Origin of the sequence: Aquitalea sp. USM4, assembly GCF_004328945.1 — a bacterium.
Taxonomy (GTDB): Bacteria; Pseudomonadota; Gammaproteobacteria; order Burkholderiales; family Chromobacteriaceae; genus Aquitalea; species Aquitalea pelogenes.
Genome location: NZ_CP029540.1, coordinates 1 through 51751, shown reverse-complemented (window position 1 = coordinate 51751; position 51751 = coordinate 1). Strand labels below are relative to the sequence as shown.

The following is a 51751-nucleotide window of genomic DNA, read 5'->3' as shown; positions in this document are numbered from 1 at the left end:
CAGCCACGCACCTTGCGTAAGATCGTCTGCATATACATCGTCACCTTCTGAATCAATTATCCTATCCAGATTAAACAGATCGAATCGACGCTCAAATCCTTTTCTGACAGTGCAATTGCACGCGCAAGGTGTTTCTGAGTTATGCATTCCGCAATCGCTATCGTGGCCGCAGCTGCATCCCTCCCGCGCCTCAGCTGCGGCGATGGCTGATTTAAAATCCGCAAGGCGTGAAGGTCCTGCATGGGCGTCCATTACAGGTTCTGCCAATTTAAGCGCCCCCAGCAGCTGGGCGATCAGTTGTTGGTCAGTCATGGCGGGTTTCCTTTCAGTAATCCATCTGCATCATCAGACGACGGTAGCGGGCCTTCTTGCGCGGGGAATAGCTGCGGCGAAGATTCAACAGCTTGCGGGCAAACCGTTGGGCTGGCTTATTGCGCCAGTCGAGCAAGGCGCATCCTAGATCGCAGCAAGTAACGGCAACCGGAACCATGCCTACGCCAACATCCACGTACTCATATGGGTCGCGATGACAAAACGGGCATACGTCTCGCATCACTCCCCTCCCTTCGGCTGCGGGGCGGCGGCACCAAACAGTTCCATAAAGAACTTGTGCGCGAATGGCGCATTTTCTTGCAATCTCGCATCAGGCCAATTGCCGACCAGCAATTTGCAAATTTCGTTGTATGCCTGCCCAGCCATATAGCCAGAAACAACTGTCATTTTTCGGTCTTGCGCGCTAAAGCACTCGGGGTCAATCGTGGCGCACCACCCATCCGGCACCTGCGCGGGCTGTTGCGTAGGCTGCGGGGCGGCGGCGAGTGCAGAAACTCCACCAAGCAGTTGAATCAATTCATCCCGCGTCATGGTGAAATTTGATTTCATCGGCGCAAACAATAGCTCATGGCGCAGCTTTGCAATCCATTCAGCATCCTGCACCTGCGCGGGCGGGGCGGTGTACTTCCCGTCTGCAACTGCCGCTTTAACTATAGCGAGGCGCGTCATTTGCCTTGCCTGCGCTGAATTATCGCCAGACCATGTGCGCAGCTCCGGCTTCCCATTGGGTGAATGGATACAATCGTAAGCGCCAATTTCAATGGCAAGGCGGATTGCGGCATCATCGTTATCAAGCGGGTGCGCCACCGCCTCACCGGCCACTGGTGCAAGCTGCGCGGGCGGGGCGGTGCGCAGCAGACTGATGGCCTTCGCAATCACTGCCTTGTTGCCAATTGGCACGCCTGACCAGTCACAATCCTCCAGTGCAGCCGCACACGCCACCGCCTCACCGGCAGGCTGGGCGGGCTGCCTGAAACGCAGATCAATCTCGCGCTGCACGCGCTTGTGGTATTCGTATATCGCCATGCGCACGGCGTGCGTGTACTCGGCAAACACCTCCTCCTGCGCGTTCAATTCCATTGCGGCGGTCGCAGTTTTGCGATCATCGTACCGATTGCGGGCAATCTTGATACTGATGCAGGCATTGAGCAGCTGCCATGCACATTTTGCCAGGTGATCTGCGCGGGTACGGATGGTGTCGATTGCGTAGACCTTGGCACCAGCAGGTTCCGATGCGTCAGCAGGCTGCTCGGATACAATCGCATGCAGGCCATCAATGCTTGGCTTGCCGGGCAAATCCAAAGCCCAAGAATATCCGTCTTGGATATTGGCAGGCTGGGCGCGGGCGGCTTGCACAGCGTCAAGCGCAGCATCCCATCCGGCAGCGTATTCGACGGGAACGGCATGCCCTTTTACCGCGTGAATTCCTTTCACTTTCACCGAGTACATTTTGCAATCCTTCGAGTCATGCCCCACTGCTCCGCAGAGGCAGCATTGTTCGTTGCTCATCTCACTCTCCCAAAAAGTTGAGGCCCATCGTGTGGGCCTCGGTGTAGTCTGGTAGGGGGTCTATGTAGTAGAGGTGGGTCATGATGCAGACATCTTCTTCGCCAGCTTGTGACGGGCAACCATAATGTCCCACTCCTCATTTTCAATACGGCGGCATCCTTCAAACTCGGGGATAAACGACTTGGCAGGTTCTTTCACCTGGTATCCATCAGCTTCATGGCTGGATACTGCGCTTGGAATATCAGGTATCCACATTGCGTAAGGTCCGTTTTCGGAAAGGTAGAGAAAACCGCATTCCCGAAGCGGATTGCCTATTGATGACCAGCCACCAAATCCGCCGGCATTGGTGTAGCTGATTGATGTCGGCACCCCAAGTTCTTCGCCAATTACCGTCACCGGGTCTTTGCATGCAGGCGCTTCGGCAAATCGCTTTTCCCATTCGCTGCGCTTTTTCGGGTAGCTCATGCCTTTTCGGTCAGGTGCTTTGAAATCAGGGTGCCGCTGCCCCGAAAAGGCCACGGCCAAGAGACGGCCATCAATTACATCAGTCACGCCCTCTGAAATGCCAAGTTCATCAGCCATCGCTTTTCTGGCAGCAACGACAACCTTTTTTTGCGCAATGTGCGCCTTGATCAGTTCAAGCGCTTTGCCGCCTTCAATCAGAAAAATCAGGGATTTCACGCTGCCACCTCCACAAATGCGCCACTGCTTAGCCCGTCGTACATGGGCGTCCACTCCACCCACATCTCGCCGCGTTGGTTAGTCACCCACGGATACAGAGTGCCGTGGCGTACTACGTTGTCTGATAGCTGCATGGCTACCTGTTTGGTTTCGTAGTTCATGCAAGACTCCCGACAAGGCCGTACTCTTTCTTGATGCCGATGCAGGTCGCTACCTCGGCACGCAAGTCCTTGGTTGTCGTTCTGTAAATGGCCTTGTGTTTTTCGATCTCGGCGCGCATGCCGTTAATCAGGTCTGGCGTGAGCAATTGGGCATTGGCAAGGTGCGAGGCCACTTTGCTATGGAAGTAGGTATGCGGCGGCTGCATCTTACGGCGGCACATTTCACCCATGAATGCGATCCAGTCCAGCAAGGCCGGTACCAGCTTGCAGTCGCGCTGGGCGAATAGGTCGTAGTAGGTGACATGCTCAACACCGTCAATCACATCTACCGTCAGGCTGCCGGAGTCGATTTGGGTCATCAGGTTGTCAATCGTGGCAAACCGCGCAGCCTGGTATGCAAGCTGGCACTCTGGCATACCCCACTTTTTCCGTTTGCAGTGCTTCTTCATGGCTTCACCTTCTCATACGTGTGTCCATGTGCTTGGTCACGCTTTTTTATACGGCACAGGCCGTATTCCGATGCCGACCTGATGATGTAGTTGGCCGCAGACCTGCAGATGTGCGCGGTGCGCTGGATGTCGCTGGATGTGAACACGTCGGGCACCAGATCAAGGCGCGCAGTGACCAGTTCAAGTCGACTGAGCGGGAAGTCACCGCTCTTTGCCGCTTCTTTCACCGGGACGTACACGTCTTCCATCTTGATCATGCCCAGCAGTACATGCAGGGGCGTGGACTGCAGGCGTGGCATTTCGCTGGCTGATATCGTTCTACGTTGCATATCAACTCCAAATAGGTGAGACACGACCACCCGGTAGAGTGGGACGTTCGGCGGTGCCAGAGTAGGCGGGTGCTCGGGCGAGCGGAGGAGGCGGGATGGTCGTGTCTAGGGGGAAGGGTTACTTGCGCGACTTCCTGCGCTGGGTTTGTTTGGCTTTCCGTACTGCCTTGGCTTTGGCTCGTCGCTGTGCGACTCCAGACTGCGGGCGGGACTGTTGATTGCCTGCCCAGCTGATCCCGCTGTATCCATGTCCGTATGGCGCAAATGCAGGGAAGCAATTGTCGGCTTTCCCTGCAATGGCAAGTGCTGCCGCCAATGCAAGACTACTTTTCATCTTGCTTTCCTCGTAAAAAGGCCCGCTTAGTGCGGGCCTTGGCGTGGATGCTAAACCAGCTCCACTTACGTGCGTTGCGGGTGGGGGTGCGTCTACGCATCAGCTTCGTCGTCCTCGGGTTTGCTTTGCCAAGGCCGAACAGGGTGAAGCGGGCAGTGCGTTACTGAGCAGTCCCGGATTTCTTGGCGCGGGTTTGCATCGTGGCCAGCGCCTACGCACTCCCAGCACTTGGCGCGAATGGCGAGTGCTTTAGACTGCGGGTTGGTGCGGGCCTTTTCGATTGGGTCTAGCCTGACGATTTGCACGCCAGACTCACGCAACGCCCGCGCTTTCTCCCTTGCAAGGTCAAGCGGGGATGGGGTCATGCTCATCTCCTCACATCACCAGTACGCTGAAGCGCGATTGCAGGCCAAGCGGGGCTGCGGCTTTACGCCGAAGTTCGTTTGCCATTTTGTGTGTTTCCTTATGGTGCTTGTCGCATAGCCAGGTAACAGCTAGCGGGGCTGAGTAGTCGGGGTGGTGCGCTTCGCTATTAGCAGCTCCACATACCCAGCAGGGGAGTTTTTCTAGCTTTCCATCGCGCAGTGCGTTTCCGACGGCCGTTCTTGCCGTAAACATGTCAGGCAGCCTCTCGCGATATTTCCGTACCGCCTTTGCGTGAGACTGCTTGAACGCATCAGTCTTTGAATAGGCTTCCCTTGCGGCCACTCTATCCGGACGGCTTGCTCGCTGGCGGTCAAACTCTCGGTAATGCTCAATGTTTCTAGCCCGTGCTGCTCGAACCATCGCTTTCCTGCATTCCTTGCATGAGTTGTCGTTAGCATAAAAAAGGGCGAGGGGTTTGGCCTCGCCGCATTTCTTGCACGACTTAAGATCGTGCTGCATTTCCGCTCCTTCCTAGAAGGGGATATCTGAATCCATGTCATCCAGCTTCGGTGCCGGTTTGGCTTCCATGCGACGCGGCGCGGCCGGTGCGGCGGCCGGGCGGGACTGGGCAGCCGGTTCGCCGTAGGCGTAGTTGTCGTCCATGGACGAGCCGCCTTCACGCTTGCCGCCTTGTAGGCTCAGTTCGTTCACGCGCACATCCGGCGACAGTTGTTTCTGGCCTTCCTTGTTCTGCCATTCGCGCAGGGTAAGCTGGCCGTACACGGTGACTTGCTGGCCCTTCTTGAGGTGCGTCTGGAGCGACTCGCCGCGCTTGCCCCATAGCTGAACTTGGAACCAGTTGGTGGTCTTGCGCTCGCCAAAGCCGATGTCGCTGGCCACGCGGAAGCTCAGCACCGGTTCGCCGCTCGGGGTGTAGCGAAGCTCGGCGTCTGCGGCCAGTCGTCCGTCAAAAGTGATGCTGTTCATGGTGTCTCTCAGTAGTTGATGGTTATGTGGCGAACTAGGCCGCGGGCAATAGCGGCAATGATCCCTTTAGCCAGATCCTCGGGTATGCCCAGCTTCTGTATGTCGGCCAACGCTTCTCGGTTGATTGCGGCTCGGTGTTCTTTATCGGCTTCGCGGCGGCGCTGCTCGGCCTCTGCGGCAAGTCGCTCATTCTCTTGACGCTGACGTTCGGCTGCTGCTGCGCGCTCTGCGGCGAGTCTGGCATCTTCCTCGGCCTTGATTGCTGCCTGACGGGCGCGCTCCTCAGCTTCTTCCTTCTCGCGGATGGCGCGGGCTTCGGCGTCACGTGCGCGCTGTTCTGCGGCAAGGCGTTCCTGCTCGGCACGTTCTGCTGCAAGTCGGGCGTCAATCTCGCGCTGTGCGGCGGCCTTGCGTTCCGCTTCTGCGCGCTGTTCCGCTTCGATACGGGCCTGTTCGGCTGCTTGCCGGGCAATCTCCGCCTCGCGCTCCTGCTGGGCGCGGATGGCTGTTTGACGCTGTTCTTCGCGTTCACGCTCCCATTCGCGGTCCATCAGCAAGGCCAGTTCGTGGTCAGCTTCTATCTTTGCGGCCAGCGCAGCAGCTTCCTCAGCTGCCTTGCGCTCAGCTTCAAGCCGGGCTTGCTCTTCCTCCCATTCGGTCAGCGGCTGGCGAACTTCATCTTTGAGGGAATCAAGGAAATCGCGCATGTAGCGGCGGGACTCGTCGATTTGCTTCGGCAAATCTTTCAACTCGGCAACGCGCTCCTTCGCCAAGTCGTCCATGTAGGTCTTGGCTTTGGCGACGTTGTAGGCCACGCTGGCAATGTTCTTGCGACCGGTTGCAGTAGACAGGTCAGGAACAATGCTTAAAGCCTTGGCGCGGATTTGCTCAAGGATGCCGTCCAGTGTGGGGCGATGTAGAAAAACCTCCTGAACGGAGGCCTTTTCGATTACTACCAGGTCTTTAATGTCTTCGGCTGCCATCATGCCACCTTCCGTTGCTCAATGTTTTCCATGGCCCACGCGTTCCAGTCTTTATCGGCCTCGATTGCCGCCACCGTCGCGCCCTTCCAGCCTGCCTTTTCAGCCATGGTGATCAACCATTGCTCAGTCGCGCCGCAATCGTGCAGGGCCTTTTTCAGCGGTGATTGCTTGGTATCGCGGCGGCTGTCGTTGGCTGGCTTGCTGCCGCCAATGCTTGCCGCGTTGCCGTCGTCGTCATCCTGATACAGGCCGCAGATGGCCGCTAGAGAGTATCGGCGCGCATAGGTCATTGCGGAGCCATATCCTTGCGGGTCGGCTTTGGGCAGCGGAACAGTAGCGTTGTCCTCAATCCACTCACCAGACTCATGCAACAGGCGCGTGGTAAGGACGAGCAGCTTTTCATTGCTGGACTCGCCGGGGGTCTGGATGAACACAATCCCGGCATCGTTCAGCGCAGCCTTGACCGCGTCGATTACTGCCGGAAGGTCTGCATACTTGTTTTTCAAGTGCGGGTTCTGTGCGGTCTTGGCCGCAAAGGTGATGGCCTGCTGCGCCTTCAACAGGGCTGGCGCAATCTTGGTAATAGATTCGCTGGTTCTCATATCCTGCTCCTAAAACGGCAACGCCAGCTTGTCGGCTGGCGTCTTGGTTGGTGTCACCCTGTCGATCAGGGCGCGCTGTAGTCGTGTGGCTGGCATGTCGCCGCAGGTTATCGGCCCCCAGCGTTCGCACAGCTCGCGCCAAGCGCGGCGCAGGTCGTCTCGGTTCATGCTGCATCCTCCTTCTCTGCACCAAGGCGGCCAGTACCCCACCAGTTTCCGCCGCGACTATCTCCGCGACGCTTGGCGTAATTGGCTCGCTCCACCCTTACGCGGGCTTGCTCTTGCTGTATCCGGTTGGCCAGCATCGTGACAAGGCGCTGGCCCAGCTTGTCAGCCTCCTCGTCAGTAAAGTCCTTCAAGCTAATCCATGGCTCGGACTGGCTGCCCATGGCGTTATTCAGTTCGGCAAAAACGCGGCGCTCATTTGCAGTAGCGTGCATGCGCAGGGTGATGTACGGGCGCGGCTGGATGCCGTCGAATGCCGCGTTCACCCTGGCGATGAAATCGAACATCTGGGTGTCGGTTATCACGATGCATTCTCCTTGCTGGAACGTGCAGCTGCGCCCTGCTCCACCAGCTGACGCCAGACGCGCTTACCGGTTACAGCATCACCGGCCAACAGCAGGTCGAGGCAGTGAGCAAGCGTCCCGTTGACGAACGGGTCGTCGCTTACCTCGTTCAGCACCTCCAGCGTCGTGGCGGTCTCGATAAAGTGTTGGGCGTGGCTCATGGAATCATCTCCAGCAGCTGCACCAGGGCGATGCAGACAAAGAACAAGGTCACGATCAGCAGCCCGTATATCCAGTTGATCAGCCTACGCATATCACCTCCACACGGCGTTGCCGATAAGAATTGCTGTCACAAACAGTGACAGGATCAGGTTGCGACGGCGGATTACTGCCGGTTCGCGGAAGGCGCTGTAACAGCCGCCAGCGCGGGACAATTGCGGATAGGTCATAGCACCTCCATGGAATAAAAAAAGCCCACCGGGTGGCGGGCAAAGGGTCTGCTGAGGAGAGACACGCAGAAAGTTGGTGAAAAAGATGGCCGCCGAAGCGGCCCAAGGCTCGGTCCTCACCAATACGGCGGGTGGCTGGTCCCCGGCTATCCAGCGTTGTCACATTGGGAATCACCCTGCGTATTGGTGCTGGCCTTTAAAGACGCCAGCGCGGTCTGATCAGCAGTTAAGTCGCCGCTCGCCTTGGTGCTCAGCCGTTGCAGATCTCGTATGCTGCACTTTCTGGAGTGCAGCCATCTGCAAACATATCCCAAGCAATTCCGCGCAATTCGTCCATTTCAAGCGCACGGCCAAGCAAGGAATCAACCTGCTTTAGCCAGGTGTGAAATGCTTTTTCTTTTGCATCTGGATTGGACATACCCACCTCCTCGTTAAACACATCAACCAGCTGCGACTGGCTCATGTGATGGCCCTGTTGCCAAGGCCAAACAGCTCGCGTCACTCATAGCGAGCACCCCGTTAGTTGGCATACGGTTTTCTCGGCAATACATCTGCCAGATACCGCTCAGTATTCGCCGTGAGCTGCGTCCTCATTCACCAGAGAGGCAATCCGGGCTTGCTCTATTTGCCGAGCAAATGGCGGTAATCACGGTTACAGCGTCCGTGGCCGGTTGGGCTTACTGCTCCCGGCTGATTGCAATTCAATGTCGCGTCGTGTGAAAGGCTGCTGATGCGTTACCCGGTCGCCAACCGGTCAGTACCCCATGCGCCGCAGCGCCATCCTTGGCTGGGTCACTCGCCTCGCCAACTCCACCAGTTCAACTGCCTGGCCGTGGTCGCCAGTGCTGCAAAATCCTCCGCAACTAACTTGCGGCTGTACTTACTGTGTTATCCAGTCAGCTAACAACGTTCCGAGCAAAGGGAGAGCTTCATTCCTTTCAATGAGGGAGGTTTGTCACTCTGTAATTCCGGTTACGCCATCCAGTAGAAGTACCTGTCTGACTGGTGCTCTAGTTTTTCGAGTTGGTCGCTTTGCAGCTCCCTCGCGCACCGTAAGTCGTGCGTTTTGTAATCTGTTAATGAGCGGTGACGCTGTGTTGCTGTGTCGCGTCGTGTTGGAGTAAATATAGCCAAAGCTATTTTCATCGTCAACACTAAAGTTGTATTTGTCTGTAAAAAAGTTGTTTTCATGGTCTCTTGGTAAAACCTAAGTGATGCGCAAGGGCAACAAAAAAGCCGCATAAGCGGCTTGGTTGGTGCATTGCTACTGCCTATCCTTAGATGCAGATTGCAGAGCAAGGATGTCTTGCTTGAGCCTGGTGAACATCGAGCCGACTCTGTTTTCAAATAAAGCTACATTCCGCAGCAGTATTTCCAAGTCAGAGAGAGTGGATGGATCGGAGTGGATGGTGCCGGCCTTGCTGGCCCCGGAAATTTCTTCTGCCATTTCTATCCCTTAGTCATTTATGTTGTTCGGATAGATTAGGTCCGCAACGCATGCCGGGCATCAGTAATCGCACGTAATGGTGCGTGGCACAAAGTGTCACGTTAAAGCGTGTCAGGATTGATATGGTCAAACTCCTGGGCGATTTTGAGCAGGATGCAAAGCTGCTTATCAGTTAGTCGCTGGGAGATGACGCCAAGCTCACTGATGGCCTGGGTGCGAATGCGCGCTTGCCCTTCGTTTGAAAGGTGGCCAATCGGCACGACAAGGAAGGATGCAATTTCTTGCAAGTGCTTGTCGTTCGGCAAGATTGTGCCGTTGATCCACCTATGTGCAGTCTGGCGGCTAACGCCGCAGTAGTCGGCCAGGTCTTTGGCTGACTTACCCCTACTGGCAAGCAGGGTTTGCAGGTTGGTGGCAAATTCGTTCACAGCAGTTTCTCTAAGTAATTTCACTTAAAGAATGTATGGACGAACGTTAAAATTTTGGCAAGTTTACGTTACAAAAAGAATGCAATTTACCCGGTTCGATGTTGAAAATACGTATTGACATGACGATTGGGTTTTGTGCGGCGCAGAACGGATGAAAGACAAAAGCCCGCACGATGCGGGCTTCTGCTGGCCGTTGGTTTCTATCCGAAGGGAGGATGCGGCCGGGGTCTAGTGTGTTCTTGTTGCTTGAACAACGCAAGAAAAGCAAAACCCCGCCGGGGCGGGGTGTAGTCGCTACGCTGGATTGCAATCTCACTGGCGTAGAGGCCTATTACTAGGACTTTGATTCCGATGCTGTACAGCAGAGCGGGACAAGTCAAGTTTAGGCTACACCAACCACTCCGTCAATTCCGACATGCCCATGCCGTGAAGAATTGCGGCTTTAACTCCTCTCATCTGCCCTGCGTTTAACTGGCGAATGTCGTATATCCTTTTCCCGTTTGCATCTTTTCCAATGAATGGAAAATTTAGTCTGCTGGTGGCTACGGTATACAGCATGTCGCACTTTACCCAGTGCTCGCCTGAGTCGTAGGGGTGAGGCAATGGGTCATCCATACGCAATAAGTAATGATAAGGCATGATCCGGCGCGGTTCTGTTGTGCTGCATGGTACAATCAGGCAAAGGTTGTCTCTCTGTCGAAGCCTAGGGGACACCACGATTGCCGGTCTTCTTTTTACCATCTCGGGCGCTTTTAGAAAATCAAAGTCACAAATGACAATTGTCCCAGTGCCAGGATACTCATTCATTATTGTCTCGATTCGTTTGTATCAAAATCACCCTTGACCCCGGCAGCGCAGGCCGCTGTGCCGCATGAAGTCCGGATCGGTGAGCAATGACCCAGCAAACCCGCTCTTGGCTACGATGCGCGAGCCGTAGCGCTCAAACAGTGCCTGTGGCTCAGTGTCAAACCCTTCCTCCGCGGGCTTGAACTTCATGAAGTACTGCAGATACACATACGGGTGATTTGTATTGGAATCGGCCACCTGGGCAGCCGTGGCCGAATCGTGCCAACCAGTGCTGCAGTGAGTGATCAGGTCGTACAGTGTTGACCCATCAGCAAGGCGGATCGATTTAGAGAAGAACACTGCAGTCTTGAAGTCATCGACAAATCCCTTCCTCTCTTCCGCACTTGAATCTTCCATTCCAGGTATCGGCGGCATTCGTACGCGCTTTACATCAGGATCGCTTTTCACCATCCGATAGAACGCTGCGGCGGCATCACTATTGAAGTCCACTGGCGGGCTGACAAAGGTGCGCTCTTGTTTCGTCATTGGCACTTCGATTGCTGGCCTTGTATCTGCATTCGCTACACGGTCAGCGTCACTTAGCGGCTCGCTTGCTTGTGGCTCTACTGGGTCTGCACTGCTTGCGGTGGGCTGTTCAGTTGCCTTAGCGCCTGGATCTTCTTGCTTTCCGCCGCACCCGGCCAGCATCGCTGCCGATACCAAAAATGCAAATGCTTTCATGTTAATTAACTTCATCGTCATATCAATCACTTGAAACAACAAGACCCGCCGAAGCGGGCCACTAACTTATTAAACGGCTGCGCCGGCCAGCGCGACGACGCGGCCTATAATTTGCAGCTTGTCCATGTACTCTGGCGGCACGTGCTTGTCAGGGTGTCGACTCTTATCCGGGTTGTCACTGACTATGCGCACTGCTCCTGATAGCTCCTTGAACAAGCGCTTGATGAATACTTCACCGTCGATGCTAATGGCGTACACCTTGCCGTCAACAATAGTGTTCCGTTGACAGTAGTCAACAACCACGCTGTCGCCATCAAGATAGCGAGGTTCCATGCTGTCACCGTCGATCACCATAGTAGCGGCACAATTCGGATCTACTCCGACTCGTTCAGCCCACTTGCGTGTGAATGCCTGGCGCTGGCCCTTCTCGTCGATGTGCCAAATCTGATTGCCTGGGCCGGCAGAAAGCTTTATCTCAAGCGCAGGAATGAACACGTACTGATCTGCGTCTAGTTCATCCTCTCTATCCCACAGCGCAATAGGACGCAAACTGGCTTGGTAGCTGATGGCATCGCCATCGCCAAGTTTGAGGAATGCCGGGCTTACATCCAAGGCTTTGGCAAGCTCTACCACCTGGGCGGTATCGCCGCCTTTTTCAATTTTCACAATTGCGTTCTGTGAGATGCCGGAAAGTTCGGCCAACTGCAACTGAGTAAGGCCGCGGCTCAGGCGCAGGGCGCGCACCTTTTCTCCAAAACTCAAATCTTTCAAATCATCCATTTGGCAGTTCCTGTTGCTTTTTGGCAAAGGTATAGCCGTAGCTATGGCAAGTAAAATCAATTAAGTTGTTGAGATGAAAAACCATAGCTATAATCAGGCGATGGAACCAATAGACAAAGCTATTAGTCTTGCGGGCAATCCGACCAGACTTGCGAAGTTGGTAGGTCTTTCCCAACCGACAGTCAGGGCCTGGAAGCTTCGCGAGAAACGTATCGAGGCAGACAACGTGCTGAAGGTTAGTGCTGCTCTCGGTTATCAGGTAACGCCTCATGAGCTGAGGCCAGATATTTACCCTTTTGAGACTGATGCAATTCCACATGAATTTCGTGAGGTTTTAAAAGAAGGGAAGTAAGGATTTTGTTTAGAAAGTCCCCGGCGGGCGAGGCCGGGAGACTTGAGGGACATGAGCTAGGCGTTGCTCACAACTTAATGATATGGCCCTGATTTGTAAGGGTCAACGATATCGGCCCTTTGTCGGCCGACAGTCAGCCGAAAGGATTATGCAAATGGCAAAAAACATTGAGGTGAAGGTTTACCTGACGCCTGAACAGTACGTCGTAGTGAAAGAGGCGGCAGAGATGCAGGACCGGTCTGTGTCTGCATTCCTGCGCGTAGCTGGCTCTGACCTGGCTTCAGAAGTGCTCCAGCAGCACGCCGACAAGGAGTAGGGCGCAGCCTGCGGCCATAACTGGCAGGCAAGAAAAAAGCCCCGGTCAACGTCCTGGCAGGGACTCGCGGGGCTTATTCACAAGATTCGGAGATGATTATGGAACAGAAAGTCCGCTTGATCAACAAGATTATTGACCTGTGTTCGGTTGCAAATCTTCCGACTGCAGATCATCGCTACAACTCCGCAAAACGCATTCTGTGCGAGATGCAACGCGCTCATGCCTACCCGGCAGACGTAAATGCGTATGAGCAAGCTATCCGCGCATTTGATGAAGCCTTCTTCGGCAAGGAGGCTGCATGAGTCACCTGTGTGTAGTTCCAGCCCGTACCCTTGGCGACTCCCGCATGACCAGCATGACGCATTTGCGCGTACTGATGGCTGTTGGCAAGCACACCGACAAGAACGGCTGGACGTTTGCATCCCTTCGCCTGATCGGTACCCTGGCTGGCGCCAGCGACAAGCCTTTGTCCCGTTCCCGCACGTCCGAAGTAATCAGCGATCTGGTGGAGTGGGGATACCTGGAAAAGCGCACTCAGAACCGTCGCGACGGTAGTTCAACGACCAATCTTTACCGTGTCGTTTACGACTCCGGCGAACCTGAAGACCTGTTCGACGCTACCGAACCCCCGTTCGGCTCTGACGAACCCCCGTTCGATTCCCATGGCGCCGAACCCCCGTTCGACGCTATAGAGCCGAACCCATATAACGATCCATCTAACGTTCCATCTAAATTAGATTCTCAGGACGACTCTGCGAGTCCGTCCAGCTCGCGCAAATCGACAACCATGAAGACATGGCTTGCTGATGTGCGATCTGCAGGTGAGCAAGCGATCCCTGAAGACGATCCCATCTTTGACGATTGCGAAAAGACCGGCCTGCCGATTGAGTATGTCCACCTGTGCTGGGCTGAATTTAAAGACCGTCACGTAAATGGCGACCGCAAGTCGAAGCGGTACAAAGACTGGCGCGCTGCCTTCCGCAACGCTGTTCGTGATGGCTGGTACAAGCTGTGGGGTCTTAACTCCGGCACAGGTGAGTATTTCCTGACGACGGTAGGCCGCATGACTGCCATGCGCCACGGCGTGGAGGTGGCGCAATGATCAAGCTGCACTCTACCGACAGCGAGCAATCTGTCCTTGGCGGTCTGATGATTGACCCGGCCAAGTTTGACGATGTTTCCGAACTGCTAACTGCTGCAGACTTTTACGACCCGTCGCACCGTGTGATCTTTGGCGCCATTGAGTCCCTTGCCGCCGCGAAAGAGAAGATCGACTTTGTCACCGTTTACGACATGCTGGAGCGGCGCCGCGAACATGACCTGATCGGCGGACTGAGCTACTTGGCCGACATGGCGCAGAACACCCCCAGCGCCGCCAACATCATGCGCTACGCCAGGATTGTTGCAGACCGCGCAGTGCGGCGCCGACTGATCAGTGCAGGGGAGCAGCTGGTCAACGAAGCGACTGAGGCTGAAGACGTTGACGACCTGATTGACTCTACCTTGAAAGCCATCGAGCAGATCCAGCCGGAGTGTGGCGAGGACGATCTTTCGACTGGCGCCGATCTGTGCAAAGAGGCCTTGGCCTTTGTGACTGATCGGTTTGAAAACAAGGGCAGCATTGGTGGCATTCCTACCGGATTCACTGATGTGGACAAGCGCCTGCTTGGCCTGAAGCCTGGCGACTTGATTATTGTTGCCGGGCGCCCTGCCATGGGGAAGACCGTCTACGCCCTGAACGTGGCGGAGTACGTTGCAGAGCATCGCGGCCCTGTGCTGTTCATTTCCCTGGAGATGAGCAAGCTGCAGCTTGGCCTTCGCCAACAGGCCAACTACGGCAGCATCCCGCTGAATGTCCTGCAGTCCGGCGAGCTGACTGGCGAGGATTTCGACTATCGCTTGCCGCTGGCTGTGAAGAAGGCCACCGAGTCGCGCATTTTCTGCGACTTCCGTTCGGCACTATCCCCGGCGCAGGTAAAGGCAAAAGCCAAGGCAATCCAGCGCAAGCACGGCATCTCCATGATTGTCATCGACTACCTGCAAAAGATGACAGCCCGTGGCGCCGAGAATCGAACCAACGAAATCCGCCTGATAGCTTCTGGCCTAAAAAACATGGCCAAGGATCTGCAGGTTCCGGTTCTGGCCCTGTCTCAACTGTCCCGCAAGGTGGAGGAGCGTCCTAACAAGCGCCCGATGATGTCTGACCTGCGAGAGTCTGGCGACATTGAGCAAGAAGCCGACATCATCCAGTTTCTCTACCGCGAGGAGTATTACGACTCCAGCAGCCCATTCAAAGGCGTGGTTGAGGTCATTACCGGCAAGCAACGCATGGGCGAGCCAGGCACTGACTACCTGACATTTCAAGGCCAGTACAGCCGCATGCGTGATGCAGACATGGGTGAAATCCACCGCATGCACTCCATGGCTGAAGAAAGGCCGGCCAAACAGCGCAAAGGAGGTATCGCTGCATGATCGTCTGCTATCGCCAAGGGAGAAATCTGCGCGTAATTGACGTTGATACCAACAGCCATATCGAAGCCATTTCCGCTGTTAGTGAATACGCAAATGCCAAGCATCCCCGCTCAATAAAATCGCCGTTTCTTGCCGTGATTAAGGGGAAAAATCAAAAGCGCAAAAAACCTGCGCCTGATTGGGAAAGGGGCTGAGATGACCAACACCTACGCAATCCCTAATTCCGCCAGTCTCCGCACCGAAATGCTCAAAGTATGGGAAGCCGTCAAGGCCCTGGTCGATGGTGAGCAAGAAGCGGTGCAAGTGGTCATCAAAAAGATGAGCAAGCGCAGCGCCGAGGCCAATGCGCTGATGTGGGTACGCTTGCACGAGCTGTCCGAGCAGACCGACTGGCACGGCATCAAGCTGTCGCCGGATGAGTGGAAGGATCTGCTGTCTGCAGGCCTGGTGAAATCCAAGGTCGTACCGAACATCGAGGGCAACGGCTTTGTGATCCTGGGCCAGCGCACGAGCAAGTTCACCGTGAAGCAGATGAACGAGCTGATTGAGCTGATCCACGCCTTTGGTACTGAGCGTGGCGTCCGTTTCAGCGCAGACCAGCGCATGTTGGGAGGGAAGGCGGCATGAAAGACCTATTCGCCATTGTGATTGGCATCTTGCCCTGCCTCAGCTGCCTGGCGGCTTCCATCTACCTGGCTGTGAAGGAGAAGAAGGGCTGGGGCTGGTTCCTGTTCTTGGCTCTGTTGTTCGTGCCATCGATTCACATTGCGTAAGGGGGCGAAATGGAAAGCAAAACCACCCGCAGCCCCAAGACGGTGCCGCTGCCTGGCTCTACTGCCGGGACTGGCAAGCGCACATCCAGCCGCATCGAATCGTCGGCCATCCGCGACAGCGCCAAGGGCGAGGCCTGCACCTTCCAGATCGTCGGCGTGTGCAATGGCCGCACCGATACGACCGTGCTGTGCCATTTGCCTGACGAGTCACACGGCATCAGCCGCAAGGCCGATGACCTGAGTGCCGCATATGGGTGTGCAGCGTGTCATGACGTGATTGATGGCCGTGCGCCTCATGCGTGGCAGCCGGGGGAGAAGGACTTTTATATGCGTAGGGCGATGGTCCGCACCTTGCGCATTCTGATCAACAAGGGACTGGTAAAGGTGGCGGCGTGAAGCACGGCATATGGATAGGCCGCATCCCCGATGGCCAGAGAATCGCGTGGGCACTTATGCCATTCATCGGGCGACATGGTCTTGCACACCACTGGAAACGACTTGACGACGGCAGCACGCGCTCTGCTTGCGGCCTGATTGCCAGAGAAAACCATGCAGTCGGGCTGATTCAGGCTGAAGGCGCGGACCGCTGCAAGCGTTGTGAAAAGAAGGAGTGGAAATGATCGCAGGAATGACTTGGAAGCAAACCTTGGCCTATCTGGCTGTATCCATTCCGGCAGGCATGATTTTGGACTGGTCCGTGCCGCAGCCACAGCCATTTGAGCTGACTCACTTTCTGGCAACGACCGTTGCTGTGGCGCTGATGCAGGCTGCCGGGGCCATCTTCTACTCGAAAGGATGGAAATGAACACGGCAATCGTGGTCTGCGCATTTGTTGGGGCGGTCGTCCTTGTTTTCTTGATGCTGATGTTCCTTTGGATGCTTGTGATATGGCCTCTTGCCTACGCGATCAGCATGAATGCTTTCCTCGTTGTCTGCGTAATCAAAAAAGGCACATGGAGGAAAGCAAAGTGGCATCTGCTTCCGCGGGACGTGTGGCGCGACTTCCTGGAGGGGATGTTTAGCCCTGCATCAGAACTTAGAAACGATGTCGGCACATGGTATGGGATATTCCGCTGGGAATTTTACCGGTAATGGAATGGCAAAAAGTCGCCTCTGACGCCTGGGCCTGGCGGGGCTACAGGATAACAGCAGAGGCGCATGGGGAAGGCTGGCGATACCGGGCCTTCTCTCCGGAAGGGGCGTTTTTGGCGGTGGGAGGCGGCGAGGCGGCTGCTTTCCGCGAGATATGTGAGAACCACGCGAAAGGGCGTTAGCGTGCAAAAGGTGACAGACGAGCGGTTTATTGCGGCGTACAACAATACCCGCAAAGGCTTGCGCATGATCGCGCAAGAGTTGGGCATGAATTACCGGGCGGTGATTCGTCGGGCAGACCGCATGCGTAATGCTGGCATACCGCTAGTAGATCGCAAGGCGGCATACATCGAATCTCTCAAGGGCGACGTAGAGATTGCAGAGCCGGTAAGTGGCGACCGGCCGATTGAAGAAGTGGTGCGGCTGGCCATGGAGCACAGCGACCGGCAGTTGGCAGCAGCAAAGGCGGCGTCGCTGGTGGATGTGAAAATCAACATCGACGGCCCGTTTGCCATCGTCGGCCTGCCTGACCCGCACCTGGACAATCCAGGCACGGATCTGCGCCGTGCCATGACCCATGCCGAGCTGATACGAGACACTGAGGGCGTCTATGCAATCTGTGTTGGCGATATCCTGGACAACTTCCATGCTGTGCGTCCGCTGCACCATGCCCGCAACGAGCATGTCGTGACAGTAAATGAAGCATACCGGCTGCAAGAACACTGGCTGACCATCCTTGCGCCAAAACTGGTCGGCGTGTCATCCGGCAACCACGACGACTGGAGTACGCGAAGCGGCGCAGACCCACTGTCCTACGCTATGCGCCAGCTGAACAAATCAGGCATATACGGACAATCGCAGGTCCGCGTCCGCCTGAAAGTGTCCGGAGCGTCCTTCATTCACCTGATCCGCCACACCTTCCCTGGCTCGTCGGTCTACAACAGTGGTCACGGCGTCCTGAAATGGGCCTTGCAGCAATGGCAGGGTGAGGATGTGATGTGGGGCGGACACATCCACAGTTCAGCCATCCAGCAGATTACCAAGCCGGTGCTAGGCGGGGATAAGGTCGTCACCCTGATGCAGCTGGGCGCGTACAAGAAGGTTGATCACTACGCCCTGGAGCGCGGCTTCCGAATCAACACCCCGCACGATGCCGCCATGGTGGTGCACGACCCATCAACCGGCGAGACATTCCCGTTTGCCAGCATCGAGCGCGGCATTGAGTTTCTGTCCTACTTGCGGAGAAAGGCGGCATGACCGGCCGCATGGCAAGGAACAAGGGAGCAGCTGGAGAGCGAGAGTTCTGCAAGCTGCTGTCGGCAGAACTTGGGATGGAGATAAAGCGCAAACTTGGGCAGGCCCGCGACTCTGGAGACGACGCCCAAGTTGGGAAATTCCGGTTTGAGGTGAAGCGCCGTGAGCGGCTGGAGGTAATGAAATGGTGTGAGCAGGTAGAGGAAGCGGCAGGGGCGGGCGAGGTTCCTGTCGTGGCATTCCGGCAAAACGGCGAAGAATGGCGAGTCGTTTTGAAGCTGAGTGATTTTCTCCCGCTGATGCGCGGCGAACTGTAAGACAAAGGGGCATGGGCGATGTACGTGAATGAAGAAGAAGCAATCCGTAAATGTTTTGAGACGTTGGAGCGCAACGGCTTGAAGATCGCCACCTATGGCGAGAACGTACCGGCAACCGGCAGCAAGCTGACCATCGGCGAGCACCACGTCAACGCGGCATGGGTGGTGAAGTGGATCATGGAGCTTCCAGCCCACCAAGGCCTTGTCCTTCGATTGAAATACGGCTGCGACGCAGAAATGCACCGCCTGGTAGCGCAGGACTTGGCCTCGTTCGTGGTGATGGAAGTTGGCCGGGCCAACATCAACAAGGCGCAGGCCTATTTCATCCTGTCCATGTGGGCGCGCAAAGAAGGAAGCCATGGGGAATATATCGACGCTTTCGATGTAAGCGCAGATTCGGCAACGCGCCACGTTCGCAAGGTATATGACATTGTGGAACGGTGGCGGCGCGAGGGGATCGCAGCACTTTATCCACGTCTTATCACCCTGATCGACGAAAATGTGAAAGTTGCCGCTTGACATCAAGTGCGGAGTATTCGATACTAAACATGTAGTCTGCAATAACTACGTTCAAGGCTGATTGATTCGATTTGTCGATAGGTTGGCCTTGTAGTGTTGGCATGTAAACCATTCCTGTCGTGGGCTAGCAATGTGCCCCTGTGCAGCTAGCATCTGTCCCGGCATCAGCGACTGATGAGGCTCTAACGAAGCCGAAACCAATAGGTCTCGCGGAGTTCCCACTGCCGGGGAATAACGGGGAACCAGGGGGCACGCCAAAAGTGGTTTTAATGCCAACAATCCAAAAGCCTCACGCTAACCCGTGGGGCTTTTTCTTTTGCCGCGTTAGCTCAGCTGGAAGAGCACTTGCCTTGTAACCAAGGGGTCGTTGGTTCGATTCCGACACGCGGCACCAGTTGTACGGGTCTATAGCTCAATTGGGAGAGCGCCCGCCCTGCAAGCGGGAGGTTTCCGGTTCGATCCCGGATAGATCCACCATTGTCTAGTAGCTCAGTTGGTAGTAGCAGGTGACTGTTAATCACCCGGTCGCAGGTTCGATCCCTGCCTAGACAGCCAGAATCGCCAGCCGATTGCCGCCGACACCTACACAGACGTAGCGGCTAGCCTGGCACTGGGGACGACGGCTCTCCCCGCTGTTGAGCAACTCCAGCGCAAACCGTCACCCATTCACAGCCTCGCACATGCGGGGCTTTTTCTTTTTGGACTGTCCCATGCGAATGAACGGCACACATCACGTACTGGAGGCTATGCCGTTCCGCACCGGCCAGGTATTGCAGATGCCCAGTGGAGAGTATGCCCGCTTGCTTCGGTACAACGAGCACTCCGTATCACTGCGCTACTTTAGCGACGAGGACGGCCAGCCAACCCTTATGACGCGGGCGGCGTTCCAGGGGATGGTTAGCCAGATCCAGCCCGCAAACGAAGGATGACCATGAGCCTCTACGGAATATTGGTAGACACCCCAACCCACGACGCGCTTGATCACCCCGTACAGCGCATTGTCGAAGCAGCCAACGAAGCCAAGGCCGACGTGACTGACCCGGATGACTTCCTGAACGGTGTGAAGGCGTGCGGGCTGAGCGAGGAGGGATGCGAGTCATGTCAATAAAGCAACTAGCCGCAAGCATTGGCATCATTGCCGCCTATTCGGTTCTTCTATACGTCGATGCTGAGTGGGCAGCTCCAGCAGCGTTGTTTATTGCGCTTACCCTTGTGACAGCCACCATATTGATCGACATGATCCTGCTGTTTGCCTTGGGAAATCTGGAAATTCAGAAGATGCAAGATTTTCTGATTGAGTTTCACCTTGGCAAGCCAAGTGCCTTCATCAGGCTACTGGGCCAAGCATCCGGCGTGCTGCTGGTAGTGGTGCTTATCAAGCATGGCATGCCAATTTGGGCGGTCATCTATGTCATTGCATGGCTTATCAGTCATGTGGTGTTCGCCGTTGGATACGATGTTGGCGAGAAGCTGGCAAGTGCGCAGTAGCCAAATGCAAGGCCGTCCGATGGGCGGCTTTTTGTTTGACCACTCATAACGCCCAGGGAGGCGAGATGCCTCTATGGCAAACCTATCACCGAGACAGCAGGCTTTTGTAGAGGCCTATCTTGGCGAGGCATCACTGAATGCGACTGAGGCATACAAGGCCGCTGGCTACAAAATCGCCAATGACAACGTTGCTGCGGTCGAGGGAGCGCGCCTCCTAAGAAATCCTAAGATCACCAAGGCCATCGCCGAGCGTAGAAAAACGCTTTCAGAGAGCACTGATATAACCCCTGAAAAGGTGCTTGCTCTGTGGTGGGCGAGGGCGAACGTCAATGTGAACGAGATCGTCGAGTACCGCCGCGACAACTGCCGCTACTGCTGGGGCGAGGGACATGCGTACCAGTGGACGCAAGGTGAGTATGAGCAAGCCCAGCGCGAAGCTGATGCAAACGGCACAGACAGTCCTGACGCCGCTGGAGGATTTGGCTTCATTGCCACCCGCGAACCTAACCCTGAGTGCCCTGAATGCGCTGGGGAAGGTAAGGGCAAGGTTCATGTCCACGATACCCGCCGACTCAAGGGCGCTGCCCGGCAAATGTACCGTGGGGTGCATCAGGGCAAGGATGGCCTCAAGGCGCTGGTGGGAGACCCTGACAGGGCGCTGGAGCAGGTGACCAAGATTCTCGGCATGTACGAAAGCAAGGAAGACAAAGAGCGCAAGCGACTGGAGAACGAGCGACTGCGCAACGAAATGAAGACTGATGACGCACCGGCCACGCCAGTAAAAGTCGTGGTCGAGGTAAAGGACGCAAGGAAACGAGATGCCGACGCTTAATGTGCCGCAATCACAGTTCCTTGCAATGGAGCACAAGTTCCGTGCCTATGTTGCTGGCTTCGGTTCCGGCAAGACCTGGGTAGGCTGCGGCGGCCTTATGCAGCACTTTTGGGAGTTCCCCGGCATCAATGCCGGTTACTTTGCCCCAACATACGCCCAGATCCGCGACATCTTCTATCCGACGGTGGAGGAGGTGGCGGCCGACTGGGGCTTGCGCGTCAATATCAACGAGTCGAACAAAGAGGTCCACGTCTACGAGGGGCGGAAGTATCGCGGCACTACCATCTGCCGGTCGATGGAAAAGCCTGAAACCATCGTGGGTTTCAAGATTGGCAAGGCCTTGTGCGACGAGTTGGACGTGCTGAAAGCCGACAAGGCGACGAATGCATGGCGCAAGATCATTGCCCGGATGCGGTACAAGGTGGACAACCTGAAAAACGGCGTGGACGTGACGACGACGCCAGAAGGCTTCAAGTTCGTTTATGACCAGTTCGTCAAGCAGGTGGCCGAAAAGCCAGAGCTTTCCACGCTATATGGCTTGATCCAGGCGTCCACGTTCGACAATGAGCTGAATCTGCCGAGCGACTATATCCCGTCGCTGATTCAGTCATATCCGCCTCAGCTGATACTGGCGTACCTGAATGGCCAGTTCTGTAACCTAACCAGCGGCTCTGTTTATCCGTGCTTTGACCGCAAGGCCAGTCACACCAACGACGAAATCCGCGAAGGCGACCCGCTGCACATCGGCATGGACTTCAACGTGCTGAAAATGGCCGCCGTGGTCTATGTGATGCGTGACGGCAACCCGCATGCCGTAGCGGAGCTTACCGACGTGCGCGACACGCCAGAGATGGCCCGCATGATCACTGAGCGGTACAAGGCGAAGGGCCATGCCATCACGATCTACCCTGACGCCAGTGGCCAGAACACGTCCAGCAAGTCGGCGTCCGAGTCGGATATCAGCATCTTGAAGCAGGCCGGTTTTACCATTCACGTGACCGGAGCAAATCCGGCTGTGAAAGATCGCGTGCTAGCCACCAATGCCATGCTGCTGAACGGCGATGGTGTGCGCCGCATGAAGGTCAACACCCGCAACTGCCCCAAGTTCACCGAAGGGCTGGAGCAGCAGGCCTACGACAAGAACGGCGAGCCGGACAAGTCCAGTGGCGTGGATCACGTCAACGACGCTGGCACATACCCCATTGTCCGCCTGTTCCCTATCGTCAAGCGCCAGACGCGCCAAGTCAATGTAGCTTTCTGAGAATACCCATATGGATGACAACGCAGTACGCAAAACGTCAGCCGCTGTCGATGCCATGTCTATTTCGTGGCCAACTGTCGAGGCGCTGCAAGGTGGCACAGCCGCAATGCGATCCGCCAACAAGAAGTTCCTGCCGCAGTTCCCCGGCGAGACAGACGACGCATACAAGGCGCGGCTTAATACGGCCACACTGTTTCCTGCTTTCTCCCGCACTGTTGAGGTGCTGTCTGCCAAGCCATTCTCGCGCCAGATCACGCTGGATGAAGAGGTGAACGAGCAGCTGCATGAGTGGTGCGAGGACGTGGACATGCAGGGGCAGAACCTGCACAACTTCATCGCAGGGATTGCCACCCTGGCGCTGTCGCATGGCATTGCCGGTGTGCTGGTGGACTACCCCAAAGCTTTGGGCGTAAGCACGAAGGCAGAAGAGAAAGCCAAAGGACTGCGGCCATACATGGTGGCAATCCACCCGTCCAGCGTGCTGGGATGGCGCAGCAAGACAGAAGGCGGCGAAACGTACCTCACCCAGCTGCGACTGCTGGAAACGGTCGTGGAAGAAGATGGCGATTTTGGCGAGAAAGCCATTGAGCAAGTGCGCGTGCTGCTGCTTGGCTCTTATCAGGTTTGGCGAAAGAACGACAAGGAAAAATGGGTGCTGTACGAGGAAGGCCCCACATCCTTCTCGCGCATACCTTACGTCCCTTTCTACGCCAGACGCCTCGGCTTCATGGTTGGCGCTTCGCCGCTGGCTGAGCTTGCCTATCTGAACGTCAAGCACTGGCAGTCGCAATCTGACCAGGACAACATCCTTCACGTTGCTCGCGTCCCGATCCTGTTCGGCAAGATGCTGGGCAATGATGCCATCAAAATTGGTGGGTCTCAGGCCACTCTTTCTGACCATAAAGATGCCGATCTGCGCTTTGTCGAGCATACCGGCGCTGCCATCGAAAGCGGGCGCAACTCTTTGCTGGATCTGGAAGATCAGATGCGGCAGATCGGCGCGGAACTGCTGGTGATCAAGCCAGGCAACACGTCAAAGAGCCAGACGCTGGCCGATGACCAGGCTGGGATGTGCACCCTGCAGCGCTACGTCGAGGGCTGGGAAAACTCGGTTGATGAAGTGCTGGATCTGATGTGCGAAGTGGCCAAGATCGACGCAGAGGGCGGCCACGTCAACATCTACAAAGACTTCGGCGTCACCAACCTGACGGAAGCCTCCTTGCAGCTGCTGCGCGAGATGAACGTAGACGGCACGCTGTCTGACGAAACCTTGTTTAGGGAAGGTCAGCGGCGCGGCATCATTCACCCAGACACCAACTGGACGGAAGAGTCCGAGCGCATCAAGGCCAACAGGCCTAAGCCAGGCACCGTACAAGTATCTGATTAACCAAGCCACCTTCGGGTGGCTTTTTTTATGCCCAGACGCCGGATGGCAGAGGGCGCACGGACTGGATAGTCCATAGCTCAGGCAGGAAAGCCAAATGAAACTGAAACTCGATGAAAACGGGAATGTAGTTGTTGTTGATGGCAAGCCGGTTTACGTGCACGACGACGGTAAAGAATACCCGTTCGACGCTGCCGCAACCGTGCAGAAGATCAGTCAGCTTAACGGCGAGGCAAAAGGCCACCGTGAGCGCGCAGAGCAGGCAGAACAGGCGCTGAAGGCGTTTGAAGGCATCGAGAATGCCGCCGACGCACGCAAGGCCCTGGAAGTCGTCCGCAACCTTGACGCCAAAAAACTGGTGGATGCCGGTGAGGTTGAAAAGGTCAAGGCAGAAGCAATCAAGGCACTGGAAGAGAAGTACGCCCCAGTGCTGAAAGAGCGCGACACCCTGCAAGCACAGCTGATCAATGAAGTGGTGGGCGGCAACTTTGCCCGCTCAAAGTTCATTGCAGAAAACATGACCCTTCCTCCTGACATTGTGCAGGCCACTTTCGGCAATGCATTCAAGGTTGAGGACGGCAAGGTTGTGGCCTACGACAACGGCAACAAGATTTACAGCCGACTCAATCCGGGCGAAGTCGCCGGGTTTGACGAAGCGCTCTCCACGATCATCGACCGTTATCCCCATCGCGACCAAATCCTCAAGAGCAGCGGCGCATCCGGCTCCGGCGCTCAGGGCGGAGGCGGTCAAGGCTCCAAGAGCAAATCCATGAATCGTCAGTCCTTTGAGGGCATGTCTGCCGGTGAGCAGATGGCTTTCGTCAAAGGCGGCGGTGAAATCACTGATTAACCACCCCGCACAGCAAACAGACCCCGCACTCGCGGGGTTTTTTCGTTTCTGGGCTAAGGAAATAAATTGGCCAATACCCTGACCTCTCTCGTACCTGACCTGTACGAAGCCCTGGACATCGTATCCCGCGAGATGGTGGGTTTCATCCCGTCCGTCACCCTGGATACCAGCGCCGACCGTGCCGCTCTGAATCAGAGCGTCCGCATCCCGATCACTCCTGCCGCTGCTGCTGAGGACGTGTCTCCCGGCCAGCTGCCGCCGGATGATGGCGATCAATCGATTGCCAACAACGTGTTGACCATCAGCAAGTCCCGCATGGTTCCGTTCCGCTGGACTGGTGAAGAACAGCGCGGCGTGAATACCGGTCCCGGCTACCGCAACATTCGCCGCGACCAGATCGCGCAGGCAATCCGCACGCTGGTAAACGAAATCGAAACCAACGTTGGCGCTTCGGTTGTGCTGAACGCGTCCCGTGCTACCGGCACTGCTGGCACCACCCCGTTTGCATCGGGCCTGAACGACACTGCGCTGCTGCGTAAGATTCTGATGGACAACGGTGCTCCGCTGGCCGACCTGCAATGCGTGATCGACACCTCGGCAGGTGCAAGCCTGCGCGGCAATACCCAGCTGACCAAGGCAAATGAAGCCGGCACGACCGAACTGCGCGCCCAAGGCAAGCTGCTGGATCTGCACGGCTTCACCCTGCGCGAATCCGCTGGCGTATCCAGTGGCGCTACCGTCGGCACCGTGACCGGCACCGTGACCGCTTCCGGTGCGAAGGGCGCTACCAGCGTCACCCTGACCACTGCGTCTGGCGCTGGCGTAGCGCTGCTGGCGGGCGACATCCTGACCTTCGGCGACGGTATCAAGTACGTGGTTGCATCCGCCGTCACCATCGGCGCATCCACTACCGGCACCGTTGTGCTGAACGCGCCGGGCCTGATGAAAACCGTTTCCGGTGGCGCTGTTGCCATCGTTGGCGCATCCACCCGCAACATCGGTTTCAGCCGCTCTGCCATCGTGTTGGCCACTCGCGCCCCGGCATTGCCGGAAGAAGGCGACATGGCCGACGACCGAATGCTGATTACCGACCCGGTATCTGGCATGACCTTCGAGTTTGCCATGTACAAGCAATACCGCCGTGTTCGCTACGAAGTTTCCCTGGCTTATGGCTGGGCAAACATCAAGCCTGCACACACCGCGCTGCTGCTGGGCTAAGACAAAAGCGGCCACGGTTTCGGCTGTGGCCGCACTGGAGAACACATGGACTTGATCACGATTTTCAAGGTTGGCGAAGAAAAGCTACGCATTCATCCGGATGCACTGGAAGAGCACGAAAAGCTTGGCTGGCAGGCTGTGCCCGACGACGAACCGGAAAAGCCGAAGCGCAAGGCAAAAGCTGAGCCAGCTGAAGGCGAGGCCTGATCATGGCGCTCACCGCTCAGCAACTGGCAGACACCCGGCGCTTCGCTGGCTACCCCATGCTGGGCGACTCGGTGGCTGATGACAGTCGAGACATGGCTTATGGCTGGGTTTCGCCTGGCGTGTGGCAGACGCTGCAGCATCGCTTGACGAACATGCGGCCGGAAGAGGAGGCAATCCTCACAACCACTTTTCTGACGCCGCTGGCAGACCTTGAGGCCGCGATTGTTGCTGCTGGTGACAACCTGGACACCGACGCCGCCGCCGTATGGACGCGCAACAAGAGCGAAGTATCCGACCGCACCAAGTTGTTCAACGACACTCGCCGCCGCATGTGCGCGTTTATCGGTATCGCGCCGGGGCCATTCCTTGGTCAAGGGGGCGGTTCGATTGTGAGGTGCTAGATGGACGGGACAAAACTGCAGCTCAAGGTTTACTCCGGTTACGGAAAAGCGGCCAAGCGTATTGGCTTCCCGTATCAGCAATTCAGGCCGACATCTGCCAACAATCCACTAGCCACTACTGCGCTCCAGTCGCTGTATTGCAGCTTCACAACCAATTTTCGCTACGACCAGCCGAACAAATACGGACAGGCCACATGGCTTGGCATATTTGACGGCACAAATGTTGATCCGGGTGATTTCCTGGTTGGTCATCAAGGCACGTACTTTGTCGCTGCCATGCAGGACACGCTGCCGATCTACTGCGTCCAATGCAATCGCACCATCAGCGTGCTGCGCGTGACGATTGCCGATCAGGTAGGCGCGATAGGTGAGGGTGGCGACGCGCAAGAAGTCGAAGTGGCCATGATGACGGGCTGGCCGGCTAGCATCTTGCAAGGCACGAAGGGCGAGCAGAATGACGCCAAATTGCCTAGCGACGTGCGGACGCCATGGTGGAGCATCCTTTTCCCTGACTATCCTGGCGTAATCCTGCGCACCAGCGACGTGATCCGCGACGACATCGGCCGGAAGTACATCATTTCCAGTGCAGAACTGACCGACATGGGCTGGCGCATCACCGCCATGCAAGCGCAGGTGTGATATGGCAGACATTTCAGACGTTCAATCGCAACTGGTGGCGGAAATCGCGGCCATTGTGTACCCGAATGGCACCTCTCAGCCGTCAATCGCGGCTATTCCGGTCAAAGTTTACCCAGGCTGGCCGGTGGCGAACGTGCTTGATGCCGATCTGGCCGCTGGGAAAGTGCATATCAGCGTCTACCCGCTGCCAACGGAGCGCAAAACAACGCGCCATGTAGGCCGCAGCTGGATTCCCATCACAAACCCGGTGCATTCCGTCGCAATGACGGTCAGCGGCAACACGGTCACGCTGTCCGGAACGCCAGCGGCGCAAAACCTTCTGCTGCAGGTGAACGGCACTGACTACATCTACACGATGCAGCCGGGAAACAGTCTCACAGCTGCAGCCACTGCCCTTGCAAGCCTGATTCCAGGCGCTTCCAGTGCTGGCGCGGTGATTGCCATTGCTGGAGCGTACAGCATTGTGGCGCGCGTTGGCGGCTTCGGGGCGGCAATCAAGGAAACGAAGCGGCAAGAAAAGGAAGTTCAGATCACCATCTGGTCATCCTCGCCATCTGCCCGCGCAGCAATCGCTGGGCCAATCGACTCTGCGCTTTCAGACAGCACGACCATCCTGTTTTCTGATGGCTCCGTCGGAATCATCCGGTACGCAAGGACATTCCAATCCGACCAGTCGGAAAAATCCGGCCTGTACCGGCGCGACCTTGTCTACTGCATCGACTACGCCACGACACAGACCATGCAGGCTACGGAAGTAATCGCACCTGTCGTCAACATTGCCAGCGCAACCGGGCTGGCCATCAAAACTCGCAACTACTGAGGACTGCCATGGCAGAACAAGCACCGGCCTATGTGCTGGTGGTCAAGCATGCCTTTGCTGACTACCAGATTGGCCAAGAAATCAAAGAGCCTGACGAAGTCGCCGCCGTTCTGGCCGGTGAAAACGCCAGCAACGTGCTCAAGCGCCTAGCCTAAGCCCAATCGACTCAACAAGAACCCGCCCCTGTGGCGGGTTTTTTCATTTGGAGGACAGCCATGCCCATTTACCCGGCAGGCAGCCTGAACACGGCAGCGCTGACAGCTCCGGACTTGTACGTCCAGATCCAGCCGCCGAAAACCCGATACATCAATGGCGTTGCCACCGACATCCTCGGCATTGTGGGCGTGGCATCGTGGGGCGCAGTCGGCAGTGCAATGCTGATCGGCATCCCGCAGGATGCGGCGCAGAAGATCGGCAACCAGCAAGTGCGCAAGTATGACCTCGCCTCTGCCGTCGCTATTTCCATCCAGCTTGGCGCATCCAACATTCGCGCCGTGCGGGTGACGGATGGCACCGATACCGCTGCGTCATCCACCCTGAAAGACACCGCCGCTGCAACTGGCGTCACGCTGACCGCGTTCTACACCGGCACGCTTGGCAACTCGCTGTCGGCCACGCTGACCGCTGGCACGGCCAATAGCTCCTGGAAGCTGACGGTATCGTTGCCTGGCGTTGCGCCGGAAGTGTTCGACAACATCACCGGCACTGGCTCCACGCTGTGGGCCAACATCGTCAGCGCTGTGAACCTGGGGCAATCCGGCATTCGCGGCCCGTCGCAGCTGGTCATCGCCACGGTTGGCGCATCGAGCGCAGCACCGCAGCAAACCAGCGGGGCGCAGACCATAAGCTTTACCGGTGGCACCGACGGCACCACGACCATTACCGATGCCGTACTGATCGGTGTGGATGGCGCAGGCGCAACCCGCAAGGGCATGTACGCACTGCGCGGCACTGGCGTGCAAACCGTCAATCTGGTTGATCTGACCGATTCGACCCAGTGGCCGACCATGGTCACCTTCGGCTTGTCCGAAGGCTGCTACATGATCACCCAAGGCCCGGCAGGAGCTTCGTACTCCACGGTATCAACCTCGCTGAATACCGCAGGCTGCGACAGCTACGCACTCAAAGTGCTGGTTGGTGACTGGGAGTACTGGTACGACCAGGTGAATGGTCAACAGCGCATGATGGCCCCGGCCACGTTCTCGGCTGCCAAGATCGCCGCACTGGCTCCGCACCAGTCGCCGCTGAACAAGCCGCTGACCAATGTGGTGAGCACACAGCGCGTGTTGTCTCAGCAGCCGTACAGCTTGAGCGAGATCGGCGCGATCAACACCGCTCGGCTGGATGTCATCACCAATCCATGCCCGGGTGGCAATTACTACGGCCATCGCTCCGGCCTGAACTGCTCCAGCAATCCGACCACGAACGGCGACAACTACACGCGGATGACCAACTTCATCTCGCTGACGTTGGCTGCCTCGTTCGGCTATGTGGTTGGCCAGCTGCACACCACTGAGCTGCGTCGCCAGACCAAATCGACCATCGAAAGCTTCCTGCAGGCGCTGGTAGCGCAAGGGATGATCGGCGACCCCAACGGTGGCCCGGCATTCTCGGTGCAGATCGATGCCGCCAACAATCCGGACAGTCGCGTGGCCTTGGGCTACATGCAGGCCGACGTGCAGGTGAAATACCTGTCCGTGGTCCGCTACTTCCTGATCAATCTGGAAGCTGGCCAGTCCGTGACCATTACCGTGGCCAACAACCCGCGCTCCTAAGAGCTGAACCCAAGCCCCTCCACGTGAGGGGCTTTTTCATTGGAGATACGCATGCAAGGTGGATACAACACCGGCAAGGACGTGGCGCTGGACATCAACGGTCCCAACGGCCCGATCCGCATCAGCAAAATCATGAGCTTCGACTCGAAGCCCAAGACCACGTCGCAAGAAATCACCCCGCTGAACGGCCAGACCGACGAGCTGCTGATACCGAAGGGCTGGACCGGCTCGTTCGAGGTGGAGCGCACTGACGCCACGCTGGATACCTGGTGGGCGCAGTTTGAAAGCGACTACTACAACGGCGTACCGCAGGCTGCTGCAACCATTACCGAAACCATTTCGGAAACCGACGGCAGCGTTTCTGTTTTCCGCTACACCAACGTGATCATGAAGCTGGAAGATGCTGGCAAGAAGGAAGGTGACAAGACCATTCGCATGTCCGTCAGCTTCACCGCCCGCCGCCGCATCAAGGTTTAACCACTTCGGCGCGGCAACGGGGCACCGTGACCGGGTTCGTCGCCGGTCAGCCGCGCCAACCTGACGACTCATGACGAGAGGACAAAGCAATGCCAAAAGTTACCGTAACCGAAGATGTGAACACCGAAGTCCGCACCAAAGCAAAACCGCAGATGGAAAGCGTGACAGACAGCCTGGGCCGCATCATTCAGTTGCGCGAGCTGGACCCCCTCCAGCAATCCCGGCTGGTGACTGCCGTGGGCGGCGAGAATGCTGGAAACCAGGTGTACATGAACAGCTACGCACTGCCGGCCGCAATGGTGGCGTTCATCGACGAGGACTTCTTCGGCTTTCCGCAGAACGTCAAGCAGATCGAAAACATGCTGTCCGAGCTTGGTGCTGAGGGCATGGCAGCCATCCAGATGCACTTGCTGGAAAAGTACGAAAAGCTGCGCAAAGAGATTGAGAAACAGCAGTTCGACGCAGAGCAGGCCGCCGCAAAAAACTAGCACAGAACCCCGATTTTCAGAGCCGCTGCTGGCTGATGAAGAACGGGGTTCCTTTCGACAGGCTATTTGATGTTGACCAGCTGATGCCGCATGAGCGCATGGCCATGTCCGTGGCGTTCGGCGAGATAGAAGGCGGCGAGTTCGATTGGTCGTCTATGAGATGGAAGGAGCGCAAGAGTGGAGTTTAAAAGCCTCGGAGAGCTGGCTCTCCACCTTGCATCCTTGCAGGCTCAGCAGGTCATTGAACTGCAGCACGGCCTTGAAGTGTGCGCCAAGAAGATAGAAAAAACAGCAAAGGAAGAAATCGGGCATTACCAAAGTGCGGTCGGCCCCTTTCCTGAGTGGGCTGAGTTGGCGGAATCGACCGAGTTTGACAAGGCCAGTCACGGCTATCCGGTTGACGCCCCACTGCTGAGAACCGGCGAGATGCGCGACAGCATCGGCCACGAAGTACACGGCCTGGAAGCCATCATCGGCGCGAAAGACCCGAAGATGGTTTACCACGAGTTTGGAACCAGCAAGATACCGCCCCGCCCAGTGATGGGGCCTGCACTGTTCCGCAACAAGGATTTCATCCTCCGCACCATCGGCAAGGCTGCTGTAACTGGCCTAGTTGGCGGGCAGCGCATTCATCCAGGGCTGGGGTATGAGGATTAAATCTTGACTGAGGCTTCGCCATGGTTTAGCCTGCAATCTCCTAGCCCTAAGCAGCACCCCGCGACTGTATCGCGGTATTTTTACGCCCTCATTCCGTGCAGCGTCCATGACGACGCACGTCAAAGCTATGGGGGTTGCGGGTATCCGTAAGGACCCGGCGCTCTTAGGGCGTAGGACAACCCCCTCCCTTTTTTGGGAAAAATCCTAAACCTAAGGAGTAAGTGTCATGAATGCTGCTCAATCCCTCGTTTTTCAAGAAACGCAATTCGACGTTATTGACCAAGAAGGTCGGCCCTGGCTTAAGGCTGCCGATATCGCTCGCGCACTTGGCTATGCCCGCGAAGACTCGGTAAGCCGTATTTACGACCGAAATGCAGACGAGTTCACCAGCGCAATGTCGCAGACCGTCAATTTGACGGTCAGTGGAAAAATCAACGGGTTACAGAACCTTACGGTAAGAATCTTCTCCCTGCGCGGCGCTCACTTGCTTGCTATGTTTGCTCGCACTCCAGTAGCCAAAGCATTCCGCAAGTGGGTGCTTGATGTGCTGGACATGGTGACTGGCAATAGCGCCACCGTAAACGACAGTACCATCGGCACTGCTGGCCTAAGCTGCTTGGCAGCCGTGATCGACGGCAAGGTGCGACACCTTCCCGCACCGGCACGGCGCAGCGCAAAGATGCACATCTGGCAGCAACTCCACAAAGCATTTAGCGTGGTGCGTGCTGAACAGATTCCGGCAGACAAAATGGACTCGGCCCGTAACTTCATAGCCGCCCAGGCCGTAGAAGGGGAGTGGATCGGGGCAGAACCAGCCGCCCCCGCCTATGTAGTCACCCAAGCGGAAGCTAACTGGCTTAATACCATGTTTGTGCTGATGGATGACATGGTGTCGGTGTTGCGGGAAGTGCGACCGGCGTTGCGTAGTCTTGATAGCCCGCTATGCGCCAAAGCGTATGACAGCTCTGCGCATATCGTCATGTATCAGAGTGAATGGCAAAGACTGCGTGACTTCTGCATGGGAGTATCGGCACAGGCGAAATAGTAGGAAGGCCCCGGGAACGGGGCATTTTTACCAAGTGAAATGAACCCAAAGACCGAAGGCGACAAATGCTAGAAAGACAAGCAGCGCAATAGTGTTTGCGGCTTTATCGCTATAGCCATGCTTCTTTGCTGATTGTATGGAATTCCCAGAAGTTGCCAGCGCAACAAAAGCATAGACAATCCATCCTGTCATTCAAATCACCCAAAAATTGCGACTTTAACCAATAGATACAGAACGAATAACGCACCGCCAAGCAATGGCAGAGCTATTGCCAAGAAAGCCAGATAAAGCAAGCTCGCACAGAATGCATACCAAAGCTGACCAATGGTCGGCTTTTTTCTTTTTTGCGCTGGCCGATCCGCCTGGCCAACCATCACAAACTCAGCATCAATGATGCGGCCATGCCTCATTGTTCAGCCCTCGCTACGACGAATGGATATAAATCATGTTTGAAGCATACTCCGTTGCCGTCAAACTTTCACTGATAAACAACGTGTCCGCTGGCCTACTGGCCATCTCCAAAAACCTGCAATCCACCCATATGGATGCTGCCAAGCTGGAAGAAAAGCTGAAATCCATCGGCAAGCAGGCAGCCCTGGGCGGCATCATGTTCGGTGGTGGCATGGCTATTGCTGGCATGTTCAAAACCCCGCTGCAAGAGGCGATGAAGTACCAGAAGGAGATGGCCAAGCTGCAACAAATGGGGCTGGGAAGCGCCCAGATCGCTGAAGCTCAGAAGTTTGTGCAGGCCACTCAGATCATGGGTACTTCCATGATGGATCGGGTGAAGATTTTCACCGATGCTCAAGGTGCGTTCCGTCAGTCTGGTATGACTGGCATGAAGGCGCTGGATGCGGCAAAAATCATGACTCCCGCACTGGCGAACTATCAAGTAGCAATGCAGCTACTGAGTGAAGATAAGCAAGGCGTGGCTCACGAGCAATTCCAGCAACTAAACAAGACTGTCGAGCTGATGGGCGGCCTGAATAGCCCAATTCGAGCACAGCAAATCGTAGACGGCATTTTCAAGGCTGTGCAATCCAGCGGGAAAATGATTTCCAACCGTGATTTGCGCCAATTCATCTCTCAGGCCGGACCGGCGGCAGTTTCGCTCACTGACAAGACAATATTTGCGGGCTTAGAGCCAATTATCGGGGAGTTTGGCGGATTTAAGGTCGGTACCGGCCTTAATACGGCATACAACCGAACTCACGGCATCATGGCCCTGTCCCCGAGCATTCTGACAAACGAGGCAATCCGCCTTGGTGTATGGGATGAGAAAAAGGTGGAGCGCACAAAAGGAGGCGGGGCAAGATTCAAGCATGGCAGCCCTATGAATTTAGGGCTGGCTCACCTGCAAGAGACTGACACGCTTGCTTTTGCGCAGGCGATGATGGACATCTACCGAAAGAACGGAATCACAAAGCTTGCCGATCTTGCGCGTGAAAATGCAATTTTATTCGGCACAACGGGCGGCCGAATTTATACAAAAATCATGCAGCAAATGCCGGTACTGAGGGAGTCGGAGGCCGCATTTGATGTTTCAAAAAATACTAAGCAGACAGTTGCGAACAATGCTGACTCTCCCATGATGAAGACCCAGCAACTGGCTAAAGCCATGGAAAATCTGAAACTGGCAATTGGTCAGAACCTGCTCCCTGTGTTCACGCCATTGGTGACGGAACTTACTGACCTGGCTAAGAAATTAAGCCAGCATCCTCGACTTATCAAGGACGTCACCTTTGCATTTGTTGGTCTTTCTGGAGTTCTTGTTGCGGGCGGGGTTGCCAATGGCTTGATTGCGACTAGCAGGCTTCTAATGCTTCTCGGCGGCAATGTTCTATTCCTTGGCCGCGCACTGTTGTTGAACCCAATCGGGCTGACGCTCACAGCAATTGCTGGTGCGGCATATCTGCTGTGGAAGAATTGGGATACGGTCGGTCCGCTTTTATCGAAAGCATGGGACGGAATCAAAAGTGGATTCCATTCCTTCGTCGGGCTGTTTCTTGGCGGGTGGCAGGGTCTTTTCAATTCCATCATTGCGGGCATGAACGCCATTCTCCCAGCAGCGCGGCAGATTGGTTCTATGCACTTCGCAGACGACTGGAATCGGAACGACGCCAGTTACTCCAACGAAGGCCGTGGATATGTCACTCCACCCCCTTCTTCGGCAACAGGCGGGACTCAGGTAATCCAGCTGCATGTTGATGGCAAGAAAATGACAGAAGTTGTCACCACCCACCAAGCTAAAGCAGCCAGCCGCCCAATGACCGGCATGCAGGGTTTTGACGCTGTTCGCAACGTCATCCTGCCTGGCGCTCCTTCATCCATCCTTCCGACGGGGTAATTCATGAGCTTTTTCGACATGTTTACCCCTGGAGGCGATCCTTTCGCCACGCGGGTGCTGATCGGCGATATCGAGTTGACCGGGCTGGAAGTGCCGGAGTCCATCACGCCAGCAGGGACGCAGCAGGTCGTCATCCACCGTCTGATTGGCGGCAAGAAAACTGGCGATGTGATGGGCGTGGACTATGAGAATCCGTCATGGTCCGGCTGGATTACCGGCGCAGACGCGGGAAGTAGGGTAGCTGCGCTGGAGAAGATGCGCGATACCGGCGACCCGGTGACGTTCACCTTTGACACGTACTCGTTCAAGGTGCTGCTGCACAAGTTCGCGCCGACCTTCGAGCACGTCTACCGCCGCCACTACACCATCGAGCTGATTGTACTTGAGCGGCTAGACGCACCGAACGCGGTCAACTCGCTGCTTGGCTCGCTGGATGCGCTGATCAACAGCGACGTGGGCAAAGCGCTTGATTTGGCTGGATCAATCAACATCACAGCGGTATCTGATGCCATCACGGCGGTGCAGTCTGCCGTAAGTAATGTACAGAACATTGCCAATGCCACTGTCCAGACGGTGCAGACCATCGTGCGGCCTATCGTGGCGGCGCAGCAGATCATCCAGTCCACCATCGACCAGGTTGCAGCAGCTGTGAACGACATCACCACGCTTGGCGGCGTCATCCCCGGCAATCCGGTTAGCAAGGCCGCGGCGAACGTGCTGAGGCAGGTGCAGTCGGCAACACAACTGTCCTACCTGTACCAGCTGCAAAGCGTACTCGGCCGACTGCAAAAGAACGTGCTCGCCGGTCCGCTGGCCAACGGGACCAGCAGCGTGACGACTGGCAACACCAATCTCCAGCAGCTGGCTGCTACTGCATACGGTGATCAATCCAAATGGACAGATATCGCTGCCGCAAACGGCCTGACTGACCCAGTCCTTACAGGGATACAGACGGTGACGATTCCGAAAGGAACCTGATGGACTTGAATAACGCAGATGTAACACCAGACGCCCGGCACATAGTCGGGCGTTTTCTTTTGAACGGTACGGAAGTGCCGTGTGTGTCCGTCGAGGTCGATTCCAATGCCTTCTACAGCGCAGATACGTTTTCCGCCGTGTTTGCCCTGCAGGCCATGCCGTCAAACATGGGACTGCTGGATTGGTGGAGCAAGCAGACAAGCATAGAAATGGAAGTGCATGTAGGGATCATCAGCAAGCAGACAACTGATTGGGAAATGCTGATCCTGGGCAATGTGGATGGCTGGGAATTCAACCCGGCCAAGTTTGAGGTACGGGTAGAGGGGCGGGATTTCACGTCGAAGCTGATCGATACCAAGACCAGCGAGAAATTCCAAAACCTGACATCAAGCCAAGTGGCCACGCTTCTTGCCAAGCGACATGGACTGACTCCGGTCGTGACTGCTACCAAAACGCAAATTGGCACCATGTACCAGCTGGACAAGGCCCATGTGCATGACGAGCGCACCGAGTGGGATTTGCTGTCGTACCTTGCTGGCATTGAGGGCTATCAGGTCTATGTGACCGGCAAAGAGCTGCACTTCGAGCCGGCGCTTGATCCGATCAAGCAGGATCAGTACCTGATCAAGTGGATTCCGCCAGGCACAGTGCGGTGGCCGCAAGCCAACTGCACGGACGATCTGTCATTCAGGCGCGATCTGACATTGGCCAAGGGCGTGACGGTGACCGTGGCTAGTTGGCACAAGGGAAAGAACGTGTCGGCCAGCTATCCGGCAAACACGGCAAAAGGGACAGCGCCAGGCCAGTCAACGCCAAAGCGGCAAGTCTACAGCTTTGTGGTCAACGGCCTGGATAAGGACGGCTGCCAGAAGCGGGCCCAGCAGCTGCACAAGCAGATTACTGACCACGAAATGCGCATGACCTGCACGCTACCAGGCGACAACATCCTGATGCCGTCCACCATTGTGCGCGTAGAGGGCACCAAGTCAGCTTTCGACCAGCTGTACTACGTCGATTCAATCCGCAGATCACTGAGCTACGACAACGGCTACACCATGGCCTTGACCGCCAAGAACCACAACCCTAACTCGATGATCCTGCCATGAGAGAACTGATCAATGCGATGCGTATGCATCATGGCGATGGCCGGACCTATGCGCGCAAGGGGACCATTTCCAGCTACGACCCGAACAGCCACGCGGTGAAGGTGACGCTGCAGCCGGATGGCCAGGACACTGGCTGGATACAGCTCGGCGCGATGGGAGTAGGGAATGGCATCTGCCTGGCCATGGGGCCGAGTATCGGCGATGAGGTGGAAGTCAGTTTCGACAGTGGCGACCCGAACCTTGGTAGTGTGACAGCTCGGTTCTTCAACGACACAGCGCCGCCACCTGGCGTGCCATCCGGTGAAATCTGGATGGTTGCCAAGGGGGGCGCAACGATCAAGCTGCATGCTGACGGCTCAATCGAGATCACTTCGCCTACCACCATCACCCACACCGCGGCACAGCATCACTTTGTCGGGCCGGTCCAGATGGACAACACCTTGCAAGTGACGCAGCAAATCAGCGGCAACGGTGGGATGGCCATTCAGAGCAGTACAGGCGTGGCAATGACTGTGACGGGAAGCATGACAGCCACCGGCACTGTTACCGGCCAGACGGATGTTGTTGGCGGCGGGAAGTCGCTCAAGACGCACACCCACACGGCGCAAGGCGCTAACGCAGTCACCACGGCACCGAACTGACCATGAACGACCTGAACCACTACGTGGGCGACGACCTGAGTTTGTCGCCTACGGGATCGCTATCGACCGCTTCCGGCATCTTGCGAGGCAAGCAGCGGATCTTGCGGCGCTTGCTGACCAACCCGGGCGAATACATTTACCACCCTGATTACGGTGCAGGCCTCGGCCAGTACGTCGGTGCGCTGATGAACCTGGCGCAGATCAAGGCCTTGATTGTCGGCCAGATGGCTTTAGAGGAGTGCGTTTCGCAGTCACCAAAGCCGACCGTACTTGTTTCCGCAGATGGCGGCACGCTTTCCGTATCCATCAGCTACACCGACGCCCCCAGCGGCGAGCCGGTGACGCTCTCATTCAACGTAGAAGGGTGATATGGCTCTGAACATCCTCGACTTTACCACGCTGGTGCGGAATCAAGTCACAGCCATACAGGCGCGGGCTGCTGGTCTTGTAGACTTCACCATTGGTTCGCTGATGCGCGCCATCGTGGAGAGCAACGCCAGCGTCCTGCAGTGGCTGCAACAGCTGATTGTCACGCTGCTGGCACAAACAAGGGCCGCGACATGCTCTGACAGCGATCTTGACACGTGGATGGCCGACTATGGCTTTACCAGGCTGTCGGCTAGCCAAGCGGTGGGCACTGTCACGTTTTCCCGCTTCACAGCGACAAACTCCGCACTGATACCGATTGGCCAGCTTGTAGCATCCGCCGACGGCTCCCAGCAGTACACGGTTACTACGGACACAACCAATACGCTCTATAGTGCGACGCTCGGCGGCTATCTGGTTCCGGCTGGCACAGCATCCGCCACTGTACCGGTAATTGCCAATACTGCGGGAGCAGCTGCCAATGCCCTGGCTGGCACGGTAACCATGATTGTTGGCGCTGTAAGCGGGATCGATACCGTGACCAATGCGTCTGCCTTTTCTGGCGGCGTGGACTCCGAAACGGATACTGCTTTCCGTGCTCGGTTTGTGCTGTGGGTGGCCTCGCTGTCCAAAGCAACCAAGGCAGCCATCGGCTATGCCCTGGCCTCCATGCAGACCGGCGTCACCTATTCGCTGGTCGAGAATCAGGACTACAGCGGCAACATCCTGTACGGCTATTTCTATGCCATTGTGGATGATGGCAGCGGCAATCCATCCAGCACCTTTCTGGCCAACGCAGCCAGCGCCATCGAGGCGGTGCGGCCATTTACCAGCCGCTACGGGGTATTTGCCCCGGCGCTACTGTCAGCGAACGTCAGCATGGTGATAACAACCGATTCCACGGTGACGCACAGCACGGTGGTGGCCAATGTGAATGCTGCCATTCAGGCTTACATTGCCTCCTTGGCGCTGGGTCAGCTGCTGTCCTACTCCAAGCTGATCAGCATTGCTTACGGGGTGACATCGGCCATTACCAACGTGACTGCCGTCACGCTCAACGGTGGAACGGCCGATCTGGCGGCAACTCAGAAACAGGTCATTCGACCCGGCACAATTTCGGTGGCGTAAATGGCGACAGGCGATCAATCAGACATGTTCGGCAGGCTGAAAAGCCTGCTGCCCCGCGGCTGGTTTCCGGACAGCACGCCGCTGCTGGATGGCTTGCTGTGGGGATATGCCCAAGCGCTGGCTTGGCTGTACTCGCTCTACCTGTTTGCCAAGGCACAGACCCGCATCAAGTCTGCGACTGGCGGCTGGCTGGACATTGCTGCGCAGGACTTCTTCGGCACCGGGTTGGTCAGGTATTCCGGACAGAGCGATACCAGCTACCGCAACCGGATCGTCGTCAATTTATTTCGGGAGCGAGGAACAAGAAATGCAATGGTCAAGGTTCTTACTGACTTGACCGGCCGTGCACCGCTTATCTTTGAACCGGCAAGAGCTGCTGACACCGGATCATATGGCGCTACGGAAGTTATTAATTTCACATCTGACCCGCTGATATACAAGACAACTTGGAACGGCAACGACCTGCAGTACCCGTCCGCACGGACAAATCTATGCTATCTGTCATCTGCTCTTGATAACGCATCGTGGGGAAAAACCAGATGCCTGGTCACACCTAATGCCGCCCAGGCTCCAGATGGAACGATAACTGCTGATTTGGTATCACAAGCCAGCACTGCAGATTGGTATCCATTCCTGGGTGCAAATTTCATTGCCGGGCAGGCATATTGCAGCAGCATCTATTTCAAGCCAAGTGCGGGAAGTACGTCTTCCATCTCTCTTTATCTGCACTCATCTGCCTTCGGAAATAACCTGGCAGTGGCATGGGATAAAGTGACCGATTCGCTTGTGTCCGTTTACGGTGGACAGAAACCAGCCGCATATGGTCTCATCAAATATCCTAACGGATGGCGGCGCATGTGGGCTATCGGGGTGGCCGTAACCTCTGGATATACAAATTACGGCTCGCTCTTTTGGGCGAGAACGGGGACATTTGGCAGTTTCAATGCCACAGCAGACCCGATTGGAGAAGGGTATTACCTGTGGGGGGCGCAGCTTGAGCAGGGTTCTTCACCAACTCCGCTGATCCCCACCGCTGGCAGCGCCGTTACCATCACCGACTACACCCAGGGAAGTAATGGCCTGATCGCATTCAGCGCCCCACCATCATCCGGAGCGCAGCTTTTATGGTCAGGAGCAGGAGTTGGTGCGCTGACAGGAAATGCTGTATCAGCCACCTTGAGGCAGTTTGGCACTGGAGATGGATTGACAACTTCCTTCCCCATTCGCGCACTGTCGATGACCGGGCAGATTGCCTATGGCTACGCAGGCGGGTATGGATCACTCCAAATGCCATACCAAGCCTTCATTACTGCCTATCGTCCGCAAAGCCAAGGGCTACCGAATGTTGCTGGATATGGATCGCCAACCGGTGGGTACGCCCAGGGATCACAAGCTGAATATGCGTCCATATCACAGATGCAAACAGTGGCAGATGCAGACATCTATGCGGCTATTGAGGCCGTAAAGCCAATTGGCACACAAGTCTGGGCTCGCATCTCAAGCTAGATGTCCATCACACAACCAAGACCGCTTCGGCGGTCTTTTTTTTGGAGATTTTATGGATCGCCAGATTGTTTATGCAGGAGCCATCCCGCTCGAAACGGATCTGCTGAACACGAACAAGAATGTGATGATTGCACTGGCAAAGCTGTCATCTGTGGTGCTCGGCACTTCCACCGTCGTCAATGGTTTCGCGGTCACACCTACCAGCCCCGCTTCGTTGCAGGTAAATGTCGCCCCTGGTGAGATTTACTCCATGGCCAGTATTGACGCCAGCGCGTACAGCTCGCTTGCCGCCGATACCACTCACCAGATCATGAAGCAAGGCATCGTACTGGATTCCCAGGCATTGACGCTCAATGCACCATCAACCAATGGTTATTCTGTCAACTACCTGATCCAAGCAACCTATCAGGACCAGGATACAAATGCAGTGGCGCTGCCGTACTACAACAGCACCAACCCATCCATTCCATGGAGCGGCCCCGGCAATAACGGACAGGCTCAATACACCGCCCGCAAAGGCGCTGTCGTGGTGTCTGCCAAGGCCGGAGTTGCCGCAGCGACCGGCAGCCAGGCCACCCCAGCCCCTGACTCTGGCAATGTTGGCCTGTATGTGGTGACCGTTGCCTATGGCCAGACCCAGATTGTGGCCGGCAATATCAGTCAATATGCCGCAGCACCATTTATCAACATGCCGACCATGGCTCAGATCCAGTCCCAAGCTGGCACGGCCTTCGCGGCTGGGGGCACCGCCCCGACCTATACCCTGACACCATCTCCCGCCATCACGGCCTATACGGCAAACCAGCGCTTCAACGTGACTTTTGCGGCAGCCGGAACCACAGGCAGCAACACGATCAACGTGAATGGACTCGGCGCTATCCCGCTCAAGCAGTATGCCGCGGACGGATCGCTGGTTTCTGGCATCGTGACTGCTGGCATGAATAGTGATGTGCAGATTGTCGGCGCGGACAGCTATGCGCTGCTGCTGAACCCGCTGCCGGTATCGCCATTGTCTACACCTGGCATGTTCTCCATCAATGCAGGCACCGTTTCCGGCAATGCATTAACTGTTGGATATCCAGCGCAAACCATCGCATTCAGAAGCTCTACGCTGACCAGCGGAACACCTTCCGTCATTTCCGCTGCTGCTGGCAGCCTGACCATTCCCTCCGGCGCGACGCTTGGCACTGTATCCGGGCAGCAGTCCACGGTAGTGCTGCTGGCGCTGAACAATGGCGGGGCGGTTGAGCCTGCTGTAGTAAACCTATCCGGTGGTGTTGATCTTTCCGAGACTGGCCTGATCAGCACTACTGCAATCAGCTCCAGCGCGACGGCAGCGAACGTCGTCTACTCCGCGAATGCTCGCAGCAATGTGCCTTACAAGGTGATGGGCGCTTACTACATCACCGAAGCTACAGCAGGCACATGGGCAAGCGCGCCAACTCAGGCGGTTGGGGCAGGCGGCGAGGCATTTTCTCAGATGATGTCTATCGGCTATAGCCAGACTTGGCAAAACGTAACGGCCAGCCGCGCACTGGGAACAACTTACTACAACACAACAAGCCGCCCCATTTTTGTTTATGTATCAGTAAGCGGCAGCGTTACCGGCGCAACCTTTGTGGTTAATGGTGTCGCATTGCCAATTTGGATTCCAAATACATCATCGGCCAACCAGGGAAGTTTTATTGTTCCTCCCGGAGCTTCATACGTGGTTCCTGCAGCAGGATCCGTAGGCATCGGCTCATGGTTCGAATTGCGATAATCAGGATAAATCACATGACAATCTGGTTTAACAAAAAAGACGGCACGCTCCACGACGATATGGACGGTGCAGCCCTTGCCCTGCCCGGCTGGCCGCAGGGAATGGTGAAGGCAACTGCTGAGCAGATTAATCCGCCAGCAACCTTGGCTATCGTGCAATCCACCCAATCTGCCGTCATCGACCAGGCCTACTCCGCCGCCGTCACCGCCGATATCAGTTTCACTACCGCGGCGGGCGTCACGGCCACGTTCCAGGCTGACCCCGACAGCCAGCAGGTATTGTCCGTGTCGCTGCAGGGCTATGAGCGCGCAGGTGCTGTTCCTGATGGCTTCTTCTGGAAGGCTACGGACAACACGAAAGTGCCGTTCACCCTGACCGACCTAGGCGCGCTCGACAAGGCCATGCTCGACCGTGGCTGGGTAGCGTTCCAGAAAAAGACCACGCTCAAGGAAGCTATCGCCGCCGCCACGACCGTTGCCGAAGTGCAATCCATCACCTGGAGCTGACAATGCTTCCCCACAACGTACAAGAAGACCAAATCATGAGCGCAGGCATGACCGCATCTGAGGCAGTAGTGAAGGCAACCCCGGCACTTGGCCTGTCTGTTTGGGCGCACTGGGGGCCGACATTGCAAGAAGTATCCGCGCTGCTCGGCATTTGCTACTCAATTCTGATGATCAGCTTTTTGCTGATTGACCGGTTCAAGCGAAAGCGCCCGACTCGCCGCAAATAAGACCCGCACTTGGCGGGTCTTTTACTTTCTGGAGACGATATGTCTACCCCTCAAGAGCACGAGCATTTAGCCGCTGCCGTGGAGCAAGTGCAGAAAGAGCACGAAATGCGCGACACGGTAACAGATGATGTGTTTTTCCCAAATCGCTCGGCCGACGGAAGTACAAACACTGCGCGGACTGAGTCGCACTACTTCCGCGAGACAAAACGCAAAGGCCATGCAATGGGCCTCCGCTGCGCTATCAGCGGGCAGAAAGATGGCATTCAGTATCACCATTTGTTCATCGAATGGGCACTTTCTGGTGCTGTTGACTGGGTGACCGTTAAAGGCGTCGCCATCGGGAACATCAAGGAGCTGCCAGTGCTTGATCCAGACACTGGCCAGCCTACCGATGAGACCTTCCCGGCTGAGCAATCCTACCTCTGGCTGATATGCAAGATTGTGGAGCTGCGTGGATTTGATTGGCGTGCATTCGACCCTGCCGATCCGGCTCAGTTTGTTGATGATCTGGCGCAGATGCTGCCGCTTCACGCCAATTTCCATACTGCCAAGGCTCATGGTGTCCACCATCACAGCGGACCAATGTGGGGCTTTCTTGCATTCCCTCGCATTCCTGGATTTGTGTACACACCCGACGAGCTTGCGGCCATCAAATTGCATCTTGAAGGCGATCACGAGCCAGCAAAGGAAAAGCCATGACCGACACCGAAGAGAAGTTTGCCGCTGTCGCCCTGCTGATGGCCATGTGGGGCATTTTTGTATGGAAAGGGCTGGCCCCGGCCCCTGATTACATCAGCGCTATCAAAGACCTGATCACTGCCGTGATGGGCCTGCACGTCATCAAGAACTACGGGAACACCAATGGCAAGAATTAGCGCACAGGAGGCAGGCGGAAAGAACGTGCTCGCCTTCTTGGACATGATCGCCATGTCCGAACTTGGCTCCCCGCTGCTGGCAGTGACGGATGACGGTTACAACGTGATCGTGGGCAGCACCGCAAGCAAGCCAATCCTGTTTGCCAGCTATGCGACGCACCCAGCGCGACTGATCAAACCGCCGATTATCCCTGTCCCGTCTACGGCTGCCGGCCGGTATCAGCTGCTTTCCAAATACTTCGCGCCTTACCAGAAGCTGCTGGCACTTACTGACTTCGGCCCGGTTTCGCAAGACCGTATCGCCATTCAGCAGATTAGGGAGCGCAAGGCATTGCCGCTGATCGTTGCCGGGAAGTTTGCCGAGGCCGTGGCGGCTTGCTCGAACATTTGGGCCAGCCTGCCTGGCAACGGCTACGGCCAGCATCAGCATGACATTTCCTACTTACAATCCGCCTACGTGAAAGCTGGCGGCACACTCGCAGGGTGATTACATGAAATTCATCGCCGCATTTTTCACCGGCCTGTGCATCGTTGGCCTGATGGCAGGCTGCTCGACCATTCAGCCGCAGTCAGCACAGGCCCAAGTCGCACAAATCTGCGCCAATTTGTCCGCCGTGTCGGCCGCATTCGAGTCCACCCCGGGCGCACTGTCCGACGCGGACAAGGCCAAGCTGGACGAGGCAAAGCCCATCGTCGCCAAGGTATGCGCCGCTTCTGTACCGGCCAAACCTGATCTGCAATCCGTGGCCGCCGTGGCTGTGCCGGTGCTACTGGATGTTGTGCAGGCCTCGACGCTGCCGGGCCAGACCAAGCTGCAAATCTCGCTGGGCGTGAACCTCGCAAAAGCCGTGATTGCCCAGCAGCTTGCCGAGGACGCCGCGGAAGCGAGCGCGGCCAAATGAGTGCTTTTCTCTCCAAGCTGCTGCTTGAGGACGCGACAAACATTGACGATGGCCAGTGGATTGTAGCTGCGCCTTTCATCTACCAGTCGGACGTTGCCGGGCAGACATTCACTGTCCCGGTCGGCTTCCAGACTGATCTGGCCAGCGTCCCGCGCCTACCCATCGTTTTCCTGCTAACCGGCGATACCAGCCGCGAGGCTGCCGTGGTGCACGACTACCTGTACTCGACCCATATTGTTCCGCGCAACGTGGCCGACGCCGTGCTGCGTGAGGCATCTGCCGTGACTCAGGTTCCGCCCTGGCGGCGCTGGCTCATGTGGGCCGGGGTGCGCGCTTTCGGCGGCAGCCACTGGTAACAAATTCCCAATAAAACAAACCCGCTTCGGCGGGTTTTTGCATTTCTGGAGTGTTCATGGACATCCATATCCGTCAGGCCACGCTGTTCAATGGTAACGCTGCAAATGGCGTGAGCGCCGCATTTCTGCCCGTCGTTGTCGGCGCGCAAGACCCGAATTTCTCGCTGCAACTGAATACCCCGGCCGCCGCTGGCTCTGTGACCGTCACCGTCTATAAAGGGCCGACGCCGCAAGGGCCGTGGACCACAGTCGGCACTTTGTCCGCGTCTACCTCGGGCATTGGCTCGGCCTCGGATTCGTTCAGCGCTGCTTCCTGCAAGGGTACGCACTGGGTGGCCAAGCCGACAGCAGTTTCTGGCGATGTAACTGCTACCGCTGCCGTGTGGATGGAGGCGTAAATGGGTACTCCAGCACTCCAATTCATGGCCAGCAAATCTGCCGCAGTCGTTGTGACTGGCGGCGGCACTATCGGATCAACGCTGACGGCAAGCATTGCCAATCCATCCAATTACGCACTTGTTTCCTGGCAATGGTCGCGCTCTTTTGACGGCGGAAACACGTGGTCTGCAATTTCTGGAGCCACGTCCAGTACTTACACACTGACCATCAGTGATGTGGGCGCGATTGTCAGCGCATCAGCTACTGTCCAGCCCATTTCCCAATCTGGCGCAGTAACCGTCATTTCCAGCAATGTGCTTGTATCCGCGACCATGCGGGCGACTATCCCGCAGGCAACTATTTCTGCCACCTCGATGGGGACAACGTACACGACCAACAATTACGTGTACAACCGTTGGCGAGAAGCGTCAGCAAGGGCGCTTTCCGGCCTGAGATTGGTATATGCAAATTTGCTTACTTGGTGCACCATCAACAGTACGGTAAATAATGGTTGGATGGACTGCGGCACTGGCGCAAGCGTTGTTGTGCGCGGCGGCCTTGTGATTGGCCCGACCAGCACAAGCGCGAATGTCGGAGGGACACCATACGGCGCAACGTGGAATTCCGTCGCTAATCAAGCATCTCTCGGCACCCAGCAAGGGATTGACCAGTTTATCTACAAACTGGACAACACCGGGGCAAGTCCAGTTATGCGAGCGCGAACCTACGCCCAATTCGTTGCCGATGGCGGTGCTGTTGTCAGCAGCACTATGAATGGCGCAACGGTGGCAAACAGCCAGATCACCGTTCCAGATTGCTACATCGTTATTAGTGATGCCGGGCCTGCTGTCGCGGCAAATACTGCTTACTACGTGCAAAGCGAAGAGCGTGGCGCGCCGCAAGTAACCGTAACAAGCGTGACAATTTCTGCGGCAGGATCTGCTCTGTTGCAGCTGCCGTCAGCTGCCGACTCCGCTTATTACGTCGGCGGTCTTGTCAATATCAGCGGTGCGACTGGTAATACCAGCATCAACGGCGTTATGACTGTGAGCGCAATAGACCGCGTGGCCAACACCATGACGGTTACCAGCTCGGCTATTACGACCGGTGCAGTAACTGGTACCGTGCTGTTAAAACAGAACAAGGCTCAAAACACCTTCCAGATGTTGACCACCACGGCAGCGTTCGGTGATTTCAACTGCTCCAGCGCGACGCAGCTTGATTTTGCTGCCAAGTCGGACTGGTCGTCCAAGACCAATACCGGCACTGAAGGCACTGGATACGGCTCGTTCTGCGCAGTGATCGGCACTGACCCGGCCGGTGGGAAATGCGTCCTTCTGCATGGTGATTCCATCACCTTTGGCGTAGGCGACCGCAGCACGGACGGCCCGTCTGGCAACGTGCTGCTGGGTGACCAGTGGGGAGGATTGGGCTGGGGGCGTCGCGCTCTGAATGCAGCAGGGTATCCGTCCTTCAACGTAGCTGTACCGAGCATGAAGGCGCAGCCCGGCGTGCAAAACGGCGACGACCAGTTCCGTCGCTGGATTGCTGGCTGGTGCGACGGCATGATTAACGCGATGGGGCATAACGACAGCTCAAATGCTGGAACTTACTTGCCGACCATGAACGCGAACTATGCTGCTGCACTGCGCGGTGTGAAGCGCGTGGTTCAGACGACATTTCCACCGACCACAACGGTCGGCACGTCGAACAACTGGACCACGTCGCCGCGATCCCTGCAAGTTCAGGCATCGCCATGGAACTACAGTGCAGGCACGATGTATGCAACGGTAATGCCTGCCGTTCGCTCACTGTCGTACAACAATGCTGCTTACATCGATTTGAGTGCCTATTGTGGCAATTTGGACGGCACGGCAACGGTCGATGGCAACTGGCCGGTAGATGGAGCAACTGCCTACAAATACACTGTGGACGGTACGCACCCATCAAAAGACGGCCATGCTGGAATAGCATCGCAAGTCACATCTTCGGTACTGTCAACCGCGCTTGGCTTTTAAGAATACCCCGCAGTCATGGTTAACGCCGTGGCTGCGGGGCCTTTTTTTGTTTACAGCTTCCGCACCACGCCAGCGACGACGCCCCACACGAGCAATCCGTCCTCCGGCACTTCGATGGTTGGATAGCCAGGATTGTCGGCAAGCAGCAGCGTCACGCCCATACGGTTGTGCAGTCGGCGCAATACGAAACTGCCATCCCACTCGGCAACGATCAGGCTGCCATGGCTTGGCGTCCGCGCCTTGTCGATCACGATAAAGTCATCTTTCACGATGTCACGGATTGCATCATTTCCTGCGCGCATTAAGAACGTGGTGTTCGGGTCGTCAGTCAGCAGCGAGTTAAGGTCGATCTGCTCCTGCATGTAGTCGGCAGCCGGCGACGGAAATCCGGCGCGCACCGGGTCGGCGGTCAGCGGGATGCGGATCGCGGAGTTGGATGAGAGGCGAACAGGGGTCATGATCGTGCCATTCTGAATTTGTACAAAATCAAGAATAGCACGTAATGACGCTATCTAGGACAGCACGTAGCCGTGGGCTTTGCGCTCCTTGTCCAGCTCATTCAAACGATCAGGGGAATAGGGTTCTGTGATGACTTGCCCGAATCGAGAGAGGCGGCTCCCCCAGTAACGAACGATTACGGGAGAGCCGAACAAGTCGGGCTGCACCGCTATGGCGTAATAGCGGCGTTGGGTCAGATAGAGGCGCATGCTTGATCCAGTGTCAGGGCGGTGACACGGTCAGCATGGCATAGAGAAAGGGAGTTTTGAAGGAAAAATTCGTAGAATGGTGTGTAAGTAAGCGTTTTGACACAGTTTTATGCAGTTTTACTGCGCTACGCCGTAGTTTTGATGCGTAAGGTGGTAATCGCGGCAGTATGGACACTTGTAGACGAACAGCGGGCCGCTGCCTTTCTTCTGGCACTCGCTGGCCGCCTGCTTGGCGCGTTTGATGGTGGAATATGCACCTTTGCGATGGCAGGCCGGGGCGAACTGGAACCGGGCGGCTCCGGTGACGTGTGATACCTGGATCATGGCTCACCCCACTTGCACCCGGCGCAGCGCACGTCCTCGGCCATCTTGTCGAAGTGACACTCCAGCGTGTTGACGCTCGGTATGCGCCTCATCTTGCGCCGGCCGTCATCAGTCCATCCGTCCGGGACATCCAGCCCGTCACGCTGTCTGGGCTGATTGTGGCAAGAGTAGGGGCCGATGATGCCGGGCTTGCCGTTGATGATGCCGTTTACCATTGCTCTTTCCTTCTCATGACTTCTGCCAATGACCATGGGCGTGGACTCCAGTCGCCAAGAATCCCTGTGTATCGATACAGCCTTGTCGTCTCACCTTCTTTCTTGCCCATCCACGTCCCGTCCTTGATAGCCAGCTCAGTTCGGTGGGCGGCAAGGAAGCGGTCAATGTCGATGGCGGCCACGGCGCTGCTGTGGCGCTTGGCTTCGGTGGAGGCGATGACGGAGAGGACGTGCTCCTTGAAGGCTACAAGGGCGGCTTTGGTTTGGTCAGTCATGGCCATCATCCTAGGAAAACTGTCTTGCAAATTGGGCACTTCGGTAAGCAAAGCGGGCTACGATGGTTGAACGGAGTACCGCAATGCGGGCATTTAAAGGGCATCACTCCCCTCCCTTCTGCTGCGGGGCGGCGAGCCACATACTTCGCCAAACATGCTCTGCGTCGTTGCGCGCCGCCGCCACTTGCATGGCGCTCCATGAGTCTGGCCACTTGCAGTTGTCACTCCAGCTAACAAGTCGCTGCGCACCTTCTTCTATCATTTCTTTAGACGGGGCAAGGTAGGTAATTTTCCACCCATCCGGCACCTGCGCGGGCGGGGCGGTCACTGTCGGTGCTGAATCAAGCATGGCCAAGAAAACTGATTCAGCAATTCGCTGCTGTATTTCAGTTCCCTTCAAGTCTTTGTCAAAATCGATATCAATCCCCTCAGCGCGAATAGCGTCATGCAGTTCTTCTGCGCCGCGAATTACCATTTCGTCTGTGGGCAGAGACTCCAACGCCACCGCCTCACCGGCAGGCTGGGTGGCACGCGCTTGCGGCCAGTCTTCCAAATCCAGCTCGCAGCCGCAATGCGGGCAATTACCATCAGCCCCAGCACGCTGATCCAGCGTCACCGGCTTCTTGCATGACCAGCAGGGATGCGCCACCGCCTCACCGGCAGGCTGGGCGGCTTCCGGCTGTGTATGAACCCTGCCGAATGGTGAAACGGCATCCGTCGTATGCCATGGGCCATGCGGATGCATGATGCTGTTCACCTCACGCAGTGCATCAACCAGCGCCGGATACGGCACGCCGTGTTTTTCGGCAGCCTGCTTGATCACGTTGACAGGCTGCTTGACTTGGTACTTGCCGTCACTGTCCGGTGCTACGTTGCCCCATTCGCTGCGGGTTTGCCCGTCAGGCATGGTCGCAGCGATGGCGGCGGCATCGAGTGCGCAGCCGATGCTTCGTCCAAAATAATCTACTGCAGCATCAATCCCGGCCTGCACCAGCGCAATGTCACGTTCGTTACTCATCTCATCTCCTACAAAGTAAAAGAGCCGCAATCAAGCGGCTCCGGGTCAGGGTTCAGCGGCGTGCCAACCCTGGCACGCTTCCAGTCGTCGTCTGTCATATCCGCACCAGACACAGGGCGATGGTGGCGATGGATGCGCCGACGAGCGCACCGATTACGAAGGACATGAAGGTCTCCTTGCATGGTTCGTTGCGAGACTTGTACGCAGCCAGCATCTGTCGCCGGTCACGCGCCATCTGATCGTCCATCTGCTTGCGTGACGTGACCACGTACTGCTGAAAGAGCGCGACGATGGTTTGCTTGTCATACTCGATCAGCGGCTTGCCTTGGTAGTCGATCTCGCTGTACATGGTCGGCTCCATTGAAAAAGCCCTCACTTGGAGGGCTTGGGTGGGATGGGGAGTGGCATCCAGTGGCTCGGGTCTTTTATCTCATCATCCGGTCGGTCAAATGAGTACCAGCCATCTTTGAAATAGCCTGCCACCCTCGGAGGCATGCCATAAGGCATGGACAACAGCACATCCGTCCCATCCTTCGGCGCGGTGCTGATGTCCTGCCAGCCGGTCGGCGGTGATGCTGAGTCTTTCGCAGCCAAGCAGTTGGCGCACATGGCATCCTCGGTGAAGCTATCGCCACACGCGCAGCGCGGGCCAGTCAGATGTGACAAGTCAAGGGCGCGGATGGACATAGCGGCCATTGCTCCATCATCGCTCTGCATGTGATCACACACATCAGCGCACGCTTCCTGCACTTGTTTGATGATGTCGTTCATCGCCCCTTCCTTTCACGTTTCCACTGGGCCACTTTCTTGCCCTGCCGGCCAGCACTGCTGACCACGTTCAGCTTGCATCCGTTTTCTGTCAGCCATGCATCAATCTCGTCCTTGTGCTTGGAGTAGACATGCTCATGGAGGAATAGGCTGGTTGGACCAAGCCCACATTCCCGTCGCTGGCGTTCCAGCATGGCGCTCAGTTCGGTGCGGAGCATCATTCCCCCTTCGCTGCCGCAAGGGCGGCGCGACATTTCCCCCATACCGGATGGTCTGGCATGGCATATTCATCAGGTACGCTACGCAAGACTGTCAGCGCAAGGTCAAGCGCCTCTGTCAGCCGGTCGCGCTGCGCCTCCGCCTTATCCGCCCGCTCAGTCTCACCGGCCTGCATGGACTTGGCTGCTTGCAGTGCCAGGCTCTGGGCACGGTAGTCGTCGGCAAGCTTGTCGCGCTGCTTCACCAGCTCAACAAGATCAATCCCTTGCTCGATCTGCTCAGTGGTGAATGACGCAAGGGCATTCACGCAGGCCACTATGCGGCGGGCGTTGGCTTCGCTGTGTAGCTTTGTCACTGATTGATATACAACCCCATCTCCATCATGCGGGCCGACAAGGTAATAATCTGAATCTTCATCATCCCCAACAATCCACGGTGTCGGTGTGTGCTCCATGCTATCTCCAATAAAAAAGCCCGCAAGGCGCGGGCGTGGTCAACATACATCCATCAGCGTGGTCGCTCAGGGATGGGTGCTGCATATATATAAGGTGTGTGTTGCTTAGTAGTAGTGTCGCAAATTTGTCGCATAATATGCTTAAAGCCTTTATTTACGGGATT

General features: G+C 56.6%; 79 protein-coding genes and 3 tRNA genes (1 of these 82 cut by a window edge). 50 read left to right on the top strand and 32 right to left on the bottom strand.

Translation table 11 applies throughout. The features are described 5' to 3' along the window. From DKK66_RS20090 to DKK66_RS20010, 21 genes are all read right to left on the bottom strand, one after another. Positions 1 to 312: the 5' portion of a hypothetical protein gene (locus tag DKK66_RS20090; protein ID WP_131361254.1), read on the bottom strand. It extends 36 nt beyond the left edge of the window; 312 of the gene's 348 nt are visible here — the first part of the coding sequence; it begins with the start codon at positions 310 to 312; the stop codon falls past the left edge of the window. 13 nt (positions 313 to 325) lie between these two features. Continuing rightward, positions 326 to 448: a hypothetical protein gene (locus DKK66_RS20625; protein WP_255434285.1), complete on the bottom strand. Its 123-nt coding sequence runs from the start codon at positions 446 to 448 to the stop codon at positions 326 to 328. A gap of 104 nt (positions 449 to 552) precedes the next feature. Further along, positions 553 to 1842, bottom strand: a complete 1290-nt coding sequence (locus tag DKK66_RS20085) for a hypothetical protein (protein ID WP_131361252.1) — start codon at positions 1840 to 1842, stop codon at positions 553 to 555. 78 nt (positions 1843 to 1920) lie between these two features. Then, positions 1921 to 2523, bottom strand: coding sequence for a hypothetical protein (locus tag DKK66_RS20080; protein WP_131361251.1), 603 nt, complete (start codon positions 2521 to 2523; stop codon positions 1921 to 1923). Further along, the gene (locus tag DKK66_RS20295) at positions 2520 to 2684 is read right to left on the bottom strand and encodes a hypothetical protein (RefSeq protein ID WP_165494260.1); all 165 of its coding nucleotides are present in this window, start codon (positions 2682 to 2684) and stop codon (positions 2520 to 2522) included. The genes DKK66_RS20080 and DKK66_RS20295 overlap by 4 nt, the downstream gene beginning before the upstream one ends. Further along, a complete protein-coding gene (locus DKK66_RS20075) occupies positions 2681 to 3133 on the bottom strand; it encodes a hypothetical protein (protein ID WP_131361249.1) in 453 nt (150 codons plus the stop codon). The genes DKK66_RS20295 and DKK66_RS20075 overlap by 4 nt, the downstream gene beginning before the upstream one ends. Beyond that, positions 3130 to 3432: a hypothetical protein gene (locus DKK66_RS20070; protein WP_131361247.1), complete on the bottom strand. Its 303-nt coding sequence runs from the start codon at positions 3430 to 3432 to the stop codon at positions 3130 to 3132. Before DKK66_RS20070 ends, DKK66_RS20075 begins: the two co-directional genes overlap by 4 nt. Before the next feature lie 739 nt (positions 3433 to 4171). Continuing rightward, entirely contained in the window at positions 4172 to 4681 is a 510-nt protein-coding gene (locus DKK66_RS20065) for a hypothetical protein (RefSeq protein WP_131361245.1), read from the bottom strand. A 12-nt stretch (positions 4682 to 4693) separates the two neighbouring features. After that, on the bottom strand, positions 4694 to 5149 hold the full coding sequence (locus DKK66_RS20060; protein WP_131361243.1) for a single-stranded DNA-binding protein: 456 nt from the start codon (positions 5147 to 5149) through the stop codon (positions 4694 to 4696). An 8-nt stretch (positions 5150 to 5157) separates the two neighbouring features. Next, complete coding sequence (locus tag DKK66_RS20055) at positions 5158 to 6135, bottom strand: hypothetical protein (RefSeq protein WP_242673638.1); 978 nt, start codon at positions 6133 to 6135, stop codon at positions 5158 to 5160. Then, complete coding sequence (locus DKK66_RS20050; protein WP_131361241.1) at positions 6132 to 6734, bottom strand: ERF family protein; 603 nt, start codon at positions 6732 to 6734, stop codon at positions 6132 to 6134. The genes DKK66_RS20055 and DKK66_RS20050 overlap by 4 nt, the downstream gene beginning before the upstream one ends. Before the next feature lie 9 nt (positions 6735 to 6743). Continuing rightward, on the bottom strand, positions 6744 to 6902 hold the full coding sequence (locus DKK66_RS20290) for a hypothetical protein (protein WP_165494259.1): 159 nt from the start codon (positions 6900 to 6902) through the stop codon (positions 6744 to 6746). Next, on the bottom strand, positions 6899 to 7264 hold the full coding sequence (locus DKK66_RS20045; RefSeq protein ID WP_131361239.1) for a hypothetical protein: 366 nt from the start codon (positions 7262 to 7264) through the stop codon (positions 6899 to 6901). Before DKK66_RS20045 ends, DKK66_RS20290 begins: the two co-directional genes overlap by 4 nt. Beyond that, positions 7261 to 7464 (bottom strand): hypothetical protein, encoded by a 204-nt coding sequence (locus DKK66_RS20040; RefSeq protein ID WP_131361237.1) that lies wholly within the window; start codon positions 7462 to 7464, stop codon positions 7261 to 7263. Before DKK66_RS20040 ends, DKK66_RS20045 begins: the two co-directional genes overlap by 4 nt. A gap of 93 nt (positions 7465 to 7557) precedes the next feature. After that, positions 7558 to 7692 (bottom strand): hypothetical protein, encoded by a 135-nt coding sequence (locus DKK66_RS20620; protein ID WP_255434284.1) that lies wholly within the window; start codon positions 7690 to 7692, stop codon positions 7558 to 7560. A 250-nt stretch (positions 7693 to 7942) separates the two neighbouring features. Continuing rightward, positions 7943 to 8155, bottom strand: coding sequence for a hypothetical protein (locus DKK66_RS20035; protein WP_131361235.1), 213 nt, complete (start codon positions 8153 to 8155; stop codon positions 7943 to 7945). Between the two features lie 801 nt (positions 8156 to 8956). Further along, positions 8957 to 9139, bottom strand: a complete 183-nt coding sequence (locus tag DKK66_RS20030; protein WP_131361233.1) for a hypothetical protein — start codon at positions 9137 to 9139, stop codon at positions 8957 to 8959. A gap of 101 nt (positions 9140 to 9240) precedes the next feature. Then, the gene (locus tag DKK66_RS20025) at positions 9241 to 9567 is read right to left on the bottom strand and encodes a helix-turn-helix domain-containing protein (protein ID WP_165494258.1); all 327 of its coding nucleotides are present in this window, start codon (positions 9565 to 9567) and stop codon (positions 9241 to 9243) included. Between the two features lie 387 nt (positions 9568 to 9954). Further along, positions 9955 to 10374 carry a type II toxin-antitoxin system PemK/MazF family toxin gene (locus DKK66_RS20020; RefSeq protein ID WP_131361229.1) on the bottom strand — a complete coding sequence of 140 codons (420 nt, stop codon included), beginning with the start codon at positions 10372 to 10374 and terminating at the stop codon, positions 9955 to 9957. Between the two features lie 27 nt (positions 10375 to 10401). Further along, positions 10402 to 11094, bottom strand: a complete 693-nt coding sequence (locus DKK66_RS20015) for a hypothetical protein (protein ID WP_131361227.1) — start codon at positions 11092 to 11094, stop codon at positions 10402 to 10404. Between the two features lie 69 nt (positions 11095 to 11163). After that, positions 11164 to 11874 (bottom strand): S24 family peptidase, encoded by a 711-nt coding sequence (locus tag DKK66_RS20010; RefSeq protein WP_131361225.1) that lies wholly within the window; start codon positions 11872 to 11874, stop codon positions 11164 to 11166. Between the two features lie 73 nt (positions 11875 to 11947). Here DKK66_RS20010 and DKK66_RS20005 point away from each other — a divergent pair, with 73 nt between their 5' ends. The 33 genes from DKK66_RS20005 to DKK66_RS19870 all read left to right on the top strand — a co-directional run bounded on the left by DKK66_RS20005 (position 11948) and on the right by DKK66_RS19870 (position 32511). After that, positions 11948 to 12226: a YdaS family helix-turn-helix protein gene (locus DKK66_RS20005; protein WP_242673637.1), complete on the top strand. Its 279-nt coding sequence runs from the start codon at positions 11948 to 11950 to the stop codon at positions 12224 to 12226. A 154-nt stretch (positions 12227 to 12380) separates the two neighbouring features. Beyond that, on the top strand, positions 12381 to 12542 hold the full coding sequence (locus tag DKK66_RS20285) for a hypothetical protein (protein WP_165494257.1): 162 nt from the start codon (positions 12381 to 12383) through the stop codon (positions 12540 to 12542). Positions 12543 to 12640: 98 nt separating this feature from the next. Continuing rightward, positions 12641 to 12844, top strand: a complete 204-nt coding sequence (locus tag DKK66_RS20000; RefSeq protein WP_131361223.1) for a hypothetical protein — start codon at positions 12641 to 12643, stop codon at positions 12842 to 12844. A 44-nt stretch (positions 12845 to 12888) separates the two neighbouring features. Next, complete coding sequence (locus DKK66_RS19995) at positions 12889 to 13644, top strand: hypothetical protein (RefSeq protein WP_131361221.1); 756 nt, start codon at positions 12889 to 12891, stop codon at positions 13642 to 13644. Further along, positions 13641 to 15014 (top strand): replicative DNA helicase, encoded by a 1374-nt coding sequence (gene dnaB / locus DKK66_RS19990; protein ID WP_131361219.1) that lies wholly within the window; start codon positions 13641 to 13643, stop codon positions 15012 to 15014. The genes DKK66_RS19995 and dnaB overlap by 4 nt, the downstream gene beginning before the upstream one ends. Next, positions 15011 to 15208 carry a hypothetical protein gene (locus DKK66_RS19985; protein WP_131361217.1) on the top strand — a complete coding sequence of 66 codons (198 nt, stop codon included), beginning with the start codon at positions 15011 to 15013 and terminating at the stop codon, positions 15206 to 15208. The genes dnaB and DKK66_RS19985 overlap by 4 nt, the downstream gene beginning before the upstream one ends. A 1-nt stretch (position 15209) precedes the next feature. Continuing rightward, positions 15210 to 15641: a recombination protein NinB gene (locus DKK66_RS19980; protein WP_131361215.1), complete on the top strand. Its 432-nt coding sequence runs from the start codon at positions 15210 to 15212 to the stop codon at positions 15639 to 15641. Continuing rightward, positions 15638 to 15787: a hypothetical protein gene (locus DKK66_RS20280; RefSeq protein ID WP_165494256.1), complete on the top strand. Its 150-nt coding sequence runs from the start codon at positions 15638 to 15640 to the stop codon at positions 15785 to 15787. The genes DKK66_RS19980 and DKK66_RS20280 overlap by 4 nt, the downstream gene beginning before the upstream one ends. Before the next feature lie 9 nt (positions 15788 to 15796). Further along, positions 15797 to 16183, top strand: a complete 387-nt coding sequence (locus DKK66_RS20615; protein ID WP_131361213.1) for a nuclease domain-containing protein — start codon at positions 15797 to 15799, stop codon at positions 16181 to 16183. Positions 16184 to 16403: 220 nt separating this feature from the next. Further along, entirely contained in the window at positions 16404 to 16592 is a 189-nt protein-coding gene (locus DKK66_RS19970; protein WP_131361211.1) for a hypothetical protein, read from the top strand. 470 nt (positions 16593 to 17062) lie between these two features. Beyond that, positions 17063 to 18136, top strand: coding sequence for a hypothetical protein (locus DKK66_RS19965; RefSeq protein ID WP_131361209.1), 1074 nt, complete (start codon positions 17063 to 17065; stop codon positions 18134 to 18136). Beyond that, the gene (locus tag DKK66_RS19960) at positions 18133 to 18450 is read left to right on the top strand and encodes a hypothetical protein (RefSeq protein WP_131361207.1); all 318 of its coding nucleotides are present in this window, start codon (positions 18133 to 18135) and stop codon (positions 18448 to 18450) included. Before DKK66_RS19965 ends, DKK66_RS19960 begins: the two co-directional genes overlap by 4 nt. Before the next feature lie 24 nt (positions 18451 to 18474). Further along, the gene (locus tag DKK66_RS19955; RefSeq protein WP_131361205.1) at positions 18475 to 18969 is read left to right on the top strand and encodes a hypothetical protein; all 495 of its coding nucleotides are present in this window, start codon (positions 18475 to 18477) and stop codon (positions 18967 to 18969) included. 318 nt (positions 18970 to 19287) lie between these two features. Next, positions 19288 to 19363: transfer RNA gene (locus DKK66_RS19950), tRNA-Thr, on the top strand. Between the two features lie 7 nt (positions 19364 to 19370). Beyond that, positions 19371 to 19446, top strand: a tRNA-Ala gene (locus DKK66_RS19945). 1 nt (position 19447) lies between these two features. Further along, a tRNA-Asn gene (locus tag DKK66_RS19940) sits at positions 19448 to 19524 on the top strand. Positions 19525 to 19900: 376 nt separating this feature from the next. Next, the gene (locus DKK66_RS20275; RefSeq protein WP_165494255.1) at positions 19901 to 20077 is read left to right on the top strand and encodes a hypothetical protein; all 177 of its coding nucleotides are present in this window, start codon (positions 19901 to 19903) and stop codon (positions 20075 to 20077) included. Further along, a complete protein-coding gene (locus DKK66_RS19935) occupies positions 20068 to 20457 on the top strand; it encodes a hypothetical protein (RefSeq protein ID WP_131361203.1) in 390 nt (129 codons plus the stop codon). The genes DKK66_RS20275 and DKK66_RS19935 overlap by 10 nt, the downstream gene beginning before the upstream one ends. A gap of 73 nt (positions 20458 to 20530) precedes the next feature. Continuing rightward, on the top strand, positions 20531 to 21289 hold the full coding sequence (locus DKK66_RS19930) for a terminase small subunit (RefSeq protein ID WP_131361201.1): 759 nt from the start codon (positions 20531 to 20533) through the stop codon (positions 21287 to 21289). Then, on the top strand, positions 21276 to 22550 hold the full coding sequence (locus DKK66_RS19925) for a terminase large subunit domain-containing protein (protein WP_131361199.1): 1275 nt from the start codon (positions 21276 to 21278) through the stop codon (positions 22548 to 22550). The genes DKK66_RS19930 and DKK66_RS19925 overlap by 14 nt, the downstream gene beginning before the upstream one ends. A 10-nt stretch (positions 22551 to 22560) precedes the next feature. Then, positions 22561 to 23937: a DUF4055 domain-containing protein gene (locus tag DKK66_RS19920; protein ID WP_242673636.1), complete on the top strand. Its 1377-nt coding sequence runs from the start codon at positions 22561 to 22563 to the stop codon at positions 23935 to 23937. Positions 23938 to 24031: 94 nt separating this feature from the next. Continuing rightward, positions 24032 to 24784, top strand: coding sequence for a DUF6651 domain-containing protein (locus DKK66_RS19915; protein ID WP_131361197.1), 753 nt, complete (start codon positions 24032 to 24034; stop codon positions 24782 to 24784). A gap of 66 nt (positions 24785 to 24850) precedes the next feature. Next, the gene (locus DKK66_RS19910) at positions 24851 to 26002 is read left to right on the top strand and encodes a P22 phage major capsid protein family protein (protein WP_131361195.1); all 1152 of its coding nucleotides are present in this window, start codon (positions 24851 to 24853) and stop codon (positions 26000 to 26002) included. Positions 26003 to 26047: 45 nt separating this feature from the next. Continuing rightward, complete coding sequence (locus DKK66_RS20270; protein WP_165494254.1) at positions 26048 to 26209, top strand: hypothetical protein; 162 nt, start codon at positions 26048 to 26050, stop codon at positions 26207 to 26209. A gap of 2 nt (positions 26210 to 26211) precedes the next feature. Continuing rightward, positions 26212 to 26610 (top strand): hypothetical protein, encoded by a 399-nt coding sequence (locus tag DKK66_RS19905; RefSeq protein ID WP_131361193.1) that lies wholly within the window; start codon positions 26212 to 26214, stop codon positions 26608 to 26610. After that, entirely contained in the window at positions 26611 to 27249 is a 639-nt protein-coding gene (locus DKK66_RS19900; RefSeq protein WP_131361191.1) for a hypothetical protein, read from the top strand. It abuts the gene before it with no gap. Position 27250: 1 nt separating this feature from the next. Continuing rightward, entirely contained in the window at positions 27251 to 28069 is an 819-nt protein-coding gene (locus DKK66_RS19895; protein WP_131361189.1) for a hypothetical protein, read from the top strand. A gap of 8 nt (positions 28070 to 28077) precedes the next feature. Continuing rightward, positions 28078 to 28224, top strand: a complete 147-nt coding sequence (locus tag DKK66_RS20265; RefSeq protein ID WP_165494253.1) for a hypothetical protein — start codon at positions 28078 to 28080, stop codon at positions 28222 to 28224. Positions 28225 to 28284: 60 nt separating this feature from the next. Continuing rightward, positions 28285 to 29844: a phage tail protein gene (locus DKK66_RS19890; RefSeq protein ID WP_131361187.1), complete on the top strand. Its 1560-nt coding sequence runs from the start codon at positions 28285 to 28287 to the stop codon at positions 29842 to 29844. Positions 29845 to 29895: 51 nt separating this feature from the next. Continuing rightward, on the top strand, positions 29896 to 30321 hold the full coding sequence (locus DKK66_RS19885; RefSeq protein ID WP_131361185.1) for a hypothetical protein: 426 nt from the start codon (positions 29896 to 29898) through the stop codon (positions 30319 to 30321). Positions 30322 to 30410: 89 nt separating this feature from the next. After that, the gene (locus DKK66_RS19880; protein ID WP_131361183.1) at positions 30411 to 30809 is read left to right on the top strand and encodes a hypothetical protein; all 399 of its coding nucleotides are present in this window, start codon (positions 30411 to 30413) and stop codon (positions 30807 to 30809) included. 177 nt (positions 30810 to 30986) lie between these two features. Further along, positions 30987 to 31466, top strand: a complete 480-nt coding sequence (locus tag DKK66_RS19875; protein ID WP_131361181.1) for a hypothetical protein — start codon at positions 30987 to 30989, stop codon at positions 31464 to 31466. Positions 31467 to 31692: 226 nt separating this feature from the next. Further along, positions 31693 to 32511 carry a BRO family protein gene (locus DKK66_RS19870; RefSeq protein WP_131361179.1) on the top strand — a complete coding sequence of 273 codons (819 nt, stop codon included), beginning with the start codon at positions 31693 to 31695 and terminating at the stop codon, positions 32509 to 32511. 197 nt (positions 32512 to 32708) lie between these two features. On the opposite strand, the gene DKK66_RS19865 is transcribed toward DKK66_RS19870, so the two are convergent. Further along, entirely contained in the window at positions 32709 to 32921 is a 213-nt protein-coding gene (locus DKK66_RS19865) for a hypothetical protein (protein ID WP_131361177.1), read from the bottom strand. A 35-nt stretch (positions 32922 to 32956) separates the two neighbouring features. On the opposite strand from DKK66_RS19865, the gene DKK66_RS19860 reads away from it, so the two are divergent. From DKK66_RS19860 to DKK66_RS19780, 17 genes are read left to right on the top strand one after another with little or no spacing between them, the layout of a single operon-like run. Beyond that, the gene (locus DKK66_RS19860) at positions 32957 to 34858 is read left to right on the top strand and encodes a hypothetical protein (RefSeq protein WP_131361175.1); all 1902 of its coding nucleotides are present in this window, start codon (positions 32957 to 32959) and stop codon (positions 34856 to 34858) included. A gap of 3 nt (positions 34859 to 34861) precedes the next feature. Beyond that, the gene (locus DKK66_RS19855) at positions 34862 to 35836 is read left to right on the top strand and encodes a hypothetical protein (RefSeq protein ID WP_131361173.1); all 975 of its coding nucleotides are present in this window, start codon (positions 34862 to 34864) and stop codon (positions 35834 to 35836) included. Further along, positions 35836 to 36942 carry a phage late control D family protein gene (locus tag DKK66_RS19850; RefSeq protein WP_131361171.1) on the top strand — a complete coding sequence of 369 codons (1107 nt, stop codon included), beginning with the start codon at positions 35836 to 35838 and terminating at the stop codon, positions 36940 to 36942. Before DKK66_RS19855 ends, DKK66_RS19850 begins: the two co-directional genes overlap by 1 nt. Then, entirely contained in the window at positions 36939 to 37583 is a 645-nt protein-coding gene (locus tag DKK66_RS19845; RefSeq protein WP_131361169.1) for a phage baseplate assembly protein V, read from the top strand. Before DKK66_RS19850 ends, DKK66_RS19845 begins: the two co-directional genes overlap by 4 nt. A gap of 2 nt (positions 37584 to 37585) precedes the next feature. Beyond that, complete coding sequence (locus DKK66_RS19840; RefSeq protein ID WP_131361168.1) at positions 37586 to 37951, top strand: phage tail protein; 366 nt, start codon at positions 37586 to 37588, stop codon at positions 37949 to 37951. 1 nt (position 37952) lies between these two features. Next, positions 37953 to 39077, top strand: a complete 1125-nt coding sequence (locus DKK66_RS19835; RefSeq protein ID WP_131361167.1) for a baseplate J/gp47 family protein — start codon at positions 37953 to 37955, stop codon at positions 39075 to 39077. Then, positions 39078 to 40583 carry a hypothetical protein gene (locus DKK66_RS20750; RefSeq protein ID WP_131361166.1) on the top strand — a complete coding sequence of 502 codons (1506 nt, stop codon included), beginning with the start codon at positions 39078 to 39080 and terminating at the stop codon, positions 40581 to 40583. It abuts the gene before it with no gap. 52 nt (positions 40584 to 40635) lie between these two features. Next, positions 40636 to 42345, top strand: a complete 1710-nt coding sequence (locus tag DKK66_RS19825) for a hypothetical protein (RefSeq protein ID WP_131361165.1) — start codon at positions 40636 to 40638, stop codon at positions 42343 to 42345. A 14-nt stretch (positions 42346 to 42359) separates the two neighbouring features. Next, the gene (locus DKK66_RS19820; protein ID WP_165494252.1) at positions 42360 to 42851 is read left to right on the top strand and encodes a DUF4376 domain-containing protein; all 492 of its coding nucleotides are present in this window, start codon (positions 42360 to 42362) and stop codon (positions 42849 to 42851) included. A 2-nt stretch (positions 42852 to 42853) separates the two neighbouring features. Next, positions 42854 to 43078 (top strand): hypothetical protein, encoded by a 225-nt coding sequence (locus DKK66_RS19815; protein ID WP_131361161.1) that lies wholly within the window; start codon positions 42854 to 42856, stop codon positions 43076 to 43078. Positions 43079 to 43117: 39 nt separating this feature from the next. Beyond that, complete coding sequence (locus tag DKK66_RS19810) at positions 43118 to 43777, top strand: hypothetical protein (protein ID WP_131361159.1); 660 nt, start codon at positions 43118 to 43120, stop codon at positions 43775 to 43777. After that, the gene (locus DKK66_RS19805) at positions 43774 to 43953 is read left to right on the top strand and encodes a hypothetical protein (protein ID WP_131361157.1); all 180 of its coding nucleotides are present in this window, start codon (positions 43774 to 43776) and stop codon (positions 43951 to 43953) included. The genes DKK66_RS19810 and DKK66_RS19805 overlap by 4 nt, the downstream gene beginning before the upstream one ends. Continuing rightward, entirely contained in the window at positions 43940 to 44440 is a 501-nt protein-coding gene (locus DKK66_RS19800) for a glycoside hydrolase family protein (RefSeq protein WP_131361155.1), read from the top strand. The genes DKK66_RS19805 and DKK66_RS19800 overlap by 14 nt, the downstream gene beginning before the upstream one ends. A 4-nt stretch (positions 44441 to 44444) precedes the next feature. After that, a complete protein-coding gene (locus tag DKK66_RS19795) occupies positions 44445 to 44855 on the top strand; it encodes a hypothetical protein (RefSeq protein WP_131361153.1) in 411 nt (136 codons plus the stop codon). Continuing rightward, positions 44852 to 45211: a DUF1353 domain-containing protein gene (locus DKK66_RS19790; protein ID WP_131361151.1), complete on the top strand. Its 360-nt coding sequence runs from the start codon at positions 44852 to 44854 to the stop codon at positions 45209 to 45211. The genes DKK66_RS19795 and DKK66_RS19790 overlap by 4 nt, the downstream gene beginning before the upstream one ends. 56 nt (positions 45212 to 45267) lie before the next feature. After that, positions 45268 to 45609, top strand: a complete 342-nt coding sequence (locus tag DKK66_RS19785; protein WP_131361148.1) for a hypothetical protein — start codon at positions 45268 to 45270, stop codon at positions 45607 to 45609. A gap of 24 nt (positions 45610 to 45633) precedes the next feature. Next, entirely contained in the window at positions 45634 to 47607 is a 1974-nt protein-coding gene (locus DKK66_RS19780) for an SGNH/GDSL hydrolase family protein (protein WP_165494251.1), read from the top strand. 50 nt (positions 47608 to 47657) lie between these two features. On the opposite strand, the gene DKK66_RS19775 is transcribed toward DKK66_RS19780, so the two are convergent. The 10 genes from DKK66_RS19775 to DKK66_RS19730 form a co-directional block, all read right to left on the bottom strand. Continuing rightward, positions 47658 to 48065: a LexA family transcriptional regulator gene (locus DKK66_RS19775; protein ID WP_131361144.1), complete on the bottom strand. Its 408-nt coding sequence runs from the start codon at positions 48063 to 48065 to the stop codon at positions 47658 to 47660. 54 nt (positions 48066 to 48119) lie between these two features. Beyond that, entirely contained in the window at positions 48120 to 48314 is a 195-nt protein-coding gene (locus DKK66_RS19770) for a WGR domain-containing protein (RefSeq protein WP_131361142.1), read from the bottom strand. 117 nt (positions 48315 to 48431) lie between these two features. Continuing rightward, positions 48432 to 48638: a hypothetical protein gene (locus DKK66_RS19765; RefSeq protein ID WP_131361140.1), complete on the bottom strand. Its 207-nt coding sequence runs from the start codon at positions 48636 to 48638 to the stop codon at positions 48432 to 48434. Beyond that, positions 48635 to 48853, bottom strand: coding sequence for a hypothetical protein (locus tag DKK66_RS19760; RefSeq protein ID WP_131361138.1), 219 nt, complete (start codon positions 48851 to 48853; stop codon positions 48635 to 48637). Before DKK66_RS19760 ends, DKK66_RS19765 begins: the two co-directional genes overlap by 4 nt. Further along, the gene (locus DKK66_RS19755) at positions 48847 to 49128 is read right to left on the bottom strand and encodes a hypothetical protein (protein WP_131361136.1); all 282 of its coding nucleotides are present in this window, start codon (positions 49126 to 49128) and stop codon (positions 48847 to 48849) included. The genes DKK66_RS19760 and DKK66_RS19755 overlap by 7 nt, the downstream gene beginning before the upstream one ends. A gap of 103 nt (positions 49129 to 49231) precedes the next feature. Further along, a complete protein-coding gene (locus DKK66_RS19750) occupies positions 49232 to 50146 on the bottom strand; it encodes a hypothetical protein (RefSeq protein WP_131361134.1) in 915 nt (304 codons plus the stop codon). Positions 50147 to 50240: 94 nt separating this feature from the next. Next, on the bottom strand, positions 50241 to 50495 hold the full coding sequence (locus DKK66_RS19745) for a hypothetical protein (RefSeq protein ID WP_131361132.1): 255 nt from the start codon (positions 50493 to 50495) through the stop codon (positions 50241 to 50243). Between the two features lie 23 nt (positions 50496 to 50518). Beyond that, positions 50519 to 50917 (bottom strand): hypothetical protein, encoded by a 399-nt coding sequence (locus DKK66_RS19740; protein ID WP_131361130.1) that lies wholly within the window; start codon positions 50915 to 50917, stop codon positions 50519 to 50521. After that, the gene (locus tag DKK66_RS19735; protein WP_131361128.1) at positions 50914 to 51135 is read right to left on the bottom strand and encodes a hypothetical protein; all 222 of its coding nucleotides are present in this window, start codon (positions 51133 to 51135) and stop codon (positions 50914 to 50916) included. The genes DKK66_RS19740 and DKK66_RS19735 overlap by 4 nt, the downstream gene beginning before the upstream one ends. Next, entirely contained in the window at positions 51132 to 51587 is a 456-nt protein-coding gene (locus DKK66_RS19730; RefSeq protein ID WP_131361126.1) for a hypothetical protein, read from the bottom strand. The genes DKK66_RS19735 and DKK66_RS19730 overlap by 4 nt, the downstream gene beginning before the upstream one ends. Positions 51588 to 51751: the final 164 nt, after the last annotated feature.

Coding starts and splice junctions, on each gene's coding strand:
- DKK66_RS19840 (WP_131361168.1), top strand. CDS start 37,586: ATGAACGACCTGAACCACTACGTGGGCGACGACCTGAGTTTGTCGCCT.
- DKK66_RS20085 (WP_131361252.1), bottom strand. CDS start 1,842: ATGAGCAACGAACAATGCTGCCTCTGCGGAGCAGTGGGGCATGACTCG.
- DKK66_RS19810 (WP_131361159.1), top strand. CDS start 43,118: ATGTCTACCCCTCAAGAGCACGAGCATTTAGCCGCTGCCGTGGAGCAA.
- DKK66_RS19870 (WP_131361179.1), top strand. CDS start 31,693: ATGAATGCTGCTCAATCCCTCGTTTTTCAAGAAACGCAATTCGACGTT.
- DKK66_RS19930 (WP_131361201.1), top strand. CDS start 20,531: ATGGCAAACCTATCACCGAGACAGCAGGCTTTTGTAGAGGCCTATCTT.
- DKK66_RS19755 (WP_131361136.1), bottom strand. CDS start 49,128: ATGACTGACCAAACCAAAGCCGCCCTTGTAGCCTTCAAGGAGCACGTC.
- DKK66_RS19815 (WP_131361161.1), top strand. CDS start 42,854: ATGCTTCCCCACAACGTACAAGAAGACCAAATCATGAGCGCAGGCATG.
- DKK66_RS20035 (WP_131361235.1), bottom strand. CDS start 8,155: ATGAGCCAGTCGCAGCTGGTTGATGTGTTTAACGAGGAGGTGGGTATG.
- DKK66_RS20040 (WP_131361237.1), bottom strand. CDS start 7,464: ATGAGCCACGCCCAACACTTTATCGAGACCGCCACGACGCTGGAGGTG.
- DKK66_RS19770 (WP_131361142.1), bottom strand. CDS start 48,314: ATGCGCCTCTATCTGACCCAACGCCGCTATTACGCCATAGCGGTGCAG.
- DKK66_RS19825 (WP_131361165.1), top strand. CDS start 40,636: ATGGATCGCCAGATTGTTTATGCAGGAGCCATCCCGCTCGAAACGGAT.
- DKK66_RS20075 (WP_131361249.1), bottom strand. CDS start 3,133: ATGAAGAAGCACTGCAAACGGAAAAAGTGGGGTATGCCAGAGTGCCAG.
- DKK66_RS19760 (WP_131361138.1), bottom strand. CDS start 48,853: ATGGTAAACGGCATCATCAACGGCAAGCCCGGCATCATCGGCCCCTAC.
- DKK66_RS19935 (WP_131361203.1), top strand. CDS start 20,068: ATGTCAATAAAGCAACTAGCCGCAAGCATTGGCATCATTGCCGCCTAT.
- DKK66_RS20290 (WP_165494259.1), bottom strand. CDS start 6,902: ATGAACCGAGACGACCTGCGCCGCGCTTGGCGCGAGCTGTGCGAACGC.
- DKK66_RS19795 (WP_131361153.1), top strand. CDS start 44,445: ATGAAATTCATCGCCGCATTTTTCACCGGCCTGTGCATCGTTGGCCTG.
- DKK66_RS19820 (WP_165494252.1), top strand. CDS start 42,360: ATGACAATCTGGTTTAACAAAAAAGACGGCACGCTCCACGACGATATG.
- DKK66_RS20000 (WP_131361223.1), top strand. CDS start 12,641: ATGGAACAGAAAGTCCGCTTGATCAACAAGATTATTGACCTGTGTTCG.
- dnaB (WP_131361219.1), top strand. CDS start 13,641: ATGATCAAGCTGCACTCTACCGACAGCGAGCAATCTGTCCTTGGCGGT.
- DKK66_RS20015 (WP_131361227.1), bottom strand. CDS start 11,094: ATGAAAGCATTTGCATTTTTGGTATCGGCAGCGATGCTGGCCGGGTGC.
- DKK66_RS19730 (WP_131361126.1), bottom strand. CDS start 51,587: ATGGAGCACACACCGACACCGTGGATTGTTGGGGATGATGAAGATTCA.
- DKK66_RS20620 (WP_255434284.1), bottom strand. CDS start 7,692: ATGACCTATCCGCAATTGTCCCGCGCTGGCGGCTGTTACAGCGCCTTC.
- DKK66_RS19915 (WP_131361197.1), top strand. CDS start 24,032: ATGAAACTGAAACTCGATGAAAACGGGAATGTAGTTGTTGTTGATGGC.
- DKK66_RS19925 (WP_131361199.1), top strand. CDS start 21,276: ATGCCGACGCTTAATGTGCCGCAATCACAGTTCCTTGCAATGGAGCAC.
- DKK66_RS19805 (WP_131361157.1), top strand. CDS start 43,774: ATGACCGACACCGAAGAGAAGTTTGCCGCTGTCGCCCTGCTGATGGCC.
- DKK66_RS19960 (WP_131361207.1), top strand. CDS start 18,133: ATGACCGGCCGCATGGCAAGGAACAAGGGAGCAGCTGGAGAGCGAGAG.
- DKK66_RS20070 (WP_131361247.1), bottom strand. CDS start 3,432: ATGCCACGCCTGCAGTCCACGCCCCTGCATGTACTGCTGGGCATGATC.
- DKK66_RS20060 (WP_131361243.1), bottom strand. CDS start 5,149: ATGAACAGCATCACTTTTGACGGACGACTGGCCGCAGACGCCGAGCTT.
- DKK66_RS19865 (WP_131361177.1), bottom strand. CDS start 32,921: ATGAGGCATGGCCGCATCATTGATGCTGAGTTTGTGATGGTTGGCCAG.
- DKK66_RS20295 (WP_165494260.1), bottom strand. CDS start 2,684: ATGAACTACGAAACCAAACAGGTAGCCATGCAGCTATCAGACAACGTA.
- DKK66_RS19980 (WP_131361215.1), top strand. CDS start 15,210: ATGACCAACACCTACGCAATCCCTAATTCCGCCAGTCTCCGCACCGAA.
- DKK66_RS20055 (WP_242673638.1), bottom strand. CDS start 6,135: ATGATGGCAGCCGAAGACATTAAAGACCTGGTAGTAATCGAAAAGGCC.
- DKK66_RS19900 (WP_131361191.1), top strand. CDS start 26,611: ATGGACGGGACAAAACTGCAGCTCAAGGTTTACTCCGGTTACGGAAAA.
- DKK66_RS19860 (WP_131361175.1), top strand. CDS start 32,957: ATGTTTGAAGCATACTCCGTTGCCGTCAAACTTTCACTGATAAACAAC.
- DKK66_RS19850 (WP_131361171.1), top strand. CDS start 35,836: ATGGACTTGAATAACGCAGATGTAACACCAGACGCCCGGCACATAGTC.
- DKK66_RS19905 (WP_131361193.1), top strand. CDS start 26,212: ATGGCGCTCACCGCTCAGCAACTGGCAGACACCCGGCGCTTCGCTGGC.
- DKK66_RS20265 (WP_165494253.1), top strand. CDS start 28,078: ATGGCAGAACAAGCACCGGCCTATGTGCTGGTGGTCAAGCATGCCTTT.
- DKK66_RS19985 (WP_131361217.1), top strand. CDS start 15,011: ATGATCGTCTGCTATCGCCAAGGGAGAAATCTGCGCGTAATTGACGTT.
- DKK66_RS19775 (WP_131361144.1), bottom strand. CDS start 48,065: ATGACCCCTGTTCGCCTCTCATCCAACTCCGCGATCCGCATCCCGCTG.
- DKK66_RS19845 (WP_131361169.1), top strand. CDS start 36,939: ATGAGAGAACTGATCAATGCGATGCGTATGCATCATGGCGATGGCCGG.
- DKK66_RS19765 (WP_131361140.1), bottom strand. CDS start 48,638: ATGATCCAGGTATCACACGTCACCGGAGCCGCCCGGTTCCAGTTCGCC.
- DKK66_RS20275 (WP_165494255.1), top strand. CDS start 19,901: ATGAGCCTCTACGGAATATTGGTAGACACCCCAACCCACGACGCGCTT.
- DKK66_RS19835 (WP_131361167.1), top strand. CDS start 37,953: ATGGCTCTGAACATCCTCGACTTTACCACGCTGGTGCGGAATCAAGTC.
- DKK66_RS20270 (WP_165494254.1), top strand. CDS start 26,048: ATGGACTTGATCACGATTTTCAAGGTTGGCGAAGAAAAGCTACGCATT.
- DKK66_RS19750 (WP_131361134.1), bottom strand. CDS start 50,146: ATGAGTAACGAACGTGACATTGCGCTGGTGCAGGCCGGGATTGATGCT.
- DKK66_RS20750 (WP_131361166.1), top strand. CDS start 39,078: ATGGCGACAGGCGATCAATCAGACATGTTCGGCAGGCTGAAAAGCCTG.
- DKK66_RS20020 (WP_131361229.1), bottom strand. CDS start 10,374: ATGAATGAGTATCCTGGCACTGGGACAATTGTCATTTGTGACTTTGAT.
- DKK66_RS19885 (WP_131361185.1), top strand. CDS start 29,896: ATGCAAGGTGGATACAACACCGGCAAGGACGTGGCGCTGGACATCAAC.
- DKK66_RS19800 (WP_131361155.1), top strand. CDS start 43,940: ATGGCAAGAATTAGCGCACAGGAGGCAGGCGGAAAGAACGTGCTCGCC.
- DKK66_RS20615 (WP_131361213.1), top strand. CDS start 15,797: ATGGAAAGCAAAACCACCCGCAGCCCCAAGACGGTGCCGCTGCCTGGC.
- DKK66_RS19785 (WP_131361148.1), top strand. CDS start 45,268: ATGGACATCCATATCCGTCAGGCCACGCTGTTCAATGGTAACGCTGCA.
- DKK66_RS19880 (WP_131361183.1), top strand. CDS start 30,411: ATGCCAAAAGTTACCGTAACCGAAGATGTGAACACCGAAGTCCGCACC.
- DKK66_RS19855 (WP_131361173.1), top strand. CDS start 34,862: ATGAGCTTTTTCGACATGTTTACCCCTGGAGGCGATCCTTTCGCCACG.
- DKK66_RS20005 (WP_242673637.1), top strand. CDS start 11,948: ATGAAAAACCATAGCTATAATCAGGCGATGGAACCAATAGACAAAGCT.
- DKK66_RS20065 (WP_131361245.1), bottom strand. CDS start 4,681: ATGCAGCACGATCTTAAGTCGTGCAAGAAATGCGGCGAGGCCAAACCC.
- DKK66_RS19740 (WP_131361130.1), bottom strand. CDS start 50,917: ATGAACGACATCATCAAACAAGTGCAGGAAGCGTGCGCTGATGTGTGT.
- DKK66_RS20285 (WP_165494257.1), top strand. CDS start 12,381: ATGGCAAAAAACATTGAGGTGAAGGTTTACCTGACGCCTGAACAGTAC.
- DKK66_RS19920 (WP_242673636.1), top strand. CDS start 22,561: ATGGATGACAACGCAGTACGCAAAACGTCAGCCGCTGTCGATGCCATG.
- DKK66_RS19895 (WP_131361189.1), top strand. CDS start 27,251: ATGGCAGACATTTCAGACGTTCAATCGCAACTGGTGGCGGAAATCGCG.
- DKK66_RS20280 (WP_165494256.1), top strand. CDS start 15,638: ATGAAAGACCTATTCGCCATTGTGATTGGCATCTTGCCCTGCCTCAGC.
- DKK66_RS20050 (WP_131361241.1), bottom strand. CDS start 6,734: ATGAGAACCAGCGAATCTATTACCAAGATTGCGCCAGCCCTGTTGAAG.
- DKK66_RS19780 (WP_165494251.1), top strand. CDS start 45,634: ATGGCCAGCAAATCTGCCGCAGTCGTTGTGACTGGCGGCGGCACTATC.
- DKK66_RS20030 (WP_131361233.1), bottom strand. CDS start 9,139: ATGGCAGAAGAAATTTCCGGGGCCAGCAAGGCCGGCACCATCCACTCC.
- DKK66_RS19890 (WP_131361187.1), top strand. CDS start 28,285: ATGCCCATTTACCCGGCAGGCAGCCTGAACACGGCAGCGCTGACAGCT.
- DKK66_RS19735 (WP_131361128.1), bottom strand. CDS start 51,135: ATGATGCTCCGCACCGAACTGAGCGCCATGCTGGAACGCCAGCGACGG.
- DKK66_RS19970 (WP_131361211.1), top strand. CDS start 16,404: ATGATCGCAGGAATGACTTGGAAGCAAACCTTGGCCTATCTGGCTGTA.
- DKK66_RS20010 (WP_131361225.1), bottom strand. CDS start 11,874: ATGGATGATTTGAAAGATTTGAGTTTTGGAGAAAAGGTGCGCGCCCTG.
- DKK66_RS19745 (WP_131361132.1), bottom strand. CDS start 50,495: ATGTACAGCGAGATCGACTACCAAGGCAAGCCGCTGATCGAGTATGAC.
- DKK66_RS19790 (WP_131361151.1), top strand. CDS start 44,852: ATGAGTGCTTTTCTCTCCAAGCTGCTGCTTGAGGACGCGACAAACATT.
- DKK66_RS19995 (WP_131361221.1), top strand. CDS start 12,889: ATGACCAGCATGACGCATTTGCGCGTACTGATGGCTGTTGGCAAGCAC.